56 protein-coding genes, 1 other RNA gene and 1 pseudogene (2 of these 58 cut by a window edge) are annotated in these 55,509 nt (G+C 67.5%); 29 read left to right on the top strand and 29 right to left on the bottom strand.

The genetic code is table 11. The features are described 5' to 3' along the window. From BLS81_RS12350 to BLS81_RS12340, 3 genes and pseudogenes are all read left to right on the top strand, one after another. Window positions 1-27, top strand: a pseudogene (locus BLS81_RS12350) (hypothetical protein) (its annotated part extends 300 nt beyond the left edge of the window); the annotation flags it as partial. A 142-nt stretch (window positions 28-169) separates the two neighbouring features. Then, window positions 170-808, top strand: a complete 639-nt coding sequence (locus BLS81_RS12345) for a DUF6250 domain-containing protein (protein ID WP_093224229.1) — start codon at window positions 170-172, stop codon at window positions 806-808. Between the two features lie 13 nt (window positions 809-821). Next, window positions 822-3,539: an exo-rhamnogalacturonan lyase family protein gene (locus BLS81_RS12340; protein WP_093224228.1), complete on the top strand. Its 2,718-nt coding sequence runs from the start codon at window positions 822-824 to the stop codon at window positions 3,537-3,539. A gap of 200 nt (window positions 3,540-3,739) precedes the next feature. On the opposite strand, the gene BLS81_RS21115 is transcribed toward BLS81_RS12340, so the two are convergent. Beyond that, window positions 3,740-4,018 (bottom strand): hypothetical protein, encoded by a 279-nt coding sequence (locus BLS81_RS21115; protein ID WP_256326216.1) that lies wholly within the window; start codon window positions 4,016-4,018, stop codon window positions 3,740-3,742. Between BLS81_RS21115 and BLS81_RS12335 the strand changes: the two genes are divergently transcribed. From BLS81_RS12335 to BLS81_RS12315, 5 genes are all read left to right on the top strand, one after another. Then, window positions 4,004-5,128: an erythromycin esterase family protein gene (locus tag BLS81_RS12335; RefSeq protein WP_256326215.1), complete on the top strand. Its 1,125-nt coding sequence runs from the start codon at window positions 4,004-4,006 to the stop codon at window positions 5,126-5,128. The two genes, BLS81_RS21115 and BLS81_RS12335, sit on opposite strands and share 15 nt — an antisense overlap. Before the next feature lie 5 nt (window positions 5,129-5,133). Next, on the top strand, window positions 5,134-5,784 hold the full coding sequence (locus BLS81_RS12330; protein WP_093224225.1) for a dienelactone hydrolase family protein: 651 nt from the start codon (window positions 5,134-5,136) through the stop codon (window positions 5,782-5,784). Between the two features lies 1 nt (window position 5,785). Beyond that, complete coding sequence (locus BLS81_RS12325) at window positions 5,786-6,478, top strand: phosphoribosyltransferase (RefSeq protein WP_093224223.1); 693 nt, start codon at window positions 5,786-5,788, stop codon at window positions 6,476-6,478. 16 nt (window positions 6,479-6,494) lie between these two features. Continuing rightward, on the top strand, window positions 6,495-7,052 hold the full coding sequence (locus BLS81_RS12320) for a nitroreductase family protein (RefSeq protein WP_093224222.1): 558 nt from the start codon (window positions 6,495-6,497) through the stop codon (window positions 7,050-7,052). A 241-nt stretch (window positions 7,053-7,293) separates the two neighbouring features. Continuing rightward, window positions 7,294-8,082: an IclR family transcriptional regulator gene (locus BLS81_RS12315; RefSeq protein ID WP_093224221.1), complete on the top strand. Its 789-nt coding sequence runs from the start codon at window positions 7,294-7,296 to the stop codon at window positions 8,080-8,082. Window positions 8,083-8,113: 31 nt separating this feature from the next. Here the strand turns inward: BLS81_RS12315 and BLS81_RS12310 are convergent, their stop codons facing one another. The 3 genes from BLS81_RS12310 to cydD form a co-directional block, all read right to left on the bottom strand. Then, window positions 8,114-9,253, bottom strand: a complete 1,140-nt coding sequence (locus BLS81_RS12310; protein ID WP_093224302.1) for a DUF2252 family protein — start codon at window positions 9,251-9,253, stop codon at window positions 8,114-8,116. 212 nt (window positions 9,254-9,465) lie between these two features. Further along, a complete protein-coding gene (locus tag BLS81_RS12305) occupies window positions 9,466-11,094 on the bottom strand; it encodes an amino acid ABC transporter ATP-binding/permease protein (protein WP_093224220.1) in 1,629 nt (542 codons plus the stop codon). Continuing rightward, window positions 11,091-12,755, bottom strand: coding sequence for a thiol reductant ABC exporter subunit CydD (gene cydD, locus BLS81_RS12300; protein WP_093224218.1), 1,665 nt, complete (start codon window positions 12,753-12,755; stop codon window positions 11,091-11,093). The genes BLS81_RS12305 and cydD overlap by 4 nt, the downstream gene beginning before the upstream one ends. 123 nt (window positions 12,756-12,878) lie before the next feature. Here cydD and BLS81_RS12295 point away from each other — a divergent pair, with 123 nt between their 5' ends. From BLS81_RS12295 to BLS81_RS12280, 4 genes are all read left to right on the top strand, one after another. Next, window positions 12,879-14,450: a cytochrome ubiquinol oxidase subunit I gene (locus BLS81_RS12295; RefSeq protein ID WP_093224217.1), complete on the top strand. Its 1,572-nt coding sequence runs from the start codon at window positions 12,879-12,881 to the stop codon at window positions 14,448-14,450. Between the two features lie 14 nt (window positions 14,451-14,464). After that, window positions 14,465-15,604: a cytochrome d ubiquinol oxidase subunit II gene (gene cydB, locus BLS81_RS12290; protein ID WP_093224215.1), complete on the top strand. Its 1,140-nt coding sequence runs from the start codon at window positions 14,465-14,467 to the stop codon at window positions 15,602-15,604. 18 nt (window positions 15,605-15,622) lie between these two features. Then, on the top strand, window positions 15,623-15,745 hold the full coding sequence (gene cydX, locus BLS81_RS12285) for a cytochrome bd-I oxidase subunit CydX (RefSeq protein ID WP_093224214.1): 123 nt from the start codon (window positions 15,623-15,625) through the stop codon (window positions 15,743-15,745). 97 nt (window positions 15,746-15,842) lie between these two features. Continuing rightward, on the top strand, window positions 15,843-16,553 hold the full coding sequence (locus BLS81_RS12280; protein WP_093224212.1) for a Crp/Fnr family transcriptional regulator: 711 nt from the start codon (window positions 15,843-15,845) through the stop codon (window positions 16,551-16,553). A gap of 6 nt (window positions 16,554-16,559) precedes the next feature. On the opposite strand, the gene BLS81_RS12275 is transcribed toward BLS81_RS12280, so the two are convergent. Further along, window positions 16,560-17,099: a hemerythrin domain-containing protein gene (locus BLS81_RS12275; RefSeq protein ID WP_093224211.1), complete on the bottom strand. Its 540-nt coding sequence runs from the start codon at window positions 17,097-17,099 to the stop codon at window positions 16,560-16,562. A gap of 79 nt (window positions 17,100-17,178) precedes the next feature. Then, window positions 17,179-17,835: an OmpW/AlkL family protein gene (locus BLS81_RS12270; protein ID WP_093224209.1), complete on the bottom strand. Its 657-nt coding sequence runs from the start codon at window positions 17,833-17,835 to the stop codon at window positions 17,179-17,181. A gap of 135 nt (window positions 17,836-17,970) precedes the next feature. On the opposite strand from BLS81_RS12270, the gene hemN reads away from it, so the two are divergent. Then, entirely contained in the window at window positions 17,971-19,314 is a 1,344-nt protein-coding gene (gene hemN / locus BLS81_RS12265) for an oxygen-independent coproporphyrinogen III oxidase (protein ID WP_093224208.1), read from the top strand. 1 nt (window position 19,315) lies between these two features. Here hemN and BLS81_RS12260 read toward each other — a convergent pair whose 3' ends face one another. The 3 genes from BLS81_RS12260 to BLS81_RS12250 are packed head-to-tail and all read right to left on the bottom strand — an operon-like array spanning window position 19,316 to window position 22,957. Then, window positions 19,316-20,326, bottom strand: coding sequence for a zinc-binding alcohol dehydrogenase family protein (locus tag BLS81_RS12260; protein WP_093224301.1), 1,011 nt, complete (start codon window positions 20,324-20,326; stop codon window positions 19,316-19,318). A gap of 3 nt (window positions 20,327-20,329) precedes the next feature. Further along, window positions 20,330-21,634 (bottom strand): L-fucose:H+ symporter permease, encoded by a 1,305-nt coding sequence (gene fucP, locus BLS81_RS12255; protein ID WP_371128279.1) that lies wholly within the window; start codon window positions 21,632-21,634, stop codon window positions 20,330-20,332. Between the two features lie 33 nt (window positions 21,635-21,667). Further along, the gene (locus BLS81_RS12250; protein WP_093224205.1) at window positions 21,668-22,957 is read right to left on the bottom strand and encodes an L-fuconate dehydratase; all 1,290 of its coding nucleotides are present in this window, start codon (window positions 22,955-22,957) and stop codon (window positions 21,668-21,670) included. A gap of 170 nt (window positions 22,958-23,127) precedes the next feature. Between BLS81_RS12250 and BLS81_RS12245 the strand changes: the two genes are divergently transcribed. Beyond that, window positions 23,128-25,506: a glycoside hydrolase family 95 protein gene (locus tag BLS81_RS12245; protein ID WP_093224299.1), complete on the top strand. Its 2,379-nt coding sequence runs from the start codon at window positions 23,128-23,130 to the stop codon at window positions 25,504-25,506. Between the two features lie 16 nt (window positions 25,507-25,522). Here BLS81_RS12245 and BLS81_RS12240 read toward each other — a convergent pair whose 3' ends face one another. After that, window positions 25,523-27,127, bottom strand: coding sequence for a carboxylesterase/lipase family protein (locus BLS81_RS12240; protein WP_093224203.1), 1,605 nt, complete (start codon window positions 27,125-27,127; stop codon window positions 25,523-25,525). 169 nt (window positions 27,128-27,296) lie between these two features. On the opposite strand from BLS81_RS12240, the gene BLS81_RS12235 reads away from it, so the two are divergent. The 5 genes from BLS81_RS12235 (at window position 27,297) to BLS81_RS12215 (ending at window position 33,232) form a co-directional block, all read left to right on the top strand. Further along, complete coding sequence (locus tag BLS81_RS12235) at window positions 27,297-29,495, top strand: TonB-dependent siderophore receptor (RefSeq protein WP_093224202.1); 2,199 nt, start codon at window positions 27,297-27,299, stop codon at window positions 29,493-29,495. A gap of 29 nt (window positions 29,496-29,524) precedes the next feature. After that, the gene (locus BLS81_RS12230) at window positions 29,525-29,839 is read left to right on the top strand and encodes a hypothetical protein (protein WP_093224297.1); all 315 of its coding nucleotides are present in this window, start codon (window positions 29,525-29,527) and stop codon (window positions 29,837-29,839) included. Then, window positions 29,836-31,389 (top strand): PepSY-associated TM helix domain-containing protein, encoded by a 1,554-nt coding sequence (locus BLS81_RS12225; RefSeq protein WP_093224200.1) that lies wholly within the window; start codon window positions 29,836-29,838, stop codon window positions 31,387-31,389. The genes BLS81_RS12230 and BLS81_RS12225 overlap by 4 nt, the downstream gene beginning before the upstream one ends. Then, entirely contained in the window at window positions 31,386-31,670 is a 285-nt protein-coding gene (locus BLS81_RS12220; RefSeq protein ID WP_176787149.1) for a DUF3325 domain-containing protein, read from the top strand. Before BLS81_RS12225 ends, BLS81_RS12220 begins: the two co-directional genes overlap by 4 nt. A gap of 83 nt (window positions 31,671-31,753) precedes the next feature. Further along, window positions 31,754-33,232 (top strand): lipopolysaccharide biosynthesis protein, encoded by a 1,479-nt coding sequence (locus tag BLS81_RS12215; RefSeq protein ID WP_093224197.1) that lies wholly within the window; start codon window positions 31,754-31,756, stop codon window positions 33,230-33,232. A gap of 12 nt (window positions 33,233-33,244) precedes the next feature. Here the strand turns inward: BLS81_RS12215 and BLS81_RS12210 are convergent, their stop codons facing one another. The 8 genes from BLS81_RS12210 to BLS81_RS12175 all read right to left on the bottom strand — a co-directional run bounded on the left by BLS81_RS12210 (window position 33,245) and on the right by BLS81_RS12175 (window position 43,441). Then, entirely contained in the window at window positions 33,245-34,105 is an 861-nt protein-coding gene (locus BLS81_RS12210) for an NAD(P)-dependent oxidoreductase (protein ID WP_093224196.1), read from the bottom strand. 13 nt (window positions 34,106-34,118) lie between these two features. Continuing rightward, window positions 34,119-35,369 (bottom strand): D-amino acid dehydrogenase, encoded by a 1,251-nt coding sequence (locus BLS81_RS12205; RefSeq protein WP_093224195.1) that lies wholly within the window; start codon window positions 35,367-35,369, stop codon window positions 34,119-34,121. 21 nt (window positions 35,370-35,390) lie between these two features. Continuing rightward, complete coding sequence (locus BLS81_RS12200) at window positions 35,391-37,868, bottom strand: ATP-binding protein (RefSeq protein WP_256326213.1); 2,478 nt, start codon at window positions 37,866-37,868, stop codon at window positions 35,391-35,393. A 104-nt stretch (window positions 37,869-37,972) separates the two neighbouring features. Beyond that, on the bottom strand, window positions 37,973-39,346 hold the full coding sequence (locus tag BLS81_RS12195; protein ID WP_093224293.1) for a UdgX family uracil-DNA binding protein: 1,374 nt from the start codon (window positions 39,344-39,346) through the stop codon (window positions 37,973-37,975). A 20-nt stretch (window positions 39,347-39,366) separates the two neighbouring features. Continuing rightward, window positions 39,367-40,608 (bottom strand): putative DNA modification/repair radical SAM protein, encoded by a 1,242-nt coding sequence (locus tag BLS81_RS12190; RefSeq protein WP_093224193.1) that lies wholly within the window; start codon window positions 40,606-40,608, stop codon window positions 39,367-39,369. A 136-nt stretch (window positions 40,609-40,744) separates the two neighbouring features. After that, on the bottom strand, window positions 40,745-41,422 hold the full coding sequence (gene mtgA / locus BLS81_RS12185) for a monofunctional biosynthetic peptidoglycan transglycosylase (protein ID WP_176787148.1): 678 nt from the start codon (window positions 41,420-41,422) through the stop codon (window positions 40,745-40,747). 108 nt (window positions 41,423-41,530) lie between these two features. Further along, complete coding sequence (gene rpoH, locus BLS81_RS12180; protein WP_093224192.1) at window positions 41,531-42,436, bottom strand: RNA polymerase sigma factor RpoH; 906 nt, start codon at window positions 42,434-42,436, stop codon at window positions 41,531-41,533. A gap of 57 nt (window positions 42,437-42,493) precedes the next feature. Next, the gene (locus BLS81_RS12175; RefSeq protein ID WP_093224190.1) at window positions 42,494-43,441 is read right to left on the bottom strand and encodes an RluA family pseudouridine synthase; all 948 of its coding nucleotides are present in this window, start codon (window positions 43,439-43,441) and stop codon (window positions 42,494-42,496) included. 20 nt (window positions 43,442-43,461) lie between these two features. Between BLS81_RS12175 and BLS81_RS12170 the strand changes: the two genes are divergently transcribed. From BLS81_RS12170 to BLS81_RS12140, 7 genes are all read left to right on the top strand, one after another. Then, on the top strand, window positions 43,462-43,869 hold the full coding sequence (locus BLS81_RS12170; RefSeq protein WP_093224189.1) for a M67 family metallopeptidase: 408 nt from the start codon (window positions 43,462-43,464) through the stop codon (window positions 43,867-43,869). Window positions 43,870-43,924: 55 nt separating this feature from the next. After that, on the top strand, window positions 43,925-44,569 hold the full coding sequence (locus tag BLS81_RS12165; RefSeq protein WP_093224187.1) for a histidine phosphotransferase family protein: 645 nt from the start codon (window positions 43,925-43,927) through the stop codon (window positions 44,567-44,569). A 150-nt stretch (window positions 44,570-44,719) separates the two neighbouring features. Beyond that, window positions 44,720-45,409 carry an N-acetylmuramoyl-L-alanine amidase gene (locus BLS81_RS12160; protein ID WP_093224186.1) on the top strand — a complete coding sequence of 230 codons (690 nt, stop codon included), beginning with the start codon at window positions 44,720-44,722 and terminating at the stop codon, window positions 45,407-45,409. Window positions 45,410-45,419: 10 nt separating this feature from the next. After that, window positions 45,420-45,805, top strand: an RNA gene (gene rnpB / locus BLS81_RS12155) — RNase P RNA component class A. Between the two features lie 290 nt (window positions 45,806-46,095). Further along, window positions 46,096-46,638, top strand: a complete 543-nt coding sequence (locus BLS81_RS12150) for a J domain-containing protein (protein ID WP_093224184.1) — start codon at window positions 46,096-46,098, stop codon at window positions 46,636-46,638. Between the two features lie 10 nt (window positions 46,639-46,648). Continuing rightward, window positions 46,649-47,002: a hypothetical protein gene (locus BLS81_RS12145; RefSeq protein ID WP_093224183.1), complete on the top strand. Its 354-nt coding sequence runs from the start codon at window positions 46,649-46,651 to the stop codon at window positions 47,000-47,002. Window positions 47,003-47,012: 10 nt separating this feature from the next. Then, window positions 47,013-47,426: a hypothetical protein gene (locus BLS81_RS12140; RefSeq protein ID WP_093224181.1), complete on the top strand. Its 414-nt coding sequence runs from the start codon at window positions 47,013-47,015 to the stop codon at window positions 47,424-47,426. A gap of 251 nt (window positions 47,427-47,677) precedes the next feature. On the opposite strand, the gene BLS81_RS12135 is transcribed toward BLS81_RS12140, so the two are convergent. From BLS81_RS12135 to pspA, 8 genes are all read right to left on the bottom strand, one after another. Further along, window positions 47,678-48,085 (bottom strand): SufE family protein, encoded by a 408-nt coding sequence (locus tag BLS81_RS12135; protein WP_093224180.1) that lies wholly within the window; start codon window positions 48,083-48,085, stop codon window positions 47,678-47,680. A 180-nt stretch (window positions 48,086-48,265) separates the two neighbouring features. After that, window positions 48,266-48,508, bottom strand: a complete 243-nt coding sequence (locus tag BLS81_RS12130; protein WP_093224178.1) for a hypothetical protein — start codon at window positions 48,506-48,508, stop codon at window positions 48,266-48,268. A 26-nt stretch (window positions 48,509-48,534) separates the two neighbouring features. Next, window positions 48,535-48,804: a hypothetical protein gene (locus BLS81_RS12125; protein WP_093224177.1), complete on the bottom strand. Its 270-nt coding sequence runs from the start codon at window positions 48,802-48,804 to the stop codon at window positions 48,535-48,537. Window positions 48,805-48,834: 30 nt separating this feature from the next. Beyond that, window positions 48,835-48,957 carry a hypothetical protein gene (locus BLS81_RS21110; protein ID WP_256326212.1) on the bottom strand — a complete coding sequence of 41 codons (123 nt, stop codon included), beginning with the start codon at window positions 48,955-48,957 and terminating at the stop codon, window positions 48,835-48,837. Window positions 48,958-49,042: 85 nt separating this feature from the next. Further along, window positions 49,043-49,336, bottom strand: coding sequence for a hypothetical protein (locus tag BLS81_RS12120; protein ID WP_093224175.1), 294 nt, complete (start codon window positions 49,334-49,336; stop codon window positions 49,043-49,045). Window positions 49,337-49,380: 44 nt separating this feature from the next. Next, entirely contained in the window at window positions 49,381-49,761 is a 381-nt protein-coding gene (gene pspC / locus BLS81_RS12115) for an envelope stress response membrane protein PspC (protein WP_093224174.1), read from the bottom strand. 3 nt (window positions 49,762-49,764) lie between these two features. After that, on the bottom strand, window positions 49,765-50,034 hold the full coding sequence (pspB, locus tag BLS81_RS12110; RefSeq protein WP_093224172.1) for an envelope stress response membrane protein PspB: 270 nt from the start codon (window positions 50,032-50,034) through the stop codon (window positions 49,765-49,767). A gap of 1 nt (window position 50,035) precedes the next feature. Continuing rightward, window positions 50,036-50,704, bottom strand: coding sequence for a phage shock protein PspA (pspA, locus tag BLS81_RS12105; RefSeq protein ID WP_093224171.1), 669 nt, complete (start codon window positions 50,702-50,704; stop codon window positions 50,036-50,038). Window positions 50,705-50,873: 169 nt separating this feature from the next. Here pspA and pspF point away from each other — a divergent pair, with 169 nt between their 5' ends. The 3 genes from pspF to BLS81_RS12090 all read left to right on the top strand — a co-directional run bounded on the left by pspF (window position 50,874) and on the right by BLS81_RS12090 (window position 53,196). After that, window positions 50,874-51,893: a phage shock protein operon transcriptional activator gene (gene pspF / locus BLS81_RS12100; protein ID WP_093224169.1), complete on the top strand. Its 1,020-nt coding sequence runs from the start codon at window positions 50,874-50,876 to the stop codon at window positions 51,891-51,893. Window positions 51,894-52,145: 252 nt separating this feature from the next. Continuing rightward, window positions 52,146-52,766, top strand: coding sequence for a superoxide dismutase (locus BLS81_RS12095; RefSeq protein ID WP_093224168.1), 621 nt, complete (start codon window positions 52,146-52,148; stop codon window positions 52,764-52,766). Window positions 52,767-52,905: 139 nt separating this feature from the next. Next, the gene (locus tag BLS81_RS12090) at window positions 52,906-53,196 is read left to right on the top strand and encodes a GIY-YIG nuclease family protein (protein WP_093224166.1); all 291 of its coding nucleotides are present in this window, start codon (window positions 52,906-52,908) and stop codon (window positions 53,194-53,196) included. A gap of 160 nt (window positions 53,197-53,356) precedes the next feature. Here BLS81_RS12090 and BLS81_RS12085 read toward each other — a convergent pair whose 3' ends face one another. The 3 genes in view from BLS81_RS12085 to mtaB are tightly spaced (each overlapping or abutting the next) and all read right to left on the bottom strand, a layout consistent with a single transcriptional unit that may run on beyond the window. Continuing rightward, complete coding sequence (locus tag BLS81_RS12085; RefSeq protein WP_371128278.1) at window positions 53,357-53,995, bottom strand: inner membrane-spanning protein YciB; 639 nt, start codon at window positions 53,993-53,995, stop codon at window positions 53,357-53,359. Next, on the bottom strand, window positions 53,988-54,929 hold the full coding sequence (gene ftsY / locus BLS81_RS12080) for a signal recognition particle-docking protein FtsY (RefSeq protein ID WP_093224165.1): 942 nt from the start codon (window positions 54,927-54,929) through the stop codon (window positions 53,988-53,990). The genes BLS81_RS12085 and ftsY overlap by 8 nt, the downstream gene beginning before the upstream one ends. Further along, on the bottom strand, window positions 54,926-55,509 hold the end of the coding sequence (mtaB, locus tag BLS81_RS12075; protein ID WP_176787147.1) for a tRNA (N(6)-L-threonylcarbamoyladenosine(37)-C(2))-methylthiotransferase MtaB. 811 nt of this gene lie beyond the right edge of the window; only the last 584 of its 1,395 coding nucleotides appear in the window; its start codon lies off the right edge, out of view; it ends in the stop codon at window positions 54,926-54,928. The genes ftsY and mtaB overlap by 4 nt, the downstream gene beginning before the upstream one ends.

The following is a 55,509-nucleotide window of genomic DNA, read 5'->3' as shown; positions in this document are numbered from 1 at the left end:
CTGACCGCGTCCGGGACGGCGAAATAGTCCGACCGACACTACGCTCGCGAGGGGGAGTCCTACTGTACAACCCCATAATATGGAACGCGCACATATATTTCGGGACCGTATTGGCAAAACGACGCGCGCCGTCCTATGCTGGCGCGAACGCTAGAAGCGAGGAGAGGGCATGAGCATCGGAGTGGTCCTCGCCAGCATCGCCGCGCCGACCGCGGCACAGGCGCCGCTCACCGATTGGCGGATCGAGGCCGAATCGGCCGATGCGGAGATCACCGAACGCGGTGGTATCATCGACATCGACACGCCCAAGGGACTCACCTTGTGGTGGACGAAGCCGATCACCGCGCCGACGACGATTACCTTCGAGGCAATGGCGATCTCCGCTGGCGGCGCCAATGACTCGGTGAGCGACCTCAATGCCTTCTGGATGGCAACCAACAACGACGGATCGTCGGTGCTGTCCAAGCGGCGTTCGGGTGTGTTCGCCGCTTATGACGACCTGCGGGCGTATTATGTCGGAATCGGCGGCAACCGGAACACCACGACGCGGTTTCGCCGCTATATCGGCGTACCGGGCAACCGCCCGCTCCTGCCCGAACATGACAGAGCCGGACCCACCGACTTACTGGTTCCCAATCGCTGGACGCGCATCGCGCTGATCGCCGACGGTCACACGGTGGCGGTCGAACGGGACGGGCAACGGCTGTTCACGCTCGACGACGCCCGCCCGTACACACGCGGCCATTGGGGACTGCGCACCACGTGGAGCCACCTGCGCATCCGGCGTGTGTCTGTGACGCATCTTTGATGGAGACCGAGACATGCTGAATCGCCGCGAGACGCTCAAGGCGGCGCTGGGAAGTGCCGCTGCGGTACTGCCGGCCCGGTTAGGCGCGGCCCCGGTCGCGGCATTCCAGCCTGCGCCGGTGCGCTGGATCGATGGCGTGGCGCCGGTGATGCAGGCGGGGCAGACGTTCGGCGTCGCCTGGCCACGCGGTGCGATCAAGCGTGGCACCCTGCTGACCGTAACGACGCGCGACGGCAGGCCGGTGCCCTCGCAGTTCTGGATCACGGCTAGTTGGCCCGACGGCTCGATCAAGTGGAGCGCCCACGCTATCCCCGCCGACATCGCGCCGGATGGCCTGATTGTCACGCGCGGTCGCCCTGCGGTGCCGGCCCGGCCGGTCCGCGTCACCGAAAGCGCGGATGCTGTGACGATCACGGTCGGCGATCTGCAATGGCGCATCGGCACATCGGGCGCGGCGCTGGTACAGCAGGCGAGCATCTCCGGGCGGACGGTGCTCGGCCCGGTGACCCTCATCGGTGCCGCACGAACCGAGCCGCTGCACGGCGCGGACCTGCCGTTCACGGGGCAGATCGAGCGGGTCACCGTCGAGCAGAGCGGGCCAGTACGCGCCGTGGTGAAAATCGAAGGCGCGCATTACTCCGGGGAGCGACGCTGGTTGCCGTTCGTCGTCCGGCTCTATGCCTATGCTGGCTCCGCCGGGCTGCGGATCGTCCACAGCGTGGTGTTCGATGGTACCGCGTCAAAGGACTTTGTCTCGGCGCTGGGCGTACGGGCGAGCGTGCCGGTGAAGGACACCGCGTTCCATGACCGCCACGTGCGCTTCGCCACCGATGCGCAGGTCTTCGCCGAAGGCGTGCGCCCGTTGACCGGGCTGCGGCGTGATCCCGGACCGGCGTTCAAGGCGGCGCAGGTTGCCGGGCGCGCGGTGCCGCCGCTCGACACGATGGCCAAGGCGGTCCGCTCGACGCTCGAGCGTATACCCGCCTGGGGCGACTTCCGGCTCGAGCAGCCGACCGCCAACGGCTGGACGATCACCAAGCGAACCGCACCCGATTACGGCTGGATCGATGCCGATCAAGGGCGGCGGGCGCCGGGGCTCGCCTATGTCGGCTCGCCCCAGGGCGGAGCGGCGCTGGGCGTCCGCTATTTCTGGCAGCGGCATCCAAGCGCGCTCCATATCGATGGCGCGACCGGCGACGACGCCGCGCTGACGGCGTGGCTATGGTCGCCCGAGGCGCCGGCGATGGACATGCGGCCGTATCACGGGACGATGGGCATGGAGCGTTACGACGCGCAGAACGAAGGCCTGTCGGTCACCTATGAAGATTATGAGCCCGGCTGGGACGACGCGGCGGGGATCGCGCGTACCAGCGAGCTGATGCTCTGGGCGTTCCCGGCCACGCCCGACACCGCGATCCTTCAGGGGATGGCCAAGATGCAGGCCGAGCCGCCGCAACTGATGGTCGCGCCCGAGCAGCTCCATGCCGCGCAGGTGTTTGGCGACTGGGGCCTCCCCGATCGTTCGACGCCAAACCGCGCGGCGATCGAGAATCAATTGAGCAACCTCGTCGATTTCTACGCCGGCGAAGTCGATCGCCGCGCCTGGTATGGTTTCTGGAACCACGGCGATGTGATGCACACCTATGACAGCGATCGCCACCGCTGGCGCTACGACATCGGCGGGTTTGCGTGGGACAATAGCGAACTCTCGCCGGACTTGTGGCTATGGTATCAGGTGCTGCGCACCGGTGACGCCAAGACGTGGCGTTTCGCCGAGGCGATGACGCGCCATACCGGCGAGGTCGATGTCTATCACAGCGGCCGCTTCAAGGGGTTAGGCACGCGCCACGGCGTACAGCATTGGAGCGACAGTTCGAAACAGCCCCGCGTCAGCAACGCGAGCTATCGCCGACCGTTCTACTATCTCACCGCCGACGAGCGCGTGGGCGATCTGCTCCATGACCTGATCGCGTCCGACCAGACGCTCACCACGGTCGAAATCGGCCGCAAGGTGCCGAGCGCGGCGAAGAAACCCACGCTGCCGGCGGGCACGATCGAGATGACCTTCGGCACGACCTGGTGCCCGCTCGCCGCCGCGTGGCTCACCGAATGGGAGCGGACCGGCGATGTGCGGTGGCGGGATCGCGTGGTCGCAGGGCTGGACAGCATCGGGCGCCTACCCAACGGCTGGATGACCGGGAGCGCCCCCTTCGACATGGCAAGCGGACGCTTCATCGATCAGGGGCGCGGCATCCAGTTGTCGCATCTCAATGCCGTATTTGGCGCGGTGGAGGTGAGTGCGGAACTGATCGGCCTATTGGACGTGCCGCGCTACCGCGCCGCGTGGCTGGTGTATTGTCGGTGGTACAATGCGCCGCAGGCCGCCTACCTCGCCAAATTCGGGCCGCCCTTCGGCCCGCGCAACCTGCGCGAGGGGCATTCCCGGCTCACCGCGTATGCCGCGTTCGAGGACAAGGACACGACACTCGCCGCGCGCGCAGCGGACGAGTTTCTTTCCGGCGATGCCGGGCTCGGGACGTGGCCTTCGGATCCACGGCATCGTGTCGACGGGGTGCTTGAATGGCCGGGTGTTTCTACCAACGCCGCGGCACAATGGGGTTTGGCGGCGATCCAGAACCTCGCGCTGATCCCTGAAGCGTTGGATCGCGTGACGATCGTCGCCCCCGACGCACCGGGCCGGCGGCGGCAGGGCGACGCAGGCCGGGACTAGGCGAGCCCGCCGGCCCGAGCGGCCTATAGACCTTCAAGTATCGGATGGCAGTTGACCTGCTCCCCATTGTCAGGTCGCTGATACGTTAGCGTCGGTGTTCATCCGATGGTCATGGCAGGCCACCAGCAGCATGGCCGCCAGCGGAGATCCGTAATCTTCCCTAAAGACCATGCCGCGCCGATGCGGGAGTATCGCTCCCATCAACCTCCACTTTGCGGTGAGGCGTTGGGAACGGTGGCGCCATGAACGAACAGGTTTCTCTCGGGCGGCAAATTTCGGGAGAGGTTCCAGAAGGGCTCGTGGAGGCGCTCCGCCGCAATGCGGAAAACCTGCCGGACCCCGATCGCGCCGACGAGTTCGGCGCCTATTTCGATCGCTTCGCCGATGCGCGTGTGGTGCTGCTGGGCGAGGCGACGCATGGCACCTCCGAATTCTACCGCGCGCGTGCCGCGATCACGCGCCGAATGATCGAGCGCCACGGCTTCTCAATCATCGCGGTGGAGGCCGATTGGCCGGATGCGGCGCGCATCGACGACTATGTTCGCCATCAGGCGCCGCGTCCGAGGCTCGGCGATCCGTTCGTGCGCTTCCCGACCTGGATGTGGCGGAATGCCGAGGTTCTGGCGTTCGCGGACTGGCTGCGCGACCATAACGCCTCCCTTCCGGAGGGCGAGCGCGCCTCGTTCCATGGCCTCGACGTCTATAGCCTCGGCGAGTCGATTCACGCGGTCATCGCCTACCTGCAAGCCGTCGCGCCGGAGAGGGTGGCCGCGGCGCGCGCCCGCTACGCCTGCCTGACGCCGTGGCAGGAGGATCCGGCGGGCTATGGCCGCGCCGTGCTACACGGCGGCGACGCTTGCGAGGACGGCGCGGTAGCGCAACTGCGCGAGTTGCTCGATCGCCGGGTCGCGCTGCTGCAAGCGCCTGATGGAGAAGCGTGGTTCGACGCGGTGCAGAACGCGCGAATCGTGCGTGCCGCGGAGCGCTATTATCGCGCCATGTATCGCGGCGCCGCAGAAAGCTGGAATCTGCGTGACAGACACATGTTCGGCACCTTGCAGGCGCTGCTCGCGCATCGTGGCGACAACGCCAAGGCGGTGGTCTGGGCGCACAACAGCCATGTCGGTAACGCGGCCGCCACCGCCATGGGATGGGGAGGCGAATTCAACATCGGCGAGCTCTGCCGAATGGCGCACGGCGATGAGGCCATGCTCATCGGCTTCGGTACGGATACCGGCACAGTCGCGGCGGCGAGCGACTGGGGCGGCGCGATGGAGATCAAGATGGTGCGCCCGGCGCGCCGCGACAGCTACGAGCATGCGTTCCGCCAAACCGGCTTGTCGCGCACGCTGACCGACTGGCGCTCGAGCGACCGCAAACACCTCGCCGCGCTTCTGCGAGAACCGCTGCTTGAGCGCGCCATCGGCGTGATCTATCGGCCGGAAACGGAGCTCACGAGCCACTATTTCCGGGCGGTGCTCGCCGAGCAGTTCGACGCGTGGGTGTGGTTCGAGCAAACGACGGCGGTCACACCGCTCGGCCCCGAACGCCCGGCGGGCGCTCCCGAAACCTATCCCTTCGGGCTGTGAGAGCGATGGTCACGCTCCTCGGCGTCCGCCCCGTCGAGCCGGTCAGGCCGGACGGTTTGAACGGTCTGCTCGCCATCCCGCCGGACCCGAGCGGCATCGTGATTTTCGCGCACGGCAGCGGCAGCGGACGGCTCAGCCCGCGCAACAATCATGTCGCGGATGCGCTGCACGCCGCCGGCATGGCCACCTTGCTCCTCGACCTGCTGACACCTGAAGAGGAGCAGGACCGGGTGAACGTCTTCGACATCGCGCTGCTCGCCTCCCGACTTGTGGGAGCGGCGGACTGGGTGCGCGGCCTGCCTTCCACCTCCATGCTGCCGATCGGCTATTTCGGTGCGAGTACCGGCGCAGGAGCGGCGCTGCTCGCCGCCTCCGGGCCCGATCCGCGCATCCGCGCCATCGTGTCACGCGGCGGGCGGCCCGATCTCGCCGGCGCACGCGCGCTCGCCCGCGTTCAGGCGCCGACGATGCTGATCGTCGGCAGCCGGGATGTGCCGGTGATCGCGCTGAACGAGACCGCCATGGCGCATTTGAGGTGCGAGCATGAACTCGTGATCGTGCCCGGGGCGCACCACTTGTTCGAAGAGGCGGGAACGCTCGACACCGTTATCGGCCACGCGACGCGCTGGTTCGCGATGCATTTCCAGGAGGCATGAGATGGCCGGTGCGCCAGAGCCGCTGTTTAACGACCGGCGAGCGGCCGGTCGCCGCCTGGCGGCGGTGCTCGCCCGTTTTCGCGACGCCCGCCCGCTCGTGCTGGCGTTGCCGCGCGGGGGTGTGCCGGTGGCATATGAGGTCGCGCGCGCGCTCGGCGCGGACCTCGACCTGCTGATGGTGCGCAAGATCGGTGCTCCCGGCCATGAGGAGGTCGGGATCGGCGCGGTGATCGACGGCGCCGACCCGCAGCTCGTGCTCAACGAGGAGGCGGTGCGTGCGCTTGCTCCCACACCCGAATATCTCCGCGCGGAGATGCGCCGGCAGCTCGCGGAGATCGAGCGTCGCCGCCGGGTCTATCTGGGCGATCGGTCGCCCCGCCCGATGACCGGCCGCACCGTGATCGTGGTGGACGACGGGGTGGCGACAGGGGGAACGGTCGTGGCAGCACCGCGGGGCGTACGGAAGAACGAGCCGGACCGACTGGTGCTCGCCGTACCCGTGGCGCCGCGGGAAACCGTTCCGATGTTGCGCGCGGCGTGCGACGAGGTCGTCTGCTTGGCGACGCCGGAACCCTTCTACGCGGTGGGCCTGCACTATGCCGACTTCGAACAGACGAGCGACGAAGAGGTGGTGAGCCTGCTCGAACAGGCGGCGGCGACACACGACGCGGCCGAACCTGTGCCTCTCAAGTAGCAAGGAGCTGTTCGCGATGGAGCTGATGGAAACTATTCGACGCCGCCGAGCCGTACGCGAGTACACCGATGAGCCGGTGGGCGAGGACCAATTGCGTGCCTTGATCGGCGCAGCCGTGCAGGCACCGAGCGCAATGAACCAGCAATGCTGGTCTTTCTGCGTCGTGCGCGATGCGGCCCTGCTGGCCCAAATATCCGACGAGGCGAAGACGTACATGCTGCGCACGACGCCAGCCGGGCTCATCCCGCACCATTTGGAGGAGATGCTCGGTGCCGCGTCGTTCCACATCTTCTATCACGCGCCGGCCATGATCGTGATTTCCGCGACCATGGCAGGGGCTTGGGCGCCCATCGATTGCACGCTCGCGGCGGAAAATCTGATGCTCGCCGCCTGCGATGCTGGCCTGGGGAGCTGCTGGATCGGCTTCGCGCAAGGGTGGCTCGGCACGCCGGAGGGCAAGGCGGCGCTCGGCCTTCCGGACGACTATACGCCGATCGCGCCCATCATCGTCGGCCACCCCAAGGCCGAGCCGCCTGTTGTTCCGCGTGGAGATCCGGAAATTCGCTGGGCGTGAGATCGCTTGGCCGATCAGCGAGTGGGCCGCGCCGGCACCGCTGCGGCCCCGACGCCGATTTTCTCGCGGCGGATGCCGTGAGCCTTTCGCTCATCATCAGGCATCGTCTCGTCACGGCCGCACCGCTATCCGCGTATGTCCCGCACGCGCGGGCGGCGGCCGCGCCCAATCCCGGCTTGCATCGTCGCGTAAGCCGGGCGATCGCGCATCGGCAAGACAGTCTTGCGCGACGGGAACCGCGATGAAACGAACGGGTGCGAAGGCGACCTATGCCGCCCCTGCGATCGAGAAGGCGTTCGAGGTGCTCGAACTGCTCGTGCGCTGGCCAGAGGGTGCGCTGGTCAGCGAGATGGCGGCGGACCTCGGCCGCTCGGTCGGTGAATTGTTCCGCATCGTGGTGGTGATGGAGCAGCTCGGCTACCTGAAGAAGTCGCAGTCGACTGACCGCTACACGGTCACCTACAAGTTGCTCGATCTCGCGTTCCGCGCGACACCATCGCAGGATATCGTGCGCGCGGCGCTGCCGGAGATGCAGGTGCTGGCGATCGAGGCCGGGCAATCGTGCCATCTCGTCGTGCCGAACGGCGGCAGCGGCATGGTGGTCGCGCGGGAGGAACAGCCCGGCACGCGCGGCTTCGCGCTGAAGGTGGGCGCGCGGATCGACATTGTCCGGAGCTGCTCGGGGCAGGTGATCCTGGCGTTCTCGAACGATCAGCGCGGCGAACAGATCGTCCGCGCGGCGGAGAGTGAGCGCGGGATCGCGATCGACCGCGCCTGGCTGGCCGAGCGCAAGAGCGCGATCCGCGCGGCTGGCTTCGACCTACGAAAGAGCCCGATCACGCACGGCGTGACCGACATCAGCTTTCCCATCTTCGGCTTCGATCGCGAGATCGTCGCGGCGCTGACGATACCGTTTCTCGAACTGATCGACGGATCGCAGAAGGTCCATATCGATGCCGCGCGCGACCTGCTGCGGGCGGCGACGGCGCGGGTGTCGGACCGGCTCGGGTATCAGCCCGACGCGGGCTGAGGAACGCCGGCCCGCTCAGGTGCGATCCCGGTCAGGCGGCCGTCGCCAGCGCGTAGCGGCGGCAATGTTCGAGGTAGCCTGCCTCATGCCGGCCCGCGAGATCGACCACGCTTTCCCATAGCCAGGATGGCGCGTCGATCGTCGCGGTGCGGCTTCGGCTCAGCTCGGTTTGCCACGAGCGGCGATCCTCGGCGCCGAGCTGGCGCGCATGCGCCTTGCCGACCACGAAGGCGAGATAATGCGCGGCCTTGATCGCCTGCCCGGTGGTGAACTGATCGACTTCGAGCTTGAGATCCTGCGGCATCAGTTCGCGCACGAAAACCGACGTGTCGAGAATGTGCGCGGCGGCGATCCGCTCGCCCAGGTGCGGGGAGAGCGCGCGCGCTGCCGCGACAACGCGCTCGCCGGGGCAATCGGGCATGTTCGCGCCGGGCGCGGCGGGTGCGATCGGCGCGACGGCCTGTTTGATGTCGACGAGCGCGTGGGCACGATCACCCTCGGCATCGCGCAGTTCGACGATCGCGGCGATGCGCAGCAGGCCGAGCGAACTGCACCCCTTCATCCAATAGGCGGCATCGGCCATGCGGACGCGCTGGTCCCCCGCACGGTGGCGCAGCGCGAGCACCATCCGGGCGACCGCCGGTTCGTCGAACACGGCGGCGACCGCCCGCCGCTCGTCCTCGTCGAGCCGCCAGAAGCGTTTGCCGAGCGGGATCGACGGCTCGACATCGTCGAGGCGTTCCTTGGCGAGATGCCGCCAGCGTCGTCCGAGCGCGCGCCGGCGGACGGTGCGTACCGCGTCGGGCTCGGGGCCGGCATCGCCGCTGGCGGGATCGGCGAGCGCGGTTTCGTAGCCGAGCACCATCTGTTCGATCATGCGCGCGGTGGTGACGCCGGGCAGATCCGAGCCCCGCGCCGCCGTCGCCAGCGAAAGGCCGAGGCGGATGAGATCGTGCAGCGGGTTACCGATCACCGCCTGATCGAGATCGCGGATCTGGATTTCGACGTCGCCGGCGCCGTTCGCGATCGGGCCCAGGTTGCCGAGATGACAATCGCCGCAGATCCAGATCGGCGGGCCTTCCGGCAAGTGCCTGGCCACCGGGGATGCCGCCAGCCATTCGTAGAATTTCGCGGTGTTGCCGCGCACATAGGCATGTGCCGATCGCGCCATCTTCAACGTTCGTTTGGCTTCGAGAATCCCGCTTCGTTCGTCGCGGGTCGGATGGTCGCTCACGCATGGCTCCTTGCTGCAGCGTGCGAAACCGTTTGGAAACAAACCTTGGTTCCATGGCTTTGTCGCGATCCGGTGGGATCTCTCTCGCCGACTCCGCGATGCGGCGGTCCTTTCGTCGCCTCGCGTGACGTCCGTGAGGCTGGTACGCTTCAGGCGACGAGGGGGGGCCTGGTGCCAACCCGATCGGGGCTGATCGCCAGCGTGCGGGGGCACAGGGCGCGCAGCCTCGGGCGGTGTGTGACGAGGATCAGGCCCTGGCCGCTCCGATCGAGGCGGCTGTTCAGGCGGTCGGCGAGCAGCGCCTCGGTCGCGGTATCGAGGCCCTCGCTTGGCTCGTCGAGCAGCAGCCACGGCGCGGGAGCGCAATAGGCGCGGGCGAGCGCCAGGCGCCGTCGCTCGCCACCCGAGAGCCGCGCACCGTTCTCGCCGATCCAACTGTCGAGGCCGCGGTCGAGTGCGCGGACACGGTCGTCGAGGACGGCGTCATGGAGTGCGTCCCACAAGGCCGCGTCGTCCGCCTCGCCGCCCGCGAGCAGCAGGTTTTCGCGGATCGTGCCCGACAGGAGCATCGCGTCCTGCGGCAACCATGCGAAGCAGTGGCGGAGCGCGGGCAGGGGGATTGCGGTGACGTCGGCGCCGTCGAGGGTGATCGTTCCGGAAACGGCGGGGCGCAGGCCGATCAGCGTCTCGACGAGCATGGTCTTGCCGGCGCCGGATGGGCCGCTCAGCGCGAGCCGTTCGCCCGGCGCGATGCGGCACGGCGCGGGCTGGTGGAAGGCGAGGAGGGGCGCGTCCGACGGCTTGGCCGAGCCTTGCTCGCTGGGCGAATGCGCCAGTAGCATGTCAAGCCGCGCTTCCGCCTCGCGCATCTTGCCACGGTCGATCTGGCCGCGCAGCAGCGGCGCGGCGCCGTCGAGCGTCATCGCCGCGGCGAGCGCGGCGAGGGCGGCGATGTCCGCGCCCGACGCGGCTGAGAGCAGCGCCGCCGACGACGCCGCGAAGGCGATCGACAGCGCCTGGATCAGCTCGAACCAGCCAGCCACGTTCGCCTGCGCGCGCTGGGCGGCGGCGAGCGTGCGGCTGCGCGCGTCGATGCGATCGGCGGCCCAGCTTTCCAGCGCGAAGCAACGCAGTTCGGGCGCGGCTTCGCTCGCCTGCGCGAATTCGTCGCGCAGTGCGCCTGCGGCGATCTGGACCGCGCGGCCGGGTGCCTCGAGCCGGTGCGACAACGCGCGCGCGGCGAGCAGGAGTGCGGCCAGGCACGCGACGGTGGAAAGCGCGGCGAGTGCGCCGCCCAACACCGTGAGGCACAGTCCAGCCACGAGCGCCGCCGCGACGCTCCAGGGGGCGGAGAGGCGAACGAAGCGGGTCTCGATCGCATCGACATCGCCGATCATCCGCGCCGCGGCCTCGCCGGTCGTCAACGCCAGCGCCGTGCCGATGGGCGCGGCGGCGATCGCGCGGAACAGCGTGGGGCGGATGCGGGCGAGCGCGCCGAACGCGGCCTCGTGCGCGGCCAGCCGCTCACCATAGCGAGCGCCGGTGCGCACGATCGCAAGCAAGCGGATGCCCGCGCTCGGCAGCATGTAGTTGAACGCTTGCGCTGCGACCACGCCCGCCGCACCAGCGAAGGCGGCGGCCGTGATGAACCAGCCCGACAGGCCGAGCAGCACCACGGACGCCGCCGCGACGAGTGCCGCGTACAAGGCCGCGCGGCGCAGCAGCGGGCGCTGCGCGCGGCGTTCGGCGGCGATCAGCGTTTCGAGCGTCTGGCTCATGCGGCGTCTCCGAGGCGGACCACACGGTCCGCGATGGCGGCGAGCCGCTCGCTATGCGTGGCGATGATGACGGTGCGACCGGCGCGCGCCCGGTCGATGGTGGCGATCAGATCGGCCTCGGCCCGCGCGTCGAGATGCGCGGTCGGCTCGTCGAGGAGCAGGAGCGGCGCGGCTTTGAGCAGCGCGCGCGCGAGCGCGATGCGCCGTCGCTCGCCGCCCGACAGCCCGCCGCCGCGCGCGTCGATCGGACTGTCGAGCCCCTGTGGACGCTTCACCAGCATCGGGCCGAGACCGGCGGCATGGATCGCGGCGCTGATATCCGGCGCGCACGCCTCGGGCCGGGCGAGCAGCAGGTTGTCGCGGATCGACCCGGCGATGAGGAGCGGGTTCTGCCCGACCCAGGCGGCGAGGGCCGCCACGCCCCCGCTCCGCGCAAGATCGATGCCGCCCACCCGCACCGCGCCGTCGCTCAACGGCGCGAGCCCGAGCAGGAGGTGCAGCAGGCTACTCTTGCCGCTGCCCGACGGGCCGAGCAGCGCGAGCGTCTCGCCGGGTGCGATGTCGAGCGAGAAACGGCTGACGGCGGTCGTGTCCTCGCCGGGGTAGCGGATCGTGACCGCGTCGAACACGATGCCCGGCGCGGCGGGGGGTAAGGGCGCCGGTGCCGCCGGCGCTGGCCGCTCGCCTTCCAGTGCGGCGAGCCGGTCGGCGGCGGTCTCGGCGGCCTGCTTGTCGTGATAGGCGGCTGCGAGGCGGCGCATCGGCGCGTAAAATTCGGGCGCGAGCGCGAGCACGAACAGCGCGCGGCCGAGATCGAGCTGCTCCGGCACCGGGAAGGGCAGGAGGTGGAGCAGGTTGAACCCGCAATAGACCGCGACCAGCGCCACCGAGAGCGCGGCGAAGAATTCGAGCGCGCCCGAAGACACGAACGCGACGCGAAGAACGCGCATCGTGCGCCGGGCGAGCTCGTCCGCCGCCTGGCCGAGCGCATCGGACTCGCGCCGCTCGGCGCCGAAGGCGAGCACGATCGGCAAGGCGCGGACCCGGTCGGCGAAGCGGCCCGACAACCGGGACAGCGCGACGAACTGCTGGCGCGAGACGTCCGCCGCCGCGCCGCCCGCCAGCGCCATCACCAGAATGAACGGCACCAGAGTCGCGAACAGGATGCCGGCCGCGACCGGGCTGGCCAAGGCGGTGGCGGCAAGGATCAGGAACGGCGCGACCGCGGCCGCCTGCCGCGCGGGCAGGAAGCGCGCGACATAGCCGTCGATCGCATCGACCTCATCCACCGCCGCGCTCATCAGCGTGCCGGTGGTTGCGGCCGAACCGGGTGCGCGGTGGAGCGCCGTCTCGACGATCCGGCGGCGCAGGCGCAGCTTGCCCTGCTCCGCGCCGGCGGCGCCGACGCGGGTGGCGAGCATCGCGAACAGCCCGCGCGCGCCGCCCGAGAGCGCCATCAGCCCGGCCCACGGCAGCATCGCGCCGATCGAGGGCACCGCGCCCACCGCACCGGCCAGACCTGCGGCGAAACCGATCGCGGCGGCGGTGTCGAGCACCAGCAGGCTGGTCGATTCGCGTGTACGGCCGCCATCGGCGACGACGCCCTTCAACCATCGCGTACGGGCGCGGGCGAGGCCCGGATTGCTGGTGATCGCATTCATGGACTGTGTCCTCGCCCGATCGGCCGGCGCGGTCTTTGACTCCGGTCAATGTCGATGCGGGCGCCCGCTTCTACCCCGCTGGCAGCTTGGGGCCGAGCCTGGCCTCGTGGGGAGACTCAAATCATGGACCCGGGTGTTATCGACCTGTCGCGGCTGCAATTCGCGTTGACCGCGCTGTACCATTTTCTGTTCGTGCCGCTGACCCTGGGGCTGAGCTTCATGCTCGTCATCATGGAATCGGTCTATGTGATGACCAATCGGCCGATCTGGCGCGTCATCACGCGCTTCTGGGGGCGGCTGTTCGCGATCAACTTCGTGCTCGGCGTTTCGACCGGGCTGACGATGGAGTTCGAGTTCGGCACCAACTGGTCGTATTTCTCGCATTACGTCGGCGACATCTTTGGCGCACCGCTCGCGATCGAGGGGCTGATGGCGTTCTTCCTCGAAGCCACGATGGTCGGCGTGATGTTCTTCGGCTGGAACCGGCTGTCGAAGCTCGGCCATCTGATCGTCACCTTCCTGGTCGCGCTCGGCACCAACCTGTCGGCGCTCTGGATCCTGATCGCCAACGGCTGGATGCAGAATCCGGTCGGCGCGCAGTTCAACCCCGAGACCATGCGCATGGAAGTCTCGCAGTTCGGGCAGGTGCTGTTCAACCCGATCGCGCAGGCCAAGTTCGTCCACACCGTCAGCGCGGGCTATGTCTGCGCATCGGTGTTCGTGCTGGGCATTTCCGCTTTCTACCTGCTGAAAGGCAAGTATCGCGGCGTTGCCAAACGCTCGATGGCGGTGGCCGCCGCCTTCGGGCTGCTGTCCTCGCTGTCGGTGGTCGTGCTCGGCGACGAGAGCGGCTATGCGCTGACCGACAACCAGAAGATGAAGCTCGCCGCGATCGAGGCGGCATGGCACACCGCGCCGGCCCCGGCCGGTATCACGCTGATCGGCCTGCCCGATACGACCGCGCGCACCACGCGCTATTCGGTCGAGGTGCCGTGGGTGCTCGGCCTGATTGCGACCCGCAGCCTCGACAAAGAGGTTACGGGCATGTCCGAACTCGTGCTCAAGGCGCAGGAGCGGATCACCTCGGGCGTGATCGCCTATGACGCGGTCCAGAAGCTCAAGGCCGATCCGGCCAATCTGGCCGAGCGGGCGCGGTTCGAGGCGCACAAGCGCGATCTCGGCTACGCGCTGCTCTTGAAGGCGCATGTCGCCGATCCGCGTACGGCGAGTCCTGAGTTGATCGCCAAGACGGCGTGGGATGTCGTTCCCAACGTGCCGCTGATGTTCTGGAGCTTCAGGATCATGGCGTTCATCGGCTTCTACATGATCGCGCTGTTCGCCACCGCGTTCGTGCTGGCGAGCCTGCGGCGGCACGACAGCACGCGCTGGTTCCTGCGACTGGCGCTGTTCTCGCTGCCGCTGCCGTGGGTGGCGATCGAGCTTGGTTGGATCCTGGCTGAGATCGGCCGTCAGCCCTGGGCGATCGAGGGCGTGTTGCCGACCTTCCTCGCCGCATCCTCGCTTTCGCGCGGGGCGCTGTGGACGACGATCTTCGGGTTCACCGCGATCTACGGCGTGCTGGCGGTCATCGAGGTGCGGCTGATCCTCTCCTCGATCAGACATGGGCCGTTCGAGCATCACGAAGACCCGCAGCCGCAACCCGGCCCGCTTCCCGCAACCCCGCTGGTCGCTTGAAAGGGACATAGACCATGTTCGATTATGAAACCCTGCGCCTGATCTGGTGGGTGCTGATGGGGGTGCTGCTGATCGGCTTCGCGCTGACCGACGGCTATGATCTCGGGGTGGCGGCGCTGCTGCCCTGGGTCGCCAGGACCGACGCCGAGCGGCGGATGGTCATCAATACCGTCGGCCCGAACTGGGAAGGCAATTTCGTCTGGTTCATCACCGGCGGCGGTGCGATCTTCGCCGCCTGGCCGTTCGTCTATGCGGTGAGCTTCTCGGGCTTCTACCTGGCGATGTTCCTGGTGCTGGCCGCGCTGATCCTCCGCCCGGTCGGGTTCAAATACCGATCGAAGCGCGCGGACCGTGTGTGGCGGACGCGGTGGGACTATGCGCTGTTCGTCGGTGGCTTGGTGCCCGCGCTGGTGTTCGGGGTCGCGGTGGGCAACGTGCTGTCGGGCGCGCCGTTCCGGCTCGATAGCGATCTGCGGTCCTTCTATGACGGTGGTTTGCTGGGCCTGTTCACGCCGTTCACCCTGCTGTGCGGGCTGCTGTCGGTGGCGATGCTGGTGCTGCACGGCGCGACCTGGCTGACCTTCAAGGTCGAGCATGGCCCCGTCCACGACCGTGTGCGCGGCTATGGCTGCATCGCCGCGGTGGCGGCGGTGGTGTTGTTCGCGCTGGGCGGAGCCTATGTCGCGTTCGGCGACATCGGCTATCACATGGTGAGCGCCGCCGATCCGCTCGGCCAGTCCAACCCGCTGCGCACCACCACCGAGCATGCCGCCGGGGCGTGGCTCGGCAATTACCGACTGTATCCGTGGATGCTGATCGCGCCGGTGCTCGGCTTCGCGGGGACGGTGCTGGCGTTCGTCGGCATCACCAACGGCTGGGAGAAGACCTCATTCGGCGGCTCGGCGCTGGCCGCGACCGGGATCATCTCGACGGTCGGGCTGTCGATGTTCCCGTACATCCTGCCGTCGAGCATCGATCCGCATTCGAGCCTGACGGTATGGAACGCCTCCTCGACCGCGCGGACGCTCGGCATCATGGTGTTCGTGACGGTGGTCTTCCTGCCGATCGTGCTCGCCTACACGAGCTGGGCGTTCAAGGTGATGTGGGGCCGCGTCACCAGCGAGGACGTCCGTACCAATCCGGATTTCTACTGACCGCGAAAGGATCGAACGATGTGGTATTTCACCTGGGTGCTGGGCCTCGGCCTGGCGGTGGTGTTCGGCGTTCTCAACGGGATCTGGCACGAATTCTCGCTGCCGATCGAGGATGACGAGGACGCGGTGACCAATCCGTAATGACAAGGGGCCGGCGCCGCGAGGTGCCGGCCCTTTCTCGTATACGCATATGTCCCTATGGCGAGACAAACAGCGTGCGGTGCAGTATAGGGGCACCATGCTTGTCACCGACATCTGCGCCGATTGTGCCGTGCGGGACCAGTCGCTTTGCGGCAGCCTGACCGACTCGGAACTGACCGCGCTCAACACGCTCGGCCGGCGCCAGAGCGTCGCGCGCGGCGACACGGTGATCTGGGCCGGCGACGAGAGCATCGTCTGCGCCAATCTACTGGCGGGCGTGCTCAAGCTCAGCGCGTCGACTGCCGACGGGCGCGAACAGACCGTCGGCCTGCTCTATCCTGCCGATTTCGTCGGGCGGCCCTATGCCGACCGATCGGACTTCACGGTGACCGCGCTGACCGATGCCGAGTTGTGCGTCTTTCCGCGCAAATCCTTTGAACAGGTACTGGAGGATCACGTCCGCATGGAGCGGATGCTGCTCCAGCGCACCTTCTCCGCGCTGGAGGAGGCGCGGGGACGGATGCTGATGCTCGCGCGCAAATCGGCGGAGGAGAAGATCGCGGGCTTCCTGCTCGGCATGGCGGATCGCGCCGGCAGCGGAGGGTGTCGCGCCACCGCGTCCGGCCCCGTGACGTTCGATCTGCCGTTGACGCGCGGGCAGATCGCGGACGTGCTGGGGCTGACGATCGAGACGGTGAGCCGGCAGTTGACCAAGCTGAAGGCGGCGGGGCTGATAGCACTGCCGGGCGCGCGCGGGGTCACGATCCGCGATCGGGCCGCATTGCAGGCGCGGGCCGAGCCGGCCTGAGCGGACTCAGGCGGCGGCGAGCCGTTCGGTGAGCAACGCGCGCGCCTCGCGCGTCAGTCGCGAGCCGGCGAGCGCGAGGATCGCCAGTTCCTCGAACGCCATCGCGGCGCGGCAGCCTTCGAAGAAGCAGCGCAGCATGTAGCCGAGCGCCTCCGCGCAGATCGTGCGGTGTCCGGGCGCGGTGGCATCCAGCGCTGCGACCAGATCCTGCGCGAGCACCGTGCAGGCGACATGGCGCATGTGGATCTGGTCGAGCAGCGCGTGACACAGGGGGGCGGACCGGGTGCGCGCGAACATGGCGGCGAGCAACTGGTCCTCCCGCTCGATATGATCGAGGATACGCGATTGAAGCGCGGCGCAGAGATCGTCGATCTCGGCTAGCGTGGGGCGATCGGGAAGCTGGTCGGCGCAGGCCTCGAGCCGCGCGCACAGCCGCTCGGTGGCGGCATGATCCGCGACCAGCCCGACGAGATCGATCTCGTCGATCACATGCCAGCGGCCCACGAAAGGGAAGGGGCTCGCGGCGAAGGTGTCAGGGTCTTGCATGCGGGCTCTCCTCGCCTGCCCGTGTCGGCGTTTGGCCGGCGCACGGCGTTGACCGGGGTCAAAGCCGTGCGCGCGGTGGTCAAAGCCGGAGGCCGAGGCCGATGCCGAAGACGAGCGGATCGACGTTGACCTTCACCTGATTGAGCGCGCCGCCGGTGTGGAGCCGGGCCGTGGTGTCCATATCGATGTATTTGATGTCGAGGTTGGCGAAGACCTTGCGCGTGATGTTGACATCGACGCCGGCCTGAAGCGCATAGCCGAAGCTGTCGTTGAGGTGGACCTTGGTATCGCCGATCGCGGCGTTGAGCGCGCCGCTCGCCTTTGACGAATAGAAGATCGTGTAATTCACGCCCGCGCCGACATAGGGCCGCACCTTGGCGTGCGGATCGGCGAAATGATATTGCAGCGTCAGCGTCGGCGGCAGCACCCATGTGCCCGCGAGCTTGTCGATGCCGGAGAGCGCGGCGCGGCCCTGCACGTCATGCTTGGTGGTCGCGAGGATCAGCTCGGTGCCGATGTGGTCGGTCAGCATATAGGTGAAATCGACTTCGGGCGCGTAGCTGTCGGTCACGCCGACGCGGCCGCCCGGGAAGGACGGCTGGACGCCGCCGGATTTCTCGTTGGGCGACACCATGATGGCGCGGACGCGCATCAGCACGTCGCCCTTCTCCTGAGCCTGGGCGGGCATCGCGGCGCAAGCCGCAGCGGTGAGCACGAGGGCGGTGATGATACGCATTTTGGTTCCCCATCTGATTGGTGGGGCGGAGCTAGAACCGGGGCGGGGCGGCAACATTGATCCAGCGCAAATCGCCGGGCCGCCGAATTTGACCGGGATCAAGGATGGTCACGCGGCGTGCTGCGACCAGAGCGCATGCACCGCTACATCCCAGATCTCGCGAGCCGGTCCGTCCCGCGCTACACTAGCTATCCCACCGCGGCGGAGTTTCACGACCGCGTCGGGGCCTTGGATCAGGCCGCCGCGCTGGATGGCGTCGCAGCCGGAACGCCGGTGTCGCTTTATGTCCACATCCCCTATTGCCATGAGATCTGCTGGTATTGCGGGTGCAACACCGGCGCGGTCGGGCGGCCCGAGCGGATGGCCGCGTATCTGGGCGCGCTCGACCGGGAGATCGACGCAGTTGCGGCGCGGTTGCGCGGGCGGGTCGTCGCGGTGCATTTCGGCGGCGGCAGCCCCAACGCCATGCCCGCGGGGGACTTCATCGCGCTGACTGACCGGTTGCGTGCGCGCTTCGACTGCGCCGACCGCCTGGAGATCGCCGCCGAGCTCGATCCGCGCACGCTCGATGCCGCATATTGCGACGCTTTGGCGGCGGCGGGTGTCACGCGGGTCAGCCTCGGCGCGCAGACCTTCGCGCGGAACATTCAGGAGAAGATCAACCGCGTGCAGCCGTATGCGATGGTGGCGCGCGCGGTCGCCGATCTGCGCGCGGCGGGGATCGCGGCGGTGAACCTCGATCTGATGTATGGCCTGCCCGGGCAGGGCGCCGACGACCTGGCCGAGACGCTGGACCTCGCGCTCGATCTCACGCCCGACCGGATCGCGATGTTCGGATATGCGCATATGCCGCGCCTGCTGCCGCGCCAGCGGATGATCGATGATGCGCTGCTCCCCGACGCCGCCGCGCGTTTCGCACAGAGTGCGCTGGCGCATGATGTGCTCGTCGGGGCCGGCTACGCGGCGATCGGATTCGACCATTTCGCGAGGGCGACCGACAGTCTCGCGGTCGCGGGGGCGGAGGGGCGGTTGCGGCGCAATTTCCAGGGTTTCACCGATGAGCCCGGCGAGGCGATCATCGGTTTGGGCGCATCGTCGATCAGCCAATATCCGGGGCTGCTGGTGCAGAACGAGAAGCACGTCGGCCGGTATCGGCTGCGTGCCGCCAATGGCGGGCTGGCCGGCGCGCGCGGGATCGTGCGGTCCGCCGACGACCGGCTGCGCGGCGCGATCATCGAGCGGCTGCTGTGCGACGGCACCGTCGATCTGTCCGAGCTCGCGCGCGCGCACGGCGCGTGCCTCGGGCCGCTACATGGCGCGCTGGCGCGGCTGGGCGACCTCGCCGCGCGGGATCTGGTGCGCGTCCGGGGCTGGCGGGTGACAGTGCCGGAACAGGGGCGCGCCTATGCCCGCCTCGTCGCCGCCGCGTTCGACGTCTATCGTCAGCCCGACGCGCTGCGCTTCAGCCGGGCGGTGTGAGTCAGATTTCGACGATCGCCTTGATGACGCCGGCGTCCGGTGCCATCCAGCGCTCGATCACGCCTGGCAGATCGGCGAGCGGCGCGCTGTGCGTGTGCATCGCCGCAGTCGGCACGCGGCCCTCACGGATCAGCGCGATCACCGCCGCGAAATCATCGAGCGTGGCGTTACGGCTGCCGAGCAGGGTGGTCTCACGCTTATGGAATTCGGGGTCGTTGAAGGTGATGTCGGCCGCGACGATCGATACCAGCACATAGCGGCCGCCGTGCGCGACATAGCCGAAGCCCTTCTCCATCGCCTTGGCGTTGCCGGTCGCGTCGAACACCGCATCGAAGAACGCGCCGCCGCTGATTTCGGCGAGCCGGGTCGGGGTATCAGCGTCCAGCGGCACCGCCGCCCTCGCGCCGAGCCGCTCGACGCAAAAGCCCGCGCGGGCGGCGTTGCCGTCGAGCACGGTGACATCGGCGCCCTTAAGGCCCGCGAACAAAGCGACCGCCATGCCGATCGGTCCCGCGCCGACCACCAGCACGCGCTCGCCCGCCGCCAGCGCCGCGCGGCGGACGGCGTGATAGCCGATCGCGAGGAACTCGACCATCGCCGCCTGATCGAGCGTGAGCCCGCTCGCGTCGAGCAGATAGCGCGGATCGATCGCGAGCAGTTCGGCGAGTCCGCCGTCGCAGTGGACGCCGAGCACCTGGATGTTGACGCAGCAATTGGTCTTGCCCTTGGCGCAGGCGACGCAATGCCCGCAGAACAGATAGGGCATGATGCACACCGGCGTGCCGGGGGCGAAGCCGCTGGCCGCATCGGTTTGTTCGACCACTCCCGCCAGTTCGTGCCCCATCACGCGCGGATAGCTGAGATACGGCTGGGTACCGCGGAAGATGTGATAATCGGTGCCGCAGACGCCGACGCGGCGGATGCGGACCAGCACCTCGCCGGGTGCGGGCACCGGCGTGTCGCGGGTTTCGAGGGCGAGGGTACCGGGTTCGCAGCAGGTTACGACGTGCATCAATCAATCACCAGAGTTTGACGGGAGCGGGCGGCGCAGCGCGCCGAGGGCGAAAGCGGCGATCGCCACGAAGGCGGCGGCGGGCACCAGCATGGCGGTCGCGATCGAGCTGTGGTCCGAGGTCCAGCCCATCAGCGCGGTGAGCGCCGCGCCACCGATGATCGCCATGATGATGAGCGAGGCGCCGGCACGGCGCAGCGGCCCCAGACCCTCGACGCCGAGCGCGAAGATGGTCGGAAACTGGATCGACATGAAGAAGCTCGCCGCGACCAGCGCATAGAGGCCGATCCGTCCGCCTGCCAGCGCGGCGGTGGCGGCGAGCGCGCACGAGATGAGCGAGAACCCGAGCAGCAGCGCCGCCGGCCGCACCCGGCCCATCAGCGCGGTGCCCGAAAAGCGGCCGATCGCGAACAGGACGAGCGACGCGAACAACATGTCCGCCGCGGCGCGCTCGCCGATGCTCGGCACGTTCGCCTCGGCATAGCGGATCGTGAAGCTCCACAACCCGACCTGCGCGCCGACATAGCAGAATTGCGCGAACACCGCCGCCAGCAGCCACGGTTTGCCGAACACGGCAGAGAAGGGCGGGCGGGGCGCGGCGCTGGCGATCTCGCGATCGCCTTCGGGGAAGCGGACGACGATCGCGGCGACCGCGAAGGCGAGCACGACCAGCGCGATGACGAGGTACGGCGTCTGCACCGCCTGCACCTCGGCGCGGTAATAGCCGATCCGCTGCGCGGCCGACATGCCGGCAAGCGTCGCCTCGTCGTGGCGGATGCCCGACAGGATGAAATTGCGGCCGACGAGAATGCCGGTGATCGCGCCGATCGGGTTGGCCGCTTGCGCCCAATTGAGACGGCGCGCGGCTGTGGTCGCGTCTCCTAATTCGGTCATCAGCGGGTTGGCCGACGTTTCCAGAAAGGCGAGCCCCGAGGCGATGACGAACAGCGCGAGCAGAAACAGACCATATTGGCTCGATGCGGCGGCCGGATAGAAGAGCAAGGCGCCGACGGCGTAGAGCACCAGCCCGGTGACGATCCCGGCCTTGTAGCCGCGCGCGCGCAGCAGCAGCGAGGCCGGAATCGCGAACAGGAAATAGCCGAGATAGAAGACCTGCTGAACGAAGCTGGTCGCGAAATCGGTGAGGACGAACGCCTTCTTGAACTGCGCGATCAGGATATCGTTGAGGTTGTTGGCCATCCCCCAGAGGAAGAACAGGCAGACGGTGATCGTGATCGCCGCAGCGTAGCGCCCGCCCGCGCGCGGCGCCTGTTCGCGCCCTGTCGGGATTTCCTCCATCGCCAGCATCGTCTCTCCTCTCGCGCTTGGGTCAGCGGCGTTTCACGCCGTCGTATCGGGTTGGAAGCGGTATCGCGCGAGCGTTTCCGGCTTCATTTCGATCGAGAAACCGGGCCGCGTCGGCGGCAGGTACGCCGCGTCGCGGATCACGCAGGGATCGAGGAAATGTTCGTGGAGATGGTCGACATATTCGATCACGCGGCCCTCGCGCGTGCCCGAAACCGCCACATAGTCGATCATCGCGAGATGCTGGACATATTCGCACAGGCCGACGCCGCCCGCATGGGGGCAGACCGGGAGGCCGTATTTCGCGGCCATCAGCAGCACCGCGAGGATTTCATTGACGCCGCCGATCCGGCACGCGTCGATCTGAACGACGTCGATCGCGCCGGCCATGATGAACTGTTTGAACAGAATGCGGTTCTGGCACATCTCGCCAGTGGCGACCTTGATGTCGCCGATGCCGCGCCGGATCACGGCGTGGCCGAGTACGTCGTCGGGGCTGGTCGGTTCCTCGATGAACCACGGTTTGGCGAAGGCGAGCGCGCGCACCCATTCGATCGCCTGATCCACCTCCCATACCTGGTTGGCGTCGATCATAAGCTTGGCGTCGGGGCCGATCGCCTCGCGCGCGATGCCCAGACGGCGGATGTCGTCGTCGAGATTGGCGCCCACCTTCAGCTTCAGGTGACGGAAGCCCGCCGCGACGGCTTCCTCGGCGAGCCGCCGCAGCTTCTCGTCCGAATAGCCGAGCCAGCCCGCCGAGGTGGTGTAGCAGGGATAGCCCTCCGCCTCGAGCGTGGCGATGCGATCCGCCTTGCCCGGCTCCGCCGCGCGCAGCAACGCGAGCGCCTCGTCCGGCGTGATGCAATCGGTGAGGTACCGGAAATCGACCGCGCGAACGATCTCCTCGGGGGACATATCGGCGATCAACCGCCACACGGGCTTGCCCGCCGCCTTCGCCCACAGATCCCACACCGCGTTGACCACCGCGCCGGTGGCGAGGTGGATCGCGCCTTTGTCCGGGCCGATCCAGCGCAACTGGCTGTCAGAGGTCATGTGCCGCCAGAAGCGCCCCGCGTCGGCGGCGATCCAATCGAGATCGAGCCCGACGATAAGGTCACGCAGCGCCGCGATCGCGGCGACGCAGACTTCGTTGCCGCGCCCGATCGTGAAGGTGAGGCCGTGGCCGGCGATACCCGCCGTGTCGGTATCGAGGATCACATAGGCGGCGGAATAATCGGGATCGGGGTTCATCGCGTCCGATCCGTCGAGCGACGCGCTCGTCGGAAATCGCAGATCGAGCGTCGTGAGGCCGGTGATGCGCGTCATGCGCGAGTGCCTGCCGTCTCGATGCAATAACTGGATTTCATATTTGAAAGCTACGGGCGATCTATCAAGGGAGCAAGGAGAAAATGCGGCACATGCGGCGATGCCGTGCATTGCTTGCAAACGTGTTTTCACCGAGGCAAACGACATCAAACGAACGATGGAGCGGGATGATGATCGACGAATCAGGAGCGGTCACACGCCGCGAGGCGGTCGCGCTCGCGCTGGCGTCGGGAGGTGCGGGCGCGGTTGCCGCTGGATTGCCGACGCCGGTCGCCGCCGCGCCAGCGAAGGCGGCAGGCGAAACGCTGCTGTGGTACACGCGGCCGGCCGCCGTGTGGACCGAGGCGCTGCCGGTCGGCAACGGGCGGATCGGCGCGATGGTGTTCGGCGGGATCGGCGCGGAACGGCTCCAACTCAACGAAAGCACGTTTTGGGGCGGCGGCCCATACGATCCGGTCAATCCGCAGGCGCGCGCCAGCCTGCCCGAAGTGCGCCGGCTGATCTTCGCGGGGCGTTATGCCGAAGCCGAGGCCTACGCCAACGCACATGTGATGGCGACGCCGCTCAAGCAGACCAAATACAAATCGGTCGGAGATCTGGCGATCACCATGCCCGGCGTCGCCGATGCGCGGGCGAGCGAGTATCGCCGCACGCTCGATCTCGATGCGGCCGAGGTCGAGACCCGCTTCACGCACGACGGCGTGCGTTTCACGCGGACGGTGGTGGCATCGGCGGTCGATCAGGTGATCGCGGTGCGGATCACCGCCGACAGGCCGGGCAAGGTCGCGCTGCGGCTCGCGCTCACCACGGGGATGAAGGATTCGTCGGTCGTGATCGAGGACGGCGACACGATCGTCATGACCGGCCGCAACGAATCCGATGAGGGCATACCCGCCGCATTGCGTGTCGCCGCGCGTGTGCGCGTGCTGGCGCAGGGCGGCACTGTCACGCACGACGGCGCTGAGCTGAGCATATCCCGTGCCGATTCGGTGACGGTGCTGATCGCGATGGCGACCAGTTATCGCCGGTTCGACGATGTCGGCGGAGACCCGGATGCGATCACCCGTGGGCAGATCGCCGCCGCCGGCCCCCGCGGCTTCGCGCGCATTGCCGCCGATGCCACCGCCGACCACCGCCGCCTGTTCCGCCGCGTCGCGATCGATCTCGGCGCCAGCCCAGGCCGTGCGCTGCCGACCGACGAGCGCATCGCGGCGGCGGTGACGCGCGACGATCCGGGACTGGCCGCGCTCTATTATCATTACGGCCGCTACCTGCTGATCGCCTCGTCGCGGCCGGGCGGGCAGGCCGCCAATCTGCAAGGGCTGTGGAACGAATCCAACAACCCGCCCTGGGGCAGCAAGTACACGATCAACATCAACACCGAGATGAACTATTGGCCGGCGGAGACGACCAATCTCCCCGAATGCGTCGAGCCGCTGGTACGGCTGGTGCGTGACCTCTCGGTGACGGGCGGGCGCACCGCCCGCGAGATGTACGGCGCGCGCGGCTGGGTGGCGCATCACAATACCGATTTGTGGCGCGCGACCGCGCCGATCGACGGCGCGCAATTCGGATTGTGGCCGCTCGGCGGGGCGTGGCTGTGCACGCATCTGTGGGAGCATTACGACTTCCACCGCGATACCGCCTTCCTCGCCTCCGTCTATCCGCTGATGCGCGGCGCGTGCCTGTTCTTCCTCGATACGCTCCAGGTCGATCCGACGAGCGGCAGTCTCGTCACCAACCCCTCGATGTCGCCCGAGAATCCGCACGGGCACGGCACATCGCTGATCTTCGGGCCGACGATGGACATGGAGATCCTGCGCGACCTGTTCGATCAGACGGTCGCGGCCGCGAAGATCCTCGGTACGGATGCCGCGCTCTCGGGCGAGATCGCGGCGGCACGCGCCAAGCTGCTGCCGCTCAAGATCGGTTCGGCCGGGCAGTTGCAGGAATGGCCGTTCGACTGGGACATGGGCGCCGACGACATCCACCACCGCCACGTCTCGCACCTCTACGGGCTGTTTCCGAGCGATCAGATCGACCTCGACAGCACGCCCGCGCTGGCCGCGGCGGCGAAGCGTTCGCTGGAAATCCGAGGCGACCGCGCGACGGGATGGGCGACGGCATGGCGGATCAACCTGTGGGCACGGCTGCGCGACGGCGACCATGCGCACGAAATCCTGCGCTTCCTGCTCGGCCCGGAGCGCACCTATCCCAATCTGTTCGACGCGCATCCGCCGTTCCAGATCGACGGAAATTTCGGCGGCACATCAGGCATGACCGAGATGCTGCTGCAAAGCCACGGTAGAGTGATCCGACTGCTGCCGGCGCTGCCGAAGGCGTGGCCGAGCGGATCGGTACGCGGGCTGCGCGCGCGGGGCGGCCATACGCTGGACATCGCTTGGCGCGATGGCGCGCTCGCCTCCGCGACGATCGTCGCCACACGGGCGGGGCCGGCGACGGTAAGCTACGGCGGGGTTTCGAAGCGGATCGAACTGGTGCCTGGCCGCCCGGTCAAACTCACGCAGGCGCGGTTTCGCGCGGCCTGACCCCGGTCGCTTCGAGTCAGGTGCCGGGCTGAATGTAAGGAATGCGGGCAAACAGTTCGCGTTGCCAGCGGCGCGGATCGTGCTCGATCCGGCTGGTCGCGTCGAAGATCATCGTGCTGCGCGCGGGGAGATCGTAGCGCGGCCACGGTGGCAGCCCGGCATGGTTGGGGTCGCCGGTGCCTGCAAAGGCCACGAAACTGCCCTGCATGGCGGCGGAGGCGGCGCGCGCCTCCATGCCGGCGCCGGTCTGTGAGCCGGGCGCACCGAGCGTGCCGAACACGAGCGGGATGTCGATCGTGTGGAAGGCGCCGCGCCGGGGATCGGTGCGCGAGGTGAAATCGACCTGATAGACCCATGCGGACGCGCCCGCGCGGGCGCGCTCTTCGGCCTCGATCACCTGCCCGCGCCAGCTTCGCCCGGCGGTGCTGGCGGCGTAGAACACGTCGCCCGGCGACCAATCGGGAAATTGTTTGCGATATTCACCGACCACCCATTCAGGCAGCACATCAATCCGCAGTTCGGGGGCGAGCCGGTCGGGCAGCGTCTCCCATGTCAGCGAGTCCAGCGTGTCAGGCGCGGTGAAGCCGCGTGTCTCGTCGTGGGTATTGCCGAGGATCATCGGGATCGACCGGCCGATCGGGTTGGCGTCGGGCCAGAATGGGTGGCGGGTCAGCCACGTCATGTCGAGCACCGGCGCGAACGAGACGCCCCCGGCGATGATCGGATCGCGTGCGCGCAGCCCTTCGACCAGCTTTCCGGCAGGCATGTCGAGCAGCGGCTGGAGCGCATGCGGCTTTACGCCGAGTGCGCCGAGAAACGCGCGCGTGCGTTCCGTGGCGTGGAGTGGCCCTTGCGCCGTGACTTGCTGGCCGCTCATCGTCGCGGCGCGGTGGAACAGGCCCGTCGCGGCGGGCATGCCGGTAAGCGTGGCGATCTTGGCACCGCCGCCCGACTGGCCGAACAGCATGATCCGCGCGGGATCGCCACCGAAGGCGGCGATGTTGTCGCGCACCCAGCGCAGCGCGCAGATCAGATCGAGCTGGCCGGCGTTGCCGCTGTCGGGGAAGCGCGGATCGAGCCGCGCGAGATAGAGATAGCCGAACGCGTTGAGCCGGTGGTTCACGGTGACGACGACCACGTCGCCGCGCCCGGCGAGCGCGGCGCCGTCGTTGAGCGGATCGGTGACGCTGCCGGCGGTATAGGCGCCGCCGTGGATGTAGAGCACCACCGGCAGTTTCGCGCGCGGCGCGGGGTTGGCGCTCCAGACGTTGAGGTGCAGGCAGTCTTCGGATTGTGGGCCGTAGGCGCCGGCGGTTTGCGGGCAGACCGGGCCGAAGGCGGTGGCGCCGCGCTCTCTGCCCGGCGTCGCATAGGGGCGCGGCGCGCGAAAACGTTCCGCCGTGGCGTAGCGAATCCCGCGAAAACTCCAGACCGGGGTCGTGACGCCGTCTGTCTGCCCTTCGCCGATGAAAATCCCGGCAGGTGCGGTGATGCGCTTCGCAGGCGTGGCCGCACGCGCGGCGCGGGGCAGCAGGCCGAGGGCGACGCCGGCGGCTCCAGCGCCGAGCACGGCGCGGCGGCCGACCGCTCCAGTCGGATCCTCGTCCAGCGCGTCTGCCATGCCTGTCTCCATCCTCTCAGTTCGGTGATGGTAAACCGGTGTCATAAGCGATTGCAATGGCGTGCGGCTTAGCTGCCACGTGCCAATCATCGCATGCTTCTATTAGTGATATTGATAATCGATCTCAAATAGGCCATTGCGCACCCAGGGAATGCACTTGGGGAATGGAATGACGCGTCACCTCTTCACCGGCTTACTGATGAGCGCCGCCGTTTACTGCACGCCGGCATGGGCCGCGCCCGTCATCGATGAGGGCTCGAACGCCGCCGTTGATACTTCCGCCAACGAGGGCGATGACGATCGCGACACGATCGTCGTCACCGGCGCACGACCGCGCACCGAATCGTCGGCAGGCACCAAGAACGCCGCGCCCATCGCCGAGACGCCGCAGTCGATCAGCGTGCTCAGCGCGAGCGACATCGCCGATCTCGGCGTCGCCAATCTCAATCAGGCGCTCCGCTTCGTCGCAGGCGTCACCACCGAGCAGCGCGGATCGAGCGCCGAGGTGTACGACCAGTTCAAGCTGCGCGGCTTCGACGCGCCGCAATTCCTCGACGGGCTGAAGCTGATCGATGGCGCTGCCTACCTCAGCCCGCAGGTGGATGTCTCGCGGCTCGATCGGATCGAAATCGTCAAAGGGCCGGCCTCGGTGCTGTACGGCCAGTCCGGACCCGGCGGCCTCGTCGCGTTGACGAGCAAGCTGCCGCTGGACGAGGATTTCTACGGCGCGGTGGCGGGCACCTATGGCACCTACGATCTCTACCGGGTCGATGGCGATGTGGGCGGTCGCGCCGGCTCGTCGGTGCGTTGGCGCGTCTACGGCAGCGTCAACGGCGCGCACACGCAACAGACGTTCAGCCGGCGCGAGCGCGAGACGATCTCGGGCGCGGTGACGATCGACCTCGACAACGCCACCAAGCTCACGCTGCTCGGCGCCTATTCGCACGATCCGCAGAACGGCAGCTACGGCGTCTTCCCGGCCTCGGGCACGTTGCTCGCCAATCCGAACGGCCAATTGCCGACCGATCGCGATTTCGGCGAGCCGGGCAATTACTTCAAGCGCGATCAGGTGGCGGGCACGTATATCCTGACGCATGAGCTTAACCCGGACTGGGGCATCCGCGCGTCGGGGCGCTATCAACACGCCACCTCGCGGCTCGGCATCGTCTATGCGGCCGGGCCGCTCGCGGGTGACCCGAATTCGGTGATGTTCAACCGTGCCTCCTACGCGACGCGCGAGCGATCCGATTCATGGGTGTTCGACAATCAGGTCCACGGTCGCTTCACCACCGGCGCGATCAAGCATGACGTGCTGTTCGGGGTCGATTATCAGACCGGCACTGCGCGCGATCATTACGCCTTTGGCGGAGCAACCCCGCTGAACGGCTATGCGCCCGCCTATGGTACGATGCCGGTGCCGCAATCACCGGAGCAGGTGCCCGCGAACTTCGGCGTCAACACCATCCGCCCACGCTCGAAACAGGTCGGCGTTTACGCGCAGGACGAGATGTCGATTGGCGGGCTGCGCGTCACGCTGAGCGGCCGGCAGGATTGGGCGGCGGTCCGCCCCGCACCGGATGCGGCGGTGCAGAATACGGAGAAATTCACCTATCGCGCCGGCGCGCTCTACAAGACGGCGTTCGGGCTGGCGCCCTATGTCAGCTATTCGACCTCGTTCGAGCCCAATGGCACGATCAACACCGTGGGGGGCGCCACCGTCACCGCCAAGCCGAGCGAAGGCAAGCAACTCGAGGCCGGTGCGAAATATCTGGTGCCCGGCACGAATATCCTGCTGACCGCCGCCTGGTTCCGCATCGACCAGACCAACGTCATCGTCACCAACCCCGTCACCCAGATCACCTCGCAGAGCGGCCGCTATCGCTCGACCGGCGTGGAGATCGAGGCCAACGCGCCGCTGCCCTACGGCTTCAACGCGCGCCTCGCGTTCAGCCGGCAGAAGGTGCGCAACACGGCGGATGCGGACCCGTCGAAGATCGGCGACGGCATTCTCGGCGTCGGCCGCGGCAACACCACCTTCAACCTCGAATGGGCGCCGCGCGAGGGCGGGCTGAAGGGCTTCGCGATTGGCGGTGCGGTGCGCCATGTCGACAGCATCTATGCCGGCAGCTACACCAACGCGGCCGGAGCGCTGCTGACGCGGCAGAGCACGCCCGGCTTCACCGTGTTCGACGGCCTGCTCCGCTACGATCTGGGCGGTGCGTCGGATCGGCTGCAGGGGCTGGCGCTCAGCGTCAACGCTGCCAATATTCTCGACAAGAAGTACGTCACCACCTGCTATCTCGATTATCAATGGTGCTGGTACGGCAACCGCCGCACCGTCCAAGGCACGATTTCGTATAAGTGGTGATCGCATATGGTCATATGCCGGAGCCCGGCATGAGCCGAACCGTAACCGCGCGAAGCGCGCGCTGGCGGCGGCGTGGCGACACGGCGCTGCGCATCGTCGTCGCGATGCCCGGCGGCTATGCGGTGGCGAGCCTGTGGGCGATGGCGCTCGCGCGGCTGCTGCCGGGCGGCCCGGCGGAGGCGACGGTCGCGGCGACGCTGGTCGCATTCGTGCTGTGCGCGATCACGGCAATGTGGGCATTCGCGGCGCGTAGCGGCTGGCGGGCGTTCTGGACGGTGGTCCTCGCCGGGCTGGTCGCGGGTGCGATCACCTGGGGGTCGATCCTCGCGAGCGGGCGGGTATGAGCAAGGGCTTCCGCCAGAGCCAGTCGACGCTCCACACCTGGTCGGGCCTGCTGGTCGGCTGGGTGCTGTTCGTCGTGTTCGTGGCGGGCACCGCCGCCTATTGGCGCGAGGCGCTCAACCGCTGGGCGCAGCCCGAACTGCCGCGCATCGAAGACCCCGCGCGGGTGCTGCGCGGCGAGCAGGCCTTCCTGGCCAGGCGCGCGCCCGATGCGATGACATGGTTCATCACCGTCCCCTCCGAGCGCTCGACGAGCGGCACGGTGTTCTGGGTACCGGGCGCGACGGAAAGGGCCGGGAAGGCGCGCGGCGAGACGCTCGCGACGATCGACGGCAACGGCCAGCCCGTCGTCGCGCGCGAGACGCGCGGGGGCGACTTCTTCTACCGCTTTCACTTCGACCTCCAATATCTGCCGGTGATCTGGTCGCGCTGGATCGTCGGCGTGTGTGCGATGTTCATGCTGGTCGCGATCCTGTCGGGCATCGTCACGCACAAGAAGATCTTCCGCGATTTCTTCACCTTCCGGGGCGGCCGGGGGCAGCGGAGCTGGCTCGACGGGCATAATGCGGCGGCGGTGCTCGGCTTGCCGTTCCACCTGATGATAACCTATACTGGCCTTGTCACGCTGATGACGATGCTGATGCCGTGGGCGGCGGTTGCCAATTATCGTGACCCGAGCGCGTTGTTCACCGCGCTGTTCCCGCAGGCGGCGCCGGTCGCGCGCTCGGGCAGACCCGCGCCGCTGGTCGATCTGACCGCGTTGCTCAAGGACGCCGAGCGACGGTTTGGTGCGCCGGTCGAATATATCCAGGTTGCGTCCCCCGGCGATGCGGTCGCGCGGGTCACGCTGTCGCGGAGCGGCCACGGAACGCTTTCCAGCTACACGCCTTCGCTGAGCTATGACGGGGTGAGCGGGCGGTTGCTATGGGCGTCTCCGCCGGCGGGCGCGGCGGTGCTGACGGCGGGCTCGATGATCGGGCTACACGCCGGGCGCTTCGCCGATGCGCCGCTTCGCTGGCTGTACTTCCTGTGCGGTGTCGGCGGCTCGGTCATGGTGGCGAGCGGGCTGGTCCTGTGGACGGTCAAGCGGCGCGAGAAGTTGGCCGATCCGGCACGTCCGCATTTCGGTTTCCGGCTGGTGGAACGGCTCAACATCGGCTTCGTCGCGGGTTTCCCGACGGCGATGGTCGGCTTCCTGTGGGCGAACCGCCTGCTGCCCCTCGCGATGGCGGGGCGCGCGCAGGCAGAGATCGACGCGATGTTCGTGTTCTGGGGGGTGCTGATCCTTCACGCTTTCGCGCGCGCGCCGCGCCGCGCGTGGGTGGAGCAACTGGGTCTCGCCGCCGCGCTGCTGCTAGCGTTGCCGGTCTATGACGCGCTCGCGACGCGCAAGGGGTTGCCCGCGACGATCGCGGCGGGCGACTGGACGCTGGCTGGCGTCGATCTCACGCTGCTGGCATTCGGCCTAGGCTTCGGCTGGGCCGCGCGCGCGGTGCATCGTCATATTCCCGCGAAACGGCACACCCGAGCACGTGCGATGGTGCTGGCGTGATCGCGGCGACCTTCGCGGTGGCGCTGGCGAGCTTCCTGTTGTTCGCTTTGGCGACCGACCGCCAGCATCGCGCACGGCTCGGTCAGGCCCTTCCGGCGCGACGACGAACCCTGCTGCGCGGCGGCGCGTGGGCGTGCGTGGCGATCGATTTCGGACTCGCCCGCCTAGCATGGGGCGGCGTGTTCGGGCCGGTCGGCTGGATGGCGATGCTGATGGCGGGTGCTGCGGCGAGCTTCATCGTGCTCAATTTTCTCCTACCCGATCGGTCCGGCGGTCGGTAATCCTGCTTTCTCGCGCTTTCTTCACTCTTCCTCCACCCTCGCGCGGATATGGCGGGAATGGTGTTACGCGAGCATTCCAGCCGATGAATTCGACGACCCAGGTGCCGGTGGAAAAAGGCTTCGCGGCGCAGATCGTGCAGGCGATCGCGTGGCGTTCGGGCAGTCAGGTGATCGCGCAGCTCATCATGTGGGCGGCGACTTTCTTCGTGATCCGCATGCTCGATCCGCGCGATTACGGGCTGTTCGCGATGACACAGAGCGTTTTGGTGTTCCTCAGCCTGCTCAACGGGCAGGAATTCACCGCGTCGCTGATCCGCGCGCCGGATCTCGACAGGATGCTGATCCGGCAGGTGTTCGGCATCCTTGTGCTGCTCAACGGCGGCATCGCGCTGGCGCAGGTGATGCTGGCACCGCTCGCCGCGCAGTATTTCCACACGCCGATGGTGGCCAACCTGCTGGTGGTGCAGGCGGCTTTGTACCTCGCGACGCCGTTCGTGGCGTTGCCGAGCGCGCTGCTCAGCCGCCAACTGAACTATAAGGTGCAGGCGAAGGTCAACCTCGTCTCGGCGCTGATCGGTGCGGGTACGTCGCTCGGCTGTGCGCTGGCTGGCTGGGGCGTGTGGACGCTCGTCGCGGCACCGATGTGCGTGATCTGGTCGCGCGCGATCGGCATGATGGTGGCGGCGCGGATCGACGTGCTGCCGAGCTTCCGCCTGAAGGGCGCCGGGGTGATCGTGCGGTTCGGTGGCGCGATGCTGCTCAGCTCGCTGCTATGGCTGTTCCAGACCCAGGCGGATGTCATCATCGGCGGCCGGACGCTCGATGCGCGGCATCTCGGCCTGTATGCGGAATCGCTGTTCCTCGCGCAGATCGTGACGAGCAAGTTCGTCCCTCCGCTCAACGACGTCGCCTTTTCGGCCTATGCCCGGCTCCAGGCCGACCGTGCCACCACCGGACGAGCGTTCGAGAAATCGGTGCGGCTCATCATGTTCGGCGCGCTGCCCTTCTATGTCGGGCTGGCGGCGGTGGCAGGGCCGTTCGTTGATGTCGTGCTCGGGCCGAAATGGGACGACGCGACGCCGATCGTCCGCTTGCTCGCGATCGCGATGCCGTTCCTGACGGTGCAGGTGCTGTTCGCGCCGGCGACCACCGCGCTCGGGCATCCGCGCCTGCAAGTATGGGGCGCGGTGGCGGGCGCCGTCATCATGCCACTCGGGTTCCTGATCGGCGTGCGCTACGGCGCAGTGGGCATGGCGTGGAGCTGGGTGATCGGCGCGCCGCTCCATATGGCGATCACCGCCGCATTGGCGATGCCGATCATCGGCACCTCCGCGCCCGCGCTGCTGCGCGCGGTGATTCCGGCGATGATCGCATCGGCGGGAATGGGCGCGGCGGTGCTCGCGACATCCGATCTGATCGCCGGAATGGCGCCGTTGCCGATGCTGGCAATTCTGGTCAGCGTCGGTGTCGTGACCTACGGCGTGCTGGTGCTGCTGGTGGCGCGGCCGATCATCGGCGAGTTTGCGAGCCTGATCGCCGCGCGGCGCGGGGTGCCGGCCTAGCGCGGCGGAGGGTCAATCATCCTTCCGCAGCAGCAGTTGGGCGATCGCCGACCAGTCCTTCTCGCCCATGCCGGCATCGACCGCTTCGCTCATCCGCGTGCGGACCGCCTCCAGCATCGGCAGGCGCTTGCCGGCGGCCTGTGCGGCCTCGGTGGCGAGCCGCAGATCCTTCAGGCCGAGCTGCATGCGGAAGCCCGGCTCGTATTTGTCCGCCGCGATCGAGGCGCTGTATGTCTCGTAGATGCGTCCGCCGAACAGCGTGCCGAGCATCAGTTCGAAAAACGCCTCGGTGGTCACGCCATTGTCGCCGGTCAGAACCAGCGCCTCGGCCATCGCCTCGATCGCGAAGGTGATCATCATGTTGCCGGCGATCTTGGCGGCGTTGGCCTGGCGGGGATGTTCGCCGAGCACCCAGATCTTGCGCGAGATCGCCTCGAACGCCGGGCGTGCGGTTTCGATCGCCGCCGCATCGCCCGCGACGACGACGCTGAGCTGGCCGGCCGCCGCCGCATCGGGCCGCCCGAACACGGGGGCGGAGAGATAGCCGATCCCCGCCGCGGCATGCGCCGCCGCCAGCTCGTCGGCGAACGCGACCGAGATCGTCGCGGTGACGGCATGGATCATCCCCGGTCGGGCCTTCGCCAGCAGCCCGGCGTCGAGCACTACCGAGCGGATCGCGGCATCGTCCGACAGCATCGTCAGTACCAGATCGGACTGGAACACCTCGGCGGGCGTATCGACCATCCGCGCGCCCGCGATCGGCTTGCCGCCGTCGCCCGAGCGGTTCCAGATCAGCACGTCATGGCCGCCCTTGGCGAGATTCTCCGCCATGCCGCGCCCCATCGCGCCGAGTCCGATCAATCCAACCTGCATGTCGTCCGTCCTTTCAATAGCGATCGAGCGCGAGGTCGCCCGTTTCGATATCCGGCTCGCGCCCGCCGATGATGTCGGCGATGATCCGCCCTGACCCGCATGCCATCGTCCAGCCGAGCGTACCGTGGCCGGTGTTGAGGAACAGGTTGGGCAGGGCGGTCTTGCCGATCACGGGCGTGCTGTCCGGGGTCATCGGCCGCAGGCCGGACCAGAAGGTCGCGGCCTGCAAGTCGCCGGCGTTCGGAAACAGCCCGCCGACCGAATGTTCGAGCGTGGCACGACGTGCTTCGGGCAAGTGGTTGTTGAAGCCGGAAATCTCCGCCATGCCGCCGACGCGGATACGATCGCCAAGCCGGGTGATCGCGACCTTGTAGCTCTCGTCGAGCAAGGTGGAGACCGGTGCCCGGTCCGGATCGGTGATCGGCACGGTGATCGAATAGCCCTTCACCGGGAATACCGGCACCTTCAGCCCAAGCGGGCGGACCAGCGCGGGCGAGTGGCTGCCGAGTGCGACCAGATAGGCATCCGCCGTAAGGCGCCCGGCATCGGTGACAAGGCCGGAGATGCGGCCGCTTTCGCTTTCCAGCCGGGCGATCGTGCGACCATATTGGAACATCACGCCGTGCGCCGCCGCGAGATCGGCGAGGCGGTTGGTGAACTTGAAGCAATCCCCGGTCTCGTCGTGCGGCAGGCGCAAGCCGCCGACGATCGGCACATCGCTGTTCGCGAGGCCGGGTTCGGCAGCGAGGCAGCCGGTGCGGTCGAGCAGTTCGAACGGCACTCCGCCTTCGCTCAGAACCGCGATGTCCTTGGCGGTGCCGTCGAGCTGCTTGGCTTCGCGGAACAGTTGCAGCGTGCCGAGCATCCGTTCGTCATAGGTGATGCCGGTTTCCGCGCGCAGCGCGCCCAGGCAGTCGCGGCTATATTCGGCGACGCGCACCATGCGCGCCTTGTTGATCGCATAGCGCTCGGCTGTGCAATTTCGCAGCATGGCGGCCAGCCAGCGCAGCATCGCCATGTCGAGTTGCGGGCGCAGGATCAGCGGGGCGTGGCGCATCATCAGCCACTTCACCGCCTTGCGCGGAATGCCGGGCGCCGCCCAGGGCGAGGCATAGCCGGGTGAAATCTCTCCGGCATTGGCGAAGCTCGTCTCGAGCGCCGGCCCGGCTTGGCGATCTACAACGATCACCTCATGCCCGGCGCGCGCCAGATACCAGGCCGAGGTGACGCCGATCACGCCGCTGCCGAGGACGATCACCTTCATTCCGCACAGACTCCGATACGATCAGCCATCGCGCAACAGTCGATCGACCCGCCCGACAAGGTCGTTCACCGCGAACGGTTTGGTCAATACCTCCATCCCGTGCCCGATATGGCCGTGATTGAGAACCGCGTTTTCGGCATAGCCGGTGATGAACAGGATGCGCAGACCGGGCACCATCTCTCGCGCGCGCTCCGCCACCTCGCGGCCGTTCATCCCGCCGGGCAGGCCCACGTCGGTTATGAGCAGATCGACATGGCCGGCGCCGCGCAGAATCTCTATTCCTTCCGCGCCGGTCGCCGCCTCGGCGCAGGCATAGCCGAGTTCCTCGAGCGCATCGACGACGAGCATCCGCACGCTCGGTTCGTCATCGACGATAAGGACGGTCTTCTCGGCGGCGGCGCGCAGCGCTCGCGACGTGATCGGCTCGGGATCGGACTGTTCTTCGTCACCGAGGTTGCGGGGCAGGTAGAGGCAGACCATCGTGCCCTGGCCGACCTCGGAATAGATGCGGACATGCCCATGGCTTTGCCGCGCGAAGCCGTACACCATCGACAGGCCGAGTCCGGTGCCCTCGCCGAGCGGCTTGGTGGTGAAGAACGGATCGAACACCCGATCGAGAATGTCCTTCTCAATGCCGCAGCCGGTATCGCTGACGCAGACGGTGACATATTGGCCCGGCTCGAGTCCGTGCGCCTTGGCGGTGCGCTGGTCGATCCAGCGGTTGGCGGTTTCGATCGTGATCCGGCCCCCCTCGGGCATCGCGTCACGGGCGTTGATGCAGAGATTGAGAATGGCGTTCTCGAGCTGGTTGGCATCGACCAGCGCCGGCCAAAGCCCGGCGGCGGCGACCGTCTCGACCTCGATCGCGGGACCGACGGTGCGCTGGATCAGTTCCACCAACTCGCGCATCAGCCGATTGACGACGATCGAACGCGGGCTGAGCGTCTGCCGCCGCGAAAAGGCGAGCAACCGGTGCGTCAAAGCCGAAGCCCGGCGGGTCGCGCCCTGGCCGGCGATGAGATATTTCTCGACATCGCCCGCGCGGCCTTGCGCAAGACGCGTTCCGATCATCTCGAACGACCCCGAGATGCCGGCGAGCAGATTGTTGAAATCATGCGCCAGCCCGCCGGTGAGCTGACCGACCGCCTCCATCTTCTGGGCTTGGCGTAGCGCCTCCTCGGTGGCGCGGAACCGGTCCTGCTCGCGCAGGCGTTCGGTCACATCATAGGCGAACTGAAACGCGCCGATCCGCTCGCCCTCGGCATTGCGCAACGCGTTGAAGCGTAGTTCGTAGGAGCGTGCCTCGCCGTCCACGCCCTCAATCTGCGCGACGGTCACGAACTCCTCTCCGGCGAGCGCGGGCGCCCAGGAGGCACGCATCATCGCCTGATGCTCGGGTCGATCGGCGAGCAGCCCGAAGAGATTGTCGCCGACATGGGGCAGCACGCCGAACAGACGCTCGAACTCGCGCGCGGCGGCGCTGTTCATGGCGAGCCAATTGCCCTCGATATCGACGATCGTGACGAAGGCGTGTGTCGCCTCGACCACGTCGGCGAGCAGGCGGCGCTCGGCGAGCGCCTCGGCCACGCGCGCTTCGAGCGTTTCGTTGAGGCGGATCAGCGCCAGTTCGGCATCCCGCCGCGCGGTGATATCCTGGAACAGCACCGCGACCTGCTTACGGCTGGCGGGTTCGATGCGGAAGGCGGAGAGCGAGAGATAGCGTCCGGTCGCCTCCAATTCGCGCTCGAAGCGGATCGGCACGCCGGTGCGCAGCACCTCGCCATAGCGCCTCGCCCAATCATCGGCCTCGTCGCCGACCATCTCGCGCAGCCGCTGGCCGACCACGTTCGGGATGCCGGCGTTGAGCGCATATGCCGCATTGGCTTCTACGTGGACATAATCGCTCAACGGGCCATGCGGGCCGCCGACGAACTCGATCACGCAAAAGCCTTCGTCCATCGTGTCGAACAACGTGCGATAACGGTCGGCCTGTTCGGTACGCTCGCGAATCGCGCGGCGCATCTCGAACTGGCTCATCACCTGATTGGCGAGAACCTTCAGCGCGCGCTGCTGCAACTCGCTGAGCTCTCGCGGCTGGGTGTCAAGCACGCACAATGTCCCGATCGGGAGCCCGTCCGGCGTCTTGAGGAGCGCGCCCGCGTAGAAGCGCAAGCCCGGCACCGCCGTCACCAGCGGATTGCAGTTGAAGCGCGGATCCGCGGTCGCGTCGGGCACGAGCAGGAAATCCTGTTCGAGAATGGCATGCCGGCAGAACGAAGTTTCGAGCGGGGTTTCGCGCACCCCGAGACCGACCTCGGCCTTGAAAAACTGCCGCCCTGCGCCGATCAGATTGACCGCGCCGATCGGCGTGCCACACAGATCGGCGGCGAGCCGCGCCATTTCGTCGAACGCCGGCTCACGCGGCGTATCGAGGATCTGATAGCCATCCAACGCCTCCAACCGACGCCGTTCCCGGTCGCCCCCTTCCGTCTCGTTCATTCCGTTGCAAATCCGCTGTGCCCGCCCTCCGGGCCGGGCGTGTTCAAGACCGTATCGGAGAAAGCAACGCTCCTGGAAGCGGTATGATCCGGCGGAATCTTGATCTAGGTATGCGCGGCGGCCTTCAAGTCCGCAACGAAGCGCGCATATTCCTCGGCCTTGGCGGCGGGATCCGGCAGGCGAAGCAGGTAGCTCGGGTGAACGGTGATCCACGCCTCGCCACCGCCGGGCAGTTCGAGCGCACGGCCGCGCTCACGGCTGATCGTCACCGCCTTGCCGAACAGCGAGCGCGCCGCCGTCGCGCCGAGCGCGACCGTCCGGCGCGGCCGCACCAGCGCGCGTTCCTGCTCGATCCACCAGCGGCAGGCGGTGATCTCGCCGGCGTCGGGCTTGGCGTGGATGCGCCGCTTGCCGCGTTGTTCGAACTTGAAATGCTTGACCGCGTTGGTGACATAGACGGTGGCGCGGTCGATCCCGGCCTCCGCGAGCGCGCGATCGAAAAGCTGGCCGGCCGGGCCGACGAACGGACGGCCGGCGAGATCCTCCTGATCGCCGGGCTGCTCGCCGACGAACATCATCGCCGCATCGACCGGACCTTCGCCGAACACGGTCTGCGTGGCGTGCGCATGGAGCGGACAGCGGATGCAACTCATCGCCTCCTCGCGCAGCGCTGCCCATGCCGCTTCGATATTGCCACCCGGTTTCGTGCGCGCCGTCTCGACCATGCCCGCCTCCCGCGCCTGCGCGCCTGCGATCAACTGCGGCACCAACGCGGTTTCCGGCATGTTTTTCCAATATTTGCGCGGCATCTCCTTGAGCATCGCGCCGACCTTCAGGCGCGCCGGGTTGAAGATCGCGGCATAATAGCTTTGCCACATCGCCTCGACCGAATCGCCGTCGGGCGCATCCGCCTTGGTTGCGCCGGGGCCTTCGGCGAGCGCTTCGCCGTCCCAATGGATCGAGATTTCCGGCGTCAGGATCGACCAGCGCATCGCCGCGAACCGGTCGATGAAAAAGCCGGCATTGGCGCGCACGATATGAAAGTCAGGCTCGAACCAGGCGACGAAGCGAGCGCCGTCGGGTTCGGCGACCTCACGGAAGCGGACGAACGCGCGCATCTTGTGGATGTCGCGGCGGACCTCGCGCGCGAGACCCTCGACGCGGCGCACCAGCGGATCGGCGGCGTCCTCCAGCAACCCCGGCCGCGCCAGCAACCGCACCAGCAGGGTGTGCAGCAACGCGAAGCGCTCGCGGTCGGTATGGAGGATGGCCGTGCGGGCGAGATCGACGAAAGCGCGCGGCACGGTGAAACCGGCCGTTGGCGCGGCGGCGGGGGCGGGCGTGCCGAACAGTTCGCCGGGCTCCGAGCCGACACGCCACACGATCCGTTCGGGCGGGATATCGGCGTGGACCGCGGCGCGGACGCCGTCGCGCCAGCCGTCAAAATCGTCTTCGGCGTCGAGCGCGATGACGCGCATCGCGTCGGCGGCGAGCCCCGTCACCCGAACAATTCCATCTGCTTCGCGGCCGGCTTGGGCAGCGGCAGATCGGCCTTGTCCGAAAGCGCGACCGGGCGCCAGTCGCTGGCGACCAGGAACGGGCGCACCTTGGCGAGCGAGACCGTCAGCCGCCCGATATCGGCCAGCGTAAGCCGTCGGCCGCGCCGCGCCGCGACGATCTTATCGACCGCGCGTGTGCCGAGGCCGGGCACGCGCAGCAGCATTTCGCGCGGCGCCGTGTTGACATCGACCGGGAAGGAACCGCGAAATTTGAGCGCCCAGGCGAGCTTGGGGTCGATGTCGAGCCGCATCATGCCGTTTTCGTCCGCGGCATCGGCGACTTCCGCCGGCTTGAATGCGTAGAAGCGCATCAGCCAGTCCGACTGATACAGTCGGTGCTCGCGCATTAGCGGCGGGCGCTGGAGCGGCAGTACCGCGCTCGCATCGGGGATCGGCGAAAAGGCCGAGTAATAGACGCGCTTGAGGCCGAATGAATCGTACAATCCCGCCGCGCGAGAGACGATATCGCGGTCGGTCGCGGCGTCGGCGCCGACGATCATCTGCGTCGATTGCCCGGCGGGGGCGAAGCGCGGCGCGGATTTGTAACGCTTCTTCGCGTCGGCGGTGTCGAGGATCGCATCCGACATGCCCGCCATCGCGCCTTCGATCCGGTCCTGCGATTTTTCGGGGGCGAGCCGCTTCAGGCCGCTCGCGGTCGGCAATTCGACGTTTATCGAAATGCGATCGGCGTACATGCCGGCTTGGTGGATCAGTTCCGGATCGGCATCCGGAATTGTTTTCAAGTGGATGTAGCCCAGAAATTCATGAACCTCGCGCAAGTGGCGTGCGACTTCGACAATCTGCTCCATTGTGTAGTTTGGCGAGCCGATGATGCCGGAGGAGAGGAACAGCCCCTCGATATAGTTGCGGCGATAGAAGGAGAGGGTGAGTCGCACGACCTCCTCGGCGGTGAAGCGGGCGCGGCGGACGTTGCTGCTCTTGCGATTTATACAATAGTGGCAATCGAAAATGCAGCTATTGGTGAGCAGGATCTTGAGCAGGCTGATGCAGCGTCCATCAGGCGCATAGGCATGGCAGATGCCCATGCCGCTGTCGGTCGAACCGAGCCCTTTGCCGTCGCGCGAGGTGCGCTTGACCGAACCGGACGAGGCGCAACTCGCGTCGTATTTCGCGGCATCGGCGAGGATCTCGAGTTTCGCGCGGGTATCGAGCTGAGCCATTCGTTCGGTATATGTTCTAATAGGTTAGTTGTCGAGCGACTACCGTCGTCGCCCCGGCGAAGGCCCGGGCCGCTGTGTTCGCGGCGGATGTTTCGCCAGATTGCGTGGCGGCCCCGGCCTTCGCCGGGGCGGCGGGTCATCGCAGGCAGGAGTCCAGCCCGCCGTTGCGCACCACGCCCACCCGGCGCGACAGCACGTTGCCGTGGCGGCGGACGAAGCCGTGCGGGTCGATCACCGCGCGTTTCTTCGGCTGGGGGAGCACCGCCGCCATCCGACCGGCTTCGGCTGGGGTGAGCGAGGACGCGTCGTGATGGAAGTAGCGCATCGCCCCGGCGTTGACGCCGTAGGTGCCGATCCCGGTCTCCGCGACGTTGAGATAGACTTCCATGATGCGACGCTTGCCCCACAGATTTTCGATGAGGACGGTGAAATATGCCTCCAGCGCCTTGCGGACATAGCCGCCGCCCTGAATGAGGAAGACGTTCTTGGCGGTCTGCTGGCTGATCGTCGAACCGCCGCGGATGCGACCGCCCTTCGCGTTGCGCATATAGGCCTGTTCGATCGCGGCGACGTCGAAACCGTGATGCGAACAGAAGCGCGAATCCTCACCCGCGATCACGGCGCGGGGCATGTCCGGGTCGATGCGCGACAACGGCATCCATGACTTGGTGATGCCGTGGCCGCTCAGCCCGTCCGCCAGCATCGTGAGCGTCACCGGCGGCGGCACGAAGCGGTACACGACCACCATCGCCACCGAGAGGAGCAGGAAACCAAGCAGGAGCTTGAAGATCCAGCCGATCAGCCGGAGGATCATCGTGCGCCGCCGTGATCGACGCGTGTCATAATCCGTGATCCGGCGCGGTCGGGCGTGGGCGGTTTCGCATGCCGCATCATCGCGCCGCCGGCGCCGAACCGCAACCGCTCAGGCGGCGACGAGCATGCGCTTGTCGCCGGCGAGCCGCATCATCGCCTTTTGCAGCTTCTCGAACGCGCGCACCTCGATCTGGCGGACGCGCTCGCGCGAGACGCCATAGACCTGGCTCAGCTCCTCGAGCGTCTTGGGCTCGTCGGTGAGGCGACGCTCGGTGAGGATGTGCTGCTCGCGCTCGTTGAGGTCGGTCATCGCGCTTTCGAGCATCGCGTGACGGACATCTGCCTCCTGCGCGTCGGCGACGACGGTGTCCTGGAGGGGCGCGTCGTCCTGAAGCCAATCCTGCCACTGGCCGTCGCCATCCTCACGCATCGGCACGTTGAGCGAGGTGTCGCCGCCCATCGACATGCGGCGGTTCATGCTCGTGACCTCGGCCTCGGTCACGCCGAGATCGTGCGCGATCTTGGCGAGGTGCTCGGGGCTGAGATCGCCATCCTCGAACGCGTCGAGCTTGGACTTCATCCGGCGCAGGTTGAAGAACAGCTTCTTCTGCGCGGCGGTGGTGCCCATCTTGACGAGGCTCCACGAGCGCAGGATGAATTCCTGAATCGACGCGCGGATCCACCACATCGCATAGGTCGCCAACCGGAAGCCACGGTCGGCCTCGAACTTCTTCACGCCCTGCATCAGCCCGATATTGCCCTCCGAGATGAGCTCGGACACGGGCAGGCCGTAGCCGCGATAGCCCATCGCGATCTTGGCGACGAGTCGCAGGTGCGAGGTGACGAGCTGCGCCGCAGCATCGGTATCGCCATGCTCCTCGAATCGCTTGGCGAGCATATATTCCTGCTCGGGCGAGAGGATCGGAAACTTCTTGATCTCAGACAGATAACGGTTGAGGCTTGCCTCACCGCCAAGAGCGGGGATCGTCGCCGGTACGTTGCTGCCGGTGGCCATGATCAATCTCCCTTAGTGACGGACATCCCAATAGCGAGGCGATGTCCGCGCTTGAACCTATACGTTAAGACTATCGAACAGTTCCTGCATGTCCGAAGGCATTTCGCTATCAAATGCCAAAGCGTTACTTTCCAGCGGGTGAATGAACCCCAGACGGGCCGCATGCAACGCTTGCCGGCGGAAATTCAACGTTTCCAGAACAGGCCGGTGAGCTGGTTTTGTTCTACCATAGACCGGGTCGCCGAGCAAGGGGTGGCCGATCGACGCCATGTGGACGCGGACCTGATGCGTGCGCCCCGTTTCCAGCCGGCATTCGACCAACGCGGCGTCTCGCAGCCGGGCGAGCGTGCTGAAATGCGTGACCGCGCGCTTGCCGCCCGCGACGATCGCGACCTTCTTGCGATTCTGCGGGCTGCGCGCGAGCGGAGCATCGACGCTGCCCTGCGCCGGCAACGGCCTGCCCGACACGATCGCCTTATACCGCCGGTCGATGCTGTGCGCCGCGAACTGCTTCGCCAAACCTTCATGCGCGCGGTCGGTCTTGGCGGCGACCATCAGGCCCGAGGTGTCCTTGTCGATACGGTGAACGATCCCGGGCCGCGCGACCCCCCCGATGCCGGAGAGCCGCCCGGCGCAATGGTGGAGCAGCGCGTTGACCAGCGTTCCGTCGAGATTGCCCGCCGCCGGATGGACGACCAGACCCGCCTGTTTGTCGATCACGATGAGGTGATCGTCCTCGAACACGATGTTGAGGGGAATGTCCTGCGGCGTGTTGTGCGCCGGCGTGGGGGCGGGGACGACGACGCGATAGAGGCCGCCCGGCACCGCCTTGCTGGCGGGATCGCGGCGCAGCACGCCCTGCGCGTCAGTGACGGCGCCGGTCGAGATCAGCGCCTTGAGCCGTTCTCGCGATATCGTCGGCAACGCGTCGGCGAGCGCGCGGTCGAGCCGCAGCCCTTCCGTAGCGGCGACGCATGTTTCGATGGTGGAAACCCCCCGGTCCATAGAATAGGAATCTGGGGAATATGTTGGAGATTTCAAGCACCGCGCTGCATCGCATCATCGCAGCCGCGCATGCAGACGGCGCACGCGAGGTCTGCGGGCTGCTGTTCGGTGACCGCACGCGGATCGCTTGGGCCGAGCCGTGCGCCAATGTCGCGGCCGACCCGGCGCGCACCTTCGAGATCGACCCCGCCGCACATTTCGCCGCGCTGCGCGCCGAACGGGCAGGCGGAGCGAAGCTGATCGGCTACTGGCATTCGCACCCGAGCGGCGACGTGCGCCCTTCCGCGACCGACGCGGCGATGGCGGCGGCGGACGGAAAGCTGTGGCTTATCACGGCAGGCAGCGCGATCGGCGTGTGGCGTGCCGAGGGCGTTGACGCGCACCACCGTTTCGTCGCGGTGCCCTATCGCATCGCCGCCGCGACCTGACTTGCGGCGGACTCGTTGGTGGGCCACATAGGCGCGATACGCGGGAGCATTGTTCTTGACTATCAACGCCGTCGATTTCGCCAGCCTGTTGTGCTCGCGCCTGTGCCACGATCTGCTCAGCCCGGTGGGCGCGCTCAACAACGGCCTCGAACTGCTCGCCGACGAGCACGACCCGGACATGCGCGCGCGCTGCCTGGAATTGCTCAGCGAGAGCGCTAGGGCATCGGCCAACAAGCTCAAATTCTTCCGACTCGCGTTCGGCGCGGCCGGCGGCTTCGGCGAGACGATCGATTCGCGCGAGGCGCGCGCGGCGATCGACGGACTTTTCGGCGACACCCAGCGGATCAAGCTCGGCTGGTTGGTCGAAGACCCGATCTTGCCCAAAGTGGGTATCAAGGTACTGCTCAACCTCGCGCTCATCGCCGGCGACGCGCTGATCCGCGGCGGGCAGCTCGATGTCGGCGCGGAATGCGTCGGCGATCAGGTCGAGATCGTCGTGCGCGCGGATGGGCCGCGGATCGTGCTCGACGCGGAGCTTCGAACCGCGCTGACCGGCGCCGACATCGACGTTGCCGCGACACCGCGCGCGGCGGCCGCCTGTCTCGTCCACGCGCTGGTGGCCGAGGCGAAGGGCACGATCCAGGTGTCAGAGCCGAGCGATCCGGTGCTGCTGTTCGGGGCGACGCTGAAGATCGCCTGACGGAGACAGCGCATTATCGGCTGGACCGGAAAGGTGGCCGCCGATCCGCCTGCGACCGCAGCGGCTATGAGTTGGCGAATGCGGCGCGATTGGCTATCGCAGCCGCTTGATCCCGGCGCCGCTGCCGCGCGGGGGTGAGCAGGAGCGTACATGACGATCATCGAGACGGCGTCCCCCAATTTCGACGAGCGCGCGCTGCCGATCACCATGATCGTTCTCCATTATACCGGGATGGCCGACGCGGCATCGGCGCTGGCGCGGCTGTGCGACCCCGCCGCGAAGGTTTCGGCGCATTACCTGATCGACGAGGACGGCACCGTCCACCGGCTCGTCGCCGAGGACAAGCGCGCGTGGCATGCCGGCGCGGCGCGCTGGGGACGGATCGAGGACGTCAACAGTGCCTCGATCGGGATCGAGCTGGTCAACCCCGGCCATGAGTTCGGCTATCGCCCGTTTCCCGATGCGCAGATCGACGCGCTGATCGCGCTGACCGGGGAGATCAAGGAACGCTACGCGATCACGCGCGGCAACGTCGTCGGCCATTCGGACATCGCGCCCAGGCGCAAGCAGGATCCGGGCGAGCTGTTCCCGTGGCACCGCCTCTCGCGGCTGCGGCTGGCGTTGCCCCGGCCCACGCGCAACCTGATGGACCCGATGTGGACCGACGCGGGCTTCCTGATCGCGCTCGAGCGGTTCGGCTACGACGTGACCGACAAGCTGGCGGCGGTGGTCGCGTTCCAGCGCCGCTACCGGCCCGAACTGATCGACGGCGAGATCGACGGCGAGTGTCGCAGCATTCTACTCGCTTTACTGTTGCCCAAACCGCAAGGGGACGACTAAGGCGGGTCCACCAGAGGGTCGGGCGGCCGCGTCATGTGCTTGGCACATGCCGAGGAAAGTCCGGGCTCCGCGAAACGACGGTGCCGGGTAACGCCCGGCGGGGGTGACCCCAGGGACAGTGCCACAGAGAGCAGACCGCCGATGGGCCGCGCGCGAGCGTGGCGACAGGCAAGGGTGAAAGGGTGCGGCAAAAGCGCACCGCGCCTCCGGTAACGGCAGGCGGCATGGCAAACCCCACCGGGAGCAAGACCGAATAGGGACGGCACATGGGCATCGTTTCTGCTCGTCGTCCGGGTTGGTTGCTTGAGGCGGCGTGCGAGCGTCGCCCTAGAGGAATGGTCGCCTATCCTTCGTAAAGAGGGTGGACAGAACCCGGCTTACAGACCCTCTGGTATTCCCCGCGTGCGGGCGAAACGTTGCTAACGTCGCCTATGTTGCGCACGGGCGGCAAACGTCGTGAAGGTCGCGGACCCCTGCGATGTTTGCGCGAAGCGCGGGGACTCGATCTCGCCGGCGATGTCGAAGAGCGCGGCGAGAATGGCACCGGGCGGCGGTGTAGGACACGGCGAGCTTGCCGATCCCCCGCGATCCGGCAGGTGCGATCGGGCGCCCCCGTCCCCCGCAAAATCACGCCTGTCACCAATCCGTCATGGCAATGCCGCACCCGCGTGCCTAGATGGTCCGCTATGGCGCGCGCGACGAGACGAGATGATTGGGGATTTCCACGCTGGCGGGCGTATGGCGAATCGAGCCGCGAGGCCGCCAAGGTGCGGCTGTGCGACCGGCATGGCTGCACCGAGCCGGGCAATTGCCCGGCGCCGAAATCGCCCAACAGCCCCGAGCGCTGGTATTTCTGCCAGGAACATGCCGGCGAGTATAATCGCGGCTGGAACTACTTCGAGGGGCTGAGCGCCGAGGAGGCGGCCGAGCGCGAGGCGGCGGAGACGCGCACCGCCGACGGCTACACCACCTCGCGCCACCAGCAATGGGCCGGATCGGGCGACGGCAGCCGCTCGCGCGACGAGCTGCGCGCGCTCGAGGTGCTGGACCTCGAGGTGGATGCCGATTTCGAGGCGGTGCGGCTGGCATGGCGGCGGCTCGCCAAGCAGAACCATCCCGATATCCGCCCCGGCGACACGGACGCCGCCGCGCGCTTCCAGGCGATCCAGGCCGCCTATGACGTGCTGCGCGTCGCCGAGGAACAGCGGCAGTGGAAGCCGGCGCAGTGAGGATGGCGTCGTGAAGATCGTCCGTTCGGACTGGTCGCGCACGTTGCTGGTGTGCGCGAAATGTTCGAAGAAGCTCGGCGGCGGGTTCGGCGCGGGCGGCAAGAAGCCGCTCGCCAAGGCGCTGCGCAAGCGGTTGGGCGTGAAGGCCGGTCGCAAGGCGCCGATCGGGATCGTCGAGGTGCAATGCCTCAAGGTCTGCCCGCGCGGCGCGGTGACCGTGGTCGACAGCGCCGACAGCCGGCACTGGCAGATCGTGCGCGCGGGCGCGCCGCTCGACGCGGTGATCGCGGGGCTGGGGCTGGACGCGGCGGAGCCCGACGTGTCAGCGCAGGTTCAGCACGACTCGGCTACGCTGGAAGCATAGGAGAAATTCGATGCGCGTTTCCCACTGTCTCACCGCGATCGCCGCGCTGGCGGTGATCGGTTCCGCCGTGCCCGCGCAGGCGAAGGAGCGGCTTACCGGCGAGGCGAAGCTCGCCAAGATGCTGGAGGGGCGGGTCGCCGGCAAGCCGGTGGATTGCCTGTCGTTGACGCAGATCCGATCGAGCGAGATCATCGACCGGACCGCGATCGTCTATACGACCAGCGACGGCACGATCTACGTCAACCGGCCGAGCGGCGCGAACTTCCTGGACGACGACGACATCCTCGTCAGCGAGCCGCGGGGCGGGCAGACGTGCCGGATCGACATCGTGCGGCTGATCGACCGCGGCACGCGGATGGCGGGCGCGTCGGTCGGGCTGAACGATTTCGTGCCGTATCCGCGGCCGCCGAAGGTGAAGAATTGAGCGTTGTAGGGCGCGCGCGCTGAGGAGGGCGGGCGCGGCTTTCCAGTGATTTGGGGCGTGGGGTACGTCGCCCCCGGCGTAGGCCGGGGCCGCAGTGTGATGTGGCGAGCCGGGCGGCCGACACGTAACGGCCCCGGCCTGCGCCGGGGCGACGCATGTGGGTGGAGTGTGGCGCTTGTGGCACGCACTTCGACTTCGCTCAGTGCGAACGGTATCTCCCGCCCGACACGCGCGCACGCGGCGCGATCGGGTTAGCTGGCGTAGCGGAGCGCGGTGTCGCGGATCAGCGCGATCATGTTGGGGATGCCCTGCGTCCGGTTCGAGCTGAGCTGGTTCTTGAGATCGAACGGGGCGAGTGCGGCGGTGATGTCGGTGGTGGCGATCGTCGCGGCGGGCTGATCCTGAACGGTCAGCAGCACGAGCGCGATGATGCCCTTGGTGATCGCCGCGTTCGAATCGGCGAGGAAGTGGAGCGTGCCGTCGTCGCGCCGCATCGGATAGACCCAGACCGACGCGGAACAGCCGCGCACCAGCGTAGCCTCGGTCTTGAGCGGATCGGGCATCGGCTCCAGCGCCTTGCCGAGATCGATCAGCAGCCGATAGCGATCGTCGGCGTCGAGGAAATCATATTCGTCTTGCAGGTCGGCGAGTGTGGTCATGGCGGCGGCGGTAACGGCGGGGGGGCGGGGCGTCTACCGGGTTTGCTCCTCCCCGTTCGTGCTGAGCTTGTCGAAGCACGTGTTCCTGGCGCAATGCTCCGAGTGACGAGCTACGTTTGGACACGCCCTTCGACTTTGCTCAGGGCGAACGGGGTAGGGGCTGGCGTTTACAGGCGCAGCTTACAGATCCACCCCGGCCGCAATCGCTTCGAGCTTGCGGATGCGCTCCTTCAGGTCGGCGATCTCGATGCGGGCGCTGGCACTGGGCATCGCCGGGGCGCTGCGGTCGCCGGGCTGGTGCTGCAGTTCCTGCTGCTTGAGCGCGAGCCAGCCGCGCCATCCGGTCAGCGTCGCGTAGGCGAGGATCGTCAGCCCGGCGAGCGCCGTGCCGGCCATCGTGATGTAGAAACTCGGGTCGGTCATGATCCCTGCTCCTGCGGTCATGAGGGTCATTTGGGGTCGCGCAGGCGTTCGATCTCGCGATCGAGGCGGGCGCTGCTCGTGTCATTGTCGGTGGCGAGGCGTTCGAGGACGGCGAGCCGCTCCTTCATGCTGCGCAATTCCTCCTGCAGCCGGGCATTCTCGGCGCGGGTGGCATTGTCGTCGCGGAAGGCGACCTGCTCGCCGGGCTTGCCGTGAACGACGCCGTAGCGGGCCATCAGGACGCGGCCGACCGTGATGACGACGATGATCGCGACGACCATTTCAAACGGGTTCATGTCGAAAACTCCCCTTGCGGACTGGCGATATTACTGCGCTTCGCCTTGCGCGGCGAGCCGTTCGCGGCGGCGGCGCGGGCGATCGACCCGTTCGGTGGCGAAGACCCCGAGGGCGGTGACGGCGGCGAGCGTGGCGAGAAAAGCGAGAAGCATGGACGTGCCTTTCCTGTCGGCGCGGGCGGGGGCGCCGCGCACGGGTGGATGATGCGAAGATGGCGGTGGAAACGGGGCGGGCGGATCAGCCGGTGGTGCGAAGCGCCTCGATCTCGCGCGCGGTGCGCTCGGCGGGATCGGTGGCGATGCGTTCGAGCACCGCGATCCGCTCCTCGAGCCGGCCGATCTTGCCGATGAGCCGTTCGTTCTCGGCGCTCAGCAATTCGGTTTCGCGGGCGATCGGGAGGCGATCCTTGCCGTCGCGCGCGTCATCGAGCGGATAGCCGTGCCGGGCGCGCACCCAGGTGGTGATGACCCGGCTGAGCGGGAAAACCGTGATCGCGGCGAGTGGAACGAGCAATCCCCAGGTGGTCGACATCGTGATAATCCTGTTGCGGTGGTGGTGCCGGATCGGGTGCGCGCTCAGCGCAGGCTGTCGATCTCGTCGGCGAGGCGGGTGTTGCGGCTGGTGTACATCGTCTCGATGTCGGCGAGGCGGCGGTCGATGTCGCGGAACTTCGAGCGGACCTCGGCGGTCGAGCGGGTGGGGTTGGAGCGGACGCCCTGCCAGAACTTCTGGTCCTCCTTGCTGTCGTACAGGCCGTAGGGCTTGGCATCGGCCATCCAGGCGACCAGCCAATAGGCGAGGAGCGTCCAGGGGAAGCCGCCGGCGATGGTGAGGACCACCGCGCCGACGCGGACCCAGGTGGCATCGATGCCGGTGTAATCGGCGATCCCTGAGCACACGCCCAGCCATTTGCGGTTCTGCTTGTCGAGGTAGAATTTGGTGCGGCTCGCGCTCATGGTTCAGTTCCTCTTGGAAAGGTCATAGGAAGGGCGCGGATCGGCGGTCACGCCGGGGCGCCAGTCGGGATGGTCGGCGGCGACGATCCGCTCCACCGTCTGCAGTCGGTCTTCGAGCCGGCGCGCGAGCAGGTGGAGCTCATCGAGCAGTTTCTCGTCCTCGTCGGTGATCTTGGGCGCCTGCTTCCACTTGGTGACATAGTGCAGGATCACCCAGGGCATGCCGACGAAGAGCATGCCGCAGATGACGATCGGCAGGAAAACGTCTTCCATCTCAACCGTCCTTGTTCAGGCGCGCCTTGAGCGCGGCGAGCTCGGCATCGACCTTGTCGGCGGACTTGAGCTCGGCGATCTCCTCTTCGAGCGACTTGGGCTGCGCGCCCAGACCGGCGGCATCGGCGCGACCCTCGGCCATGTCGATGCGGCCCTCCATCACATCGAAGCGCGAGAACGCCTCCTGCATGCGCGGGCCGTTGTAGAGCTCGCGCAGCTTGTAGCGGTTCTGCGCGCTTTCCAGCCGGGTGACGATCGAGTTCTGGCGGGTGCGCGCCTCGCGCAGCTTGGTTTGCAGCTTGTTGATGTCCTCTTCGGACGCGCGCAGCGCCTCGTCGAGCACGGCGATCTCGTCCTTGAGGCGATCGGCCATGTCGGCGGCCTTCTGCTTTTCGACAAGCGCGGCCTTGGCGAGATCCTCACGGCCCTTCGACAGCGCCAGCTCGGCCTTCTCGGTCCAGCTCTCCTGGAGCTTGCCGAGCTTGTCGATGTGGCGGCGCATCTCCTTCTGGTCGGCGATGGTGCGCGCGGCGGAGGCGCGGACCTCGACCAAAGTCTCTTCCATCTCGAGGATGATCATCCGGATCATCTTCGCCGGGTCTTCCGCCTTGTCGAGCAAGTCGGTGAAGTTGGCGGCGACGATGTCACGGGTCCGGGAAAAAATGCCCATGTGCGAAAAACTCCTTGGGGGAACGCGGTACTGGTTGGGTACGGGATAGGCTTTGCAGGGTTCGTGCCAATTCCGAAAACGGCGGATTTGCGGGCTTTTCTGAACGGATCGACAGCTTTGCCGCAGCGCGGACTTGCCAAGCCTTGGGACTTTACGCCAAGACTTGGCAATGGAGCGAACGACGCAGGTGATCGGCCAGTCCGGCCCGTTTCTCGACGCCTTGGAGCGCGCGAGCCGCGCGGCCGCGCTCGACCGGCCCGTGCTGGTGATCGGCGAGCGCGGCACCGGCAAGGAGCTGGTGGCGGAGCGGCTCCATCGGCTGAGCCCGCGCTGGGACCAGCCGATGGTGGTGATGAACTGCGCGGCGCTGCCCGAGACGCTGATCGAGGCGGAGCTGTTCGGGCATGAGGCGGGCGCGTTCACCGGCGCGACCAAGGCGCGCGCCGGGCGGTTCGAGGAGGCGCATGGCGGGACGCTGTTCCTTGATGAACTCGGCACGCTGTCGATGGCGGCGCAGGACCGGCTGCTGCGCGCGGTCGAATATGGCGAGGTGACGCGGATCGGATCGTCGCGGCCGCTGCGGGTCGATGTGCGGATCGTCGCGGCGACCAACGAGCATCTGCCCGACAAGGTCGCGCGGCACCAGTTCCGCGCCGATCTGCTCGACCGGCTGTCGTTCGAGGTGGTGACGCTGCCTCCCTTGCGCGCGCGGACCGGCGACGTGCCGGTGCTCGCCGAGCATTACGGGCGGCGGATGGCGTCCGAGATGGGGCGGCTCGACTGGCCCGGCTTCACGCGCGAGGCGATGGCCGCGCTGGTCGCCTATGACTGGCCGGGCAACGTGCGCGAGCTGCGCAACGTCGTCGAGCGCGCGGTGTACCGGTGGGAGCGCGATACGCCGATCGACGCGATCGAGTTCGATCCGTTCCAGTCGCAATATCGGCCGCGCACCCTGGCGGGCGGGGCGATGACGGTGGAGGCGGCGCCCGCCCAGCCGTCGGCGCCAGCCGAAGAAGACGCACCGGGCGACTTCAAGAGCCGGATCGCGCGGTTCGAGCGCGACCTGCTCAAGAAGGCGATGGCCGAGCATCGCTTCAACCAGCGCGCGACCGCGGACGCGCTCGGGCTGAGCTACGATCAGTTGCGGCATGCGCTGAAGCGGCATGGGTTGATCTCGGCGGGGGCGTAGCGCGTTCCCGCCCCGATTCGTCACCCCAGCGCAAGCTGGGGTCTTTCTAGGGAGGGCGCCCGCGTCATCACAGGGAGACCCCAGCGTGCGCTGGGGTGACGAGTAGCCGGGAATTATCGCACGCCATCGCGCGCCAACTACCTGCGATTCATTCTCAATTCCGAATCGGTTGCGTAATAATCGCGGCGGACCCATTTCCGGCGCACAGGCGTTTGCGCCGTGATCCTGAACGTCCCTGAAGGAGGATATCCTATGGCTTTCGAACTTCCCCCGCTGCCTTTCCCCAAGGATGCGCTCGCGCCGACGATGTCCGCCGAGACGTTCGATTTCCATCACGGCAAGCATCACAAGGCCTATGTCGACAAGACCAACGGCTTCGTCACCGAAAAGGGCCTTGAGGGCAAGTCGCTCGTCGAGGTCATCCGCCACGCCAAGGAAACCGGCGACAAGGGCCTGTTCAACAATTCCGCGCAGATCTGGAACCACACCTTTTTCTGGAACTCGCTGACCCCGAACTATGCCGCGCCGACCGGCAAGCTCGCCGAGCTGATCGAGGAAGGCTTCGGCTCGACCGAGGCGCTGGTGAAGGCGCTGGTCGCCGAATCGACCAACCATTTCGCGAGCGGCTGGGGCTGGCTGGTGCTCGAGGACGGCAAGCTCAAGGTGACCTCGCTCCACGACGCCGACACGCCCGTCGTCTATGACTACAAGCCGCTGCTGACGATCGACGTGTGGGAGCACGCTTATTACATCGATTACCGCAACGCGCGCCCCGGCTATCTCGAAGCGGTGACGGGCAAGATCCTGAACTGGGACTTCGCCGCGCAGAACCTCGACGGCGAGGGCGTGAGCCGGGCGGATCAGCAGGGCTGATCCGATCGCTGACGGTTGAGAAAGGGCCGGGGACCGTTGGGTCGCCGGCTCTTTTTTCTTTGCTTCGAGCGCGGGTTTTTCCCCCCCGTCATGCCAGCGCAAGCTGGCATCTCCCCGCGAGGTCCAATACGCTCGCCCCATGTCACGCGGGGGCTGGACGTATCTAATGGCGAGCAAGCCGCGCGGCATGCTCTACATCGGTGTGACCGCGCATCTCGCGGCACGAGTCGATCAGCATCGGCGCGATGTCGGATCGGCCTATTGCCGGCGCTACGGTATCAAGACGTTGGTTCACGCCGAGCGGTTCGACACGATCGAGGAGGCGATCGCGCGCGAGAAAGCGCTCAAGGCGTGGCGGCGGGGCTGGAAGGTCGAGCTGGTCGAACTGGGCAACCCGGAGTGGCGCGATCTGTTCGACACGCTCGCCTGATCGCGGGAGACCCCAGCTTGCGCTGGGGTGACGAAGGCCACTCGCCGTCATGCCAGCGTAAGCTGGCATCTTCCCGCGAGGTTCGGCACGCTCGCCCGATCGCGCGAGACCCCAGCTTGCGCTGGGGTGACGTTTTGAGGCCGGGTGATCGACCAAACGATCACCCCTCCGGCGGGACCAGCGGCGGCTTTTCCTCACCGAGCGTCAGGCCGTGTTTCATCAACATCGGCACGTTGGCCATCGCGAACACGAGCGTGATGATGACGCAGCCGGGCATCTTGTACCACAGCCAGGCGTTCCACCCCGCGTCCTTGCCCCACAGTATCGCGGTGCCGCGCCACACGGCTTCGTTGCCCATTGCCATCAGGATGAAGAAGACCGCCCAGTTGCGGGTCAGCTTGCGCCAGCCCTCGGCATCCAGCCCCGGATAGGCGGTTTCGAGCAGTTGCTGGAGCAGCGGGCGTCCGGTCAGCCAGCCGAACAGCAGCAGGCCGCCGAACAGCGCATAGACGAAGGTCGGCTTCATCTGGATGAATTGCTGGTCGTGGAAATAGATGGTCAGCGCGCCGAACACGAGCACGAGGACGCCGGTGATCCACAGCATCGGCGAGATCGAGCCGAGCCGCAGCCGCGAGAACAGTAGCGCCGCCACTTCGGCGATCATGAACGCGATCGTCGCGGCGATCGCCTTGGCCACGACCGGGCCGGGAGCCAGATAATTGACCACGAAGAACACCACGAGCGGGACGTAATCGACCGCCATGCGCAGCATCGGCGCGTTGACCGGCTTCTTATCCACGGCGCTTCACTCCATCGACACCGGCGATGATCCGCGAGACTTCGTTGGCGTCGAACGGGCGGAGATCGCCCATGCCCTCGCCGACGCCGATCGCGTGGATCGGCAGCCCGTATTTCTCCGCCGCCGCGACGAGGATGCCGCCGCGCGCGGAGCCGTCGAGCTTGGTCATGACGAGGCCGGTGACGCCCGCCATCTCCTTGAACACTTCGATCTGCGATAGAGCGTTCTGGCCGGTGGTGGCATCGAGCACCAGCACCACGTCGTGCGGCGCGGCCGGGTTGAGCCGGCCGAGCACGCGGCGGATCTTGGCGAGCTCGTCCATCAGCTCGCGCTTGTTCTGGAGCCGGCCGGCGGTGTCGACGATCAGCACGTCGGTGCCGATCGCGGTCGCCTGCTTGACAGCCTCATAGACGATGCCGGCGGCATCGCCGCCTTCCTTGCCGCTGATGATCGGCACGCCCGCGCGCTCGGCCCAGGTTGCGAGCTGGCCGATCGCGGCGGCGCGGAAGGTGTCGCCGGCGGCGAGCATCACCGCATAATCCTGCTCTTTCAGCCAGTGCGCGAGTTTGGCGATCGTGGTGGTCTTGCCCGATCCGTTGACGCCGATGACGAGGATCACCTGCGGACGCGGGAACGCCTCGATCTCGAGCGGCTTGGCGACCTTCTCCAGCACCTTCTCGACCTCTTCGGCGACGGTGAGGCGGATGCCGAGATCCTCCATGTCGCGCTCGAACATGCCCGAGGCGAGCCGGTCGCGAATGCGATGCGCGGTCTCCGGGCCGAGATCGGAAGCGATCAGCGCTTCCTCGATCTCGTCGAGCGTCTCGGTGTCGAGCGGGGCGGTGCCGAGCCCGACGAGATTGCCGATCAGCCGATCGGAGGTGCGCTTGAAGCCGCCGAGCAGGCGCTCGTGCCAGCCGGGTGTGGTGCTCATGCGAGGGCCTTTTGAAGCGATGGGGCGGGTTGGTTCGCCGCCGGGGAGAGTATTGGGGTGGCTTGGAGGGTGAGGCCGTCCGTGGCGGTGATGATGAGGCGAAGGACGTCGCCTACACCAACCGTTCGCCCTGAGCTTGTCGAAGGGCGTGTTCCGGGCGCACGTGCCCTTCGGCTGGCTGGCAAAGCCTGCCGCTCAGGACAGGCTTCGACAGGCTCAGCACGAACGGGGGGCGGGGCGGGGAAGCGAACTTCGGCGAAGTTGCCGGCATGGCCGCGATCACCGGGGCGCTCGATCAGCACGTCCTGTTCGGTGCCGACGAGGCGCTGGAGCCATGCCGCCTTGCGCCGCGCCGCCGCCGCGCGCAGTGCGCCGGCACGCGCCTTGCGCACCGCCACCGGTACTTGCGGCATCCGCGCCGCCGGCGTGCCCTCTCGGGGCGAATAGGGGAAGATGTGCGCGTGGACGATGTCGCAATCGTCGATCAGCGCCAGCGTGTTCGCGAACATCGCGGAATCCTCGGTCGGGAAGCCGGCGATCAGGTCTGCGCCGATCGCGATGTCCGGGCGTGCCGCCTTGA

The sequence above is a fragment of the Sphingomonas sp. NFR15 genome (assembly GCF_900103265.1).
Classification (GTDB): domain Bacteria; phylum Pseudomonadota; class Alphaproteobacteria; order Sphingomonadales; family Sphingomonadaceae; genus Sphingomonas; species Sphingomonas pollutisoli.
This window is presented reverse-complemented; position numbering and strand designations above follow the sequence as displayed.

Coding starts and splice junctions, on each gene's coding strand:
- BLS81_RS12345 (WP_093224229.1), top strand. CDS start 170: ATGAGCATCGGAGTGGTCCTCGCCAGCATCGCCGCGCCGACCGCGGCA.
- BLS81_RS12340 (WP_093224228.1), top strand. CDS start 822: ATGCTGAATCGCCGCGAGACGCTCAAGGCGGCGCTGGGAAGTGCCGCT.
- BLS81_RS12335 (WP_256326215.1), top strand. CDS start 4,004: ATGATCGAGCGCCACGGCTTCTCAATCATCGCGGTGGAGGCCGATTGG.
- BLS81_RS12330 (WP_093224225.1), top strand. CDS start 5,134: ATGGTCACGCTCCTCGGCGTCCGCCCCGTCGAGCCGGTCAGGCCGGAC.
- BLS81_RS12325 (WP_093224223.1), top strand. CDS start 5,786: ATGGCCGGTGCGCCAGAGCCGCTGTTTAACGACCGGCGAGCGGCCGGT.
- BLS81_RS12320 (WP_093224222.1), top strand. CDS start 6,495: ATGGAGCTGATGGAAACTATTCGACGCCGCCGAGCCGTACGCGAGTAC.
- BLS81_RS12315 (WP_093224221.1), top strand. CDS start 7,294: ATGAAACGAACGGGTGCGAAGGCGACCTATGCCGCCCCTGCGATCGAG.
- BLS81_RS12310 (WP_093224302.1), bottom strand. CDS start 9,253: ATGGCGCGATCGGCACATGCCTATGTGCGCGGCAACACCGCGAAATTC.
- BLS81_RS12305 (WP_093224220.1), bottom strand. CDS start 11,094: ATGAGCCAGACGCTCGAAACGCTGATCGCCGCCGAACGCCGCGCGCAG.
- cydD (WP_093224218.1), bottom strand. CDS start 12,755: ATGAATGCGATCACCAGCAATCCGGGCCTCGCCCGCGCCCGTACGCGA.
- BLS81_RS12295 (WP_093224217.1), top strand. CDS start 12,879: ATGGACCCGGGTGTTATCGACCTGTCGCGGCTGCAATTCGCGTTGACC.
- cydB (WP_093224215.1), top strand. CDS start 14,465: ATGTTCGATTATGAAACCCTGCGCCTGATCTGGTGGGTGCTGATGGGG.
- cydX (WP_093224214.1), top strand. CDS start 15,623: ATGTGGTATTTCACCTGGGTGCTGGGCCTCGGCCTGGCGGTGGTGTTC.
- BLS81_RS12280 (WP_093224212.1), top strand. CDS start 15,843: ATGCTTGTCACCGACATCTGCGCCGATTGTGCCGTGCGGGACCAGTCG.
- BLS81_RS12275 (WP_093224211.1), bottom strand. CDS start 17,099: ATGCAAGACCCTGACACCTTCGCCGCGAGCCCCTTCCCTTTCGTGGGC.
- BLS81_RS12270 (WP_093224209.1), bottom strand. CDS start 17,835: ATGCGTATCATCACCGCCCTCGTGCTCACCGCTGCGGCTTGCGCCGCG.
- hemN (WP_093224208.1), top strand. CDS start 17,971: ATGCACCGCTACATCCCAGATCTCGCGAGCCGGTCCGTCCCGCGCTAC.
- BLS81_RS12260 (WP_093224301.1), bottom strand. CDS start 20,326: ATGCACGTCGTAACCTGCTGCGAACCCGGTACCCTCGCCCTCGAAACC.
- fucP (WP_371128279.1), bottom strand. CDS start 21,634: ATGCTGGCGATGGAGGAAATCCCGACAGGGCGCGAACAGGCGCCGCGC.
- BLS81_RS12250 (WP_093224205.1), bottom strand. CDS start 22,957: ATGACGCGCATCACCGGCCTCACGACGCTCGATCTGCGATTTCCGACG.
- BLS81_RS12245 (WP_093224299.1), top strand. CDS start 23,128: ATGATCGACGAATCAGGAGCGGTCACACGCCGCGAGGCGGTCGCGCTC.
- BLS81_RS12240 (WP_093224203.1), bottom strand. CDS start 27,127: ATGGCAGACGCGCTGGACGAGGATCCGACTGGAGCGGTCGGCCGCCGC.
- BLS81_RS12235 (WP_093224202.1), top strand. CDS start 27,297: ATGACGCGTCACCTCTTCACCGGCTTACTGATGAGCGCCGCCGTTTAC.
- BLS81_RS12230 (WP_093224297.1), top strand. CDS start 29,525: ATGAGCCGAACCGTAACCGCGCGAAGCGCGCGCTGGCGGCGGCGTGGC.
- BLS81_RS12225 (WP_093224200.1), top strand. CDS start 29,836: ATGAGCAAGGGCTTCCGCCAGAGCCAGTCGACGCTCCACACCTGGTCG.
- BLS81_RS12215 (WP_093224197.1), top strand. CDS start 31,754: ATGAATTCGACGACCCAGGTGCCGGTGGAAAAAGGCTTCGCGGCGCAG.
- BLS81_RS12210 (WP_093224196.1), bottom strand. CDS start 34,105: ATGCAGGTTGGATTGATCGGACTCGGCGCGATGGGGCGCGGCATGGCG.
- BLS81_RS12205 (WP_093224195.1), bottom strand. CDS start 35,369: ATGAAGGTGATCGTCCTCGGCAGCGGCGTGATCGGCGTCACCTCGGCC.
- BLS81_RS12200 (WP_256326213.1), bottom strand. CDS start 37,868: ATGAACGAGACGGAAGGGGGCGACCGGGAACGGCGTCGGTTGGAGGCG.
- BLS81_RS12195 (WP_093224293.1), bottom strand. CDS start 39,346: ATGCGCGTCATCGCGCTCGACGCCGAAGACGATTTTGACGGCTGGCGC.
- BLS81_RS12190 (WP_093224193.1), bottom strand. CDS start 40,608: ATGGCTCAGCTCGATACCCGCGCGAAACTCGAGATCCTCGCCGATGCC.
- mtgA (WP_176787148.1), bottom strand. CDS start 41,422: ATGATCCTCCGGCTGATCGGCTGGATCTTCAAGCTCCTGCTTGGTTTC.
- rpoH (WP_093224192.1), bottom strand. CDS start 42,436: ATGGCCACCGGCAGCAACGTACCGGCGACGATCCCCGCTCTTGGCGGT.
- BLS81_RS12175 (WP_093224190.1), bottom strand. CDS start 43,441: ATGGACCGGGGGGTTTCCACCATCGAAACATGCGTCGCCGCTACGGAA.
- BLS81_RS12170 (WP_093224189.1), top strand. CDS start 43,462: ATGTTGGAGATTTCAAGCACCGCGCTGCATCGCATCATCGCAGCCGCG.
- BLS81_RS12160 (WP_093224186.1), top strand. CDS start 44,720: ATGACGATCATCGAGACGGCGTCCCCCAATTTCGACGAGCGCGCGCTG.
- BLS81_RS12150 (WP_093224184.1), top strand. CDS start 46,096: ATGGCGCGCGCGACGAGACGAGATGATTGGGGATTTCCACGCTGGCGG.
- BLS81_RS12140 (WP_093224181.1), top strand. CDS start 47,013: ATGCGCGTTTCCCACTGTCTCACCGCGATCGCCGCGCTGGCGGTGATC.
- BLS81_RS12135 (WP_093224180.1), bottom strand. CDS start 48,085: ATGACCACACTCGCCGACCTGCAAGACGAATATGATTTCCTCGACGCC.
- BLS81_RS12130 (WP_093224178.1), bottom strand. CDS start 48,508: ATGACCGACCCGAGTTTCTACATCACGATGGCCGGCACGGCGCTCGCC.
- BLS81_RS12125 (WP_093224177.1), bottom strand. CDS start 48,804: ATGAACCCGTTTGAAATGGTCGTCGCGATCATCGTCGTCATCACGGTC.
- BLS81_RS21110 (WP_256326212.1), bottom strand. CDS start 48,957: ATGCTTCTCGCTTTTCTCGCCACGCTCGCCGCCGTCACCGCCCTCGGG.
- BLS81_RS12120 (WP_093224175.1), bottom strand. CDS start 49,336: ATGTCGACCACCTGGGGATTGCTCGTTCCACTCGCCGCGATCACGGTT.
- pspC (WP_093224174.1), bottom strand. CDS start 49,761: ATGAGCGCGAGCCGCACCAAATTCTACCTCGACAAGCAGAACCGCAAA.
- pspB (WP_093224172.1), bottom strand. CDS start 50,034: ATGGAAGACGTTTTCCTGCCGATCGTCATCTGCGGCATGCTCTTCGTC.
- pspA (WP_093224171.1), bottom strand. CDS start 50,704: ATGGGCATTTTTTCCCGGACCCGTGACATCGTCGCCGCCAACTTCACC.
- pspF (WP_093224169.1), top strand. CDS start 50,874: ATGGAGCGAACGACGCAGGTGATCGGCCAGTCCGGCCCGTTTCTCGAC.
- BLS81_RS12095 (WP_093224168.1), top strand. CDS start 52,146: ATGGCTTTCGAACTTCCCCCGCTGCCTTTCCCCAAGGATGCGCTCGCG.
- BLS81_RS12090 (WP_093224166.1), top strand. CDS start 52,906: ATGTCACGCGGGGGCTGGACGTATCTAATGGCGAGCAAGCCGCGCGGC.
- ftsY (WP_093224165.1), bottom strand. CDS start 54,929: ATGAGCACCACACCCGGCTGGCACGAGCGCCTGCTCGGCGGCTTCAAG.